General features: G+C 34.2%; 46 protein-coding genes, 3 tRNA genes and 2 pseudogenes. 18 read left to right on the top strand and 33 right to left on the bottom strand.

Going from position 1 to position 57,671, the window contains the following annotated elements:
• Positions 1–163 precede the first annotated feature (163 nt).
• A complete protein-coding gene (lpxD, locus tag CLV00_RS13775) occupies positions 164–1,162 on the bottom strand; it encodes a UDP-3-O-(3-hydroxymyristoyl)glucosamine N-acyltransferase (RefSeq protein ID WP_099715720.1) in 999 nt (332 codons plus the stop codon).
• Between the two features lie 186 nt (positions 1,163–1,348).
• On the opposite strand from lpxD, the gene CLV00_RS13770 reads away from it, so the two are divergent.
• Entirely contained in the window at positions 1,349–2,260 is a 912-nt protein-coding gene (locus CLV00_RS13770; RefSeq protein WP_099715719.1) for a phospholipase A, read from the top strand.
• 28 nt (positions 2,261–2,288) lie between these two features.
• On the opposite strand, the gene CLV00_RS13765 is transcribed toward CLV00_RS13770, so the two are convergent.
• Together CLV00_RS13765 and prfB are read right to left on the bottom strand one after the other, a co-directional pair.
• Positions 2,289–2,987, bottom strand: coding sequence for an energy transducer TonB (locus tag CLV00_RS13765; RefSeq protein ID WP_099715718.1), 699 nt, complete (start codon positions 2,985–2,987; stop codon positions 2,289–2,291).
• A gap of 92 nt (positions 2,988–3,079) precedes the next feature.
• A protein-coding gene (prfB, locus tag CLV00_RS13760; protein ID WP_143394899.1) for a peptide chain release factor 2 occupies positions 3,080–4,175 on the bottom strand; the annotation gives its coding sequence in 2 pieces (ribosomal slippage) (positions 3,080–4,111 and positions 4,113–4,175; 1,095 coding nt in all).
• A gap of 188 nt (positions 4,176–4,363) precedes the next feature.
• On the opposite strand from prfB, the gene CLV00_RS13755 reads away from it, so the two are divergent.
• Positions 4,364–5,386, top strand: coding sequence for a low specificity L-threonine aldolase (locus tag CLV00_RS13755; protein WP_099715716.1), 1,023 nt, complete (start codon positions 4,364–4,366; stop codon positions 5,384–5,386).
• A gap of 85 nt (positions 5,387–5,471) precedes the next feature.
• Here CLV00_RS13755 and CLV00_RS13750 read toward each other — a convergent pair whose 3' ends face one another.
• Positions 5,472–5,792 (bottom strand): YbaB/EbfC family nucleoid-associated protein, encoded by a 321-nt coding sequence (locus tag CLV00_RS13750; protein ID WP_099715715.1) that lies wholly within the window; start codon positions 5,790–5,792, stop codon positions 5,472–5,474.
• A gap of 145 nt (positions 5,793–5,937) precedes the next feature.
• Between CLV00_RS13750 and CLV00_RS13745 the strand changes: the two genes are divergently transcribed.
• Together CLV00_RS13745 and CLV00_RS13740 are read left to right on the top strand one after the other, a co-directional pair.
• Entirely contained in the window at positions 5,938–7,998 is a 2,061-nt protein-coding gene (locus CLV00_RS13745) for a S9 family peptidase (RefSeq protein WP_369800969.1), read from the top strand.
• A gap of 68 nt (positions 7,999–8,066) precedes the next feature.
• Positions 8,067–9,107 (top strand): PLP-dependent cysteine synthase family protein, encoded by a 1,041-nt coding sequence (locus CLV00_RS13740; protein ID WP_099715713.1) that lies wholly within the window; start codon positions 8,067–8,069, stop codon positions 9,105–9,107.
• Positions 9,108–9,188: 81 nt separating this feature from the next.
• On the opposite strand, the gene CLV00_RS13735 is transcribed toward CLV00_RS13740, so the two are convergent.
• The 5 genes from CLV00_RS13735 to gcvT all read right to left on the bottom strand — a co-directional run bounded on the left by CLV00_RS13735 (position 9,189) and on the right by gcvT (position 16,771).
• A complete protein-coding gene (locus CLV00_RS13735; RefSeq protein WP_099715712.1) occupies positions 9,189–11,261 on the bottom strand; it encodes a hypothetical protein in 2,073 nt (690 codons plus the stop codon).
• A gap of 556 nt (positions 11,262–11,817) precedes the next feature.
• Positions 11,818–12,531: a YebC/PmpR family DNA-binding transcriptional regulator gene (locus CLV00_RS13730; RefSeq protein ID WP_099715711.1), complete on the bottom strand. Its 714-nt coding sequence runs from the start codon at positions 12,529–12,531 to the stop codon at positions 11,818–11,820.
• Between the two features lie 61 nt (positions 12,532–12,592).
• Positions 12,593–13,627 (bottom strand): hypothetical protein, encoded by a 1,035-nt coding sequence (locus CLV00_RS13725; RefSeq protein WP_099715710.1) that lies wholly within the window; start codon positions 13,625–13,627, stop codon positions 12,593–12,595.
• A gap of 12 nt (positions 13,628–13,639) precedes the next feature.
• A complete protein-coding gene (locus CLV00_RS13720) occupies positions 13,640–15,682 on the bottom strand; it encodes a S41 family peptidase (RefSeq protein ID WP_099715709.1) in 2,043 nt (680 codons plus the stop codon).
• Between the two features lie 6 nt (positions 15,683–15,688).
• A complete protein-coding gene (gcvT, locus tag CLV00_RS13715; RefSeq protein ID WP_099715708.1) occupies positions 15,689–16,771 on the bottom strand; it encodes a glycine cleavage system aminomethyltransferase GcvT in 1,083 nt (360 codons plus the stop codon).
• A gap of 301 nt (positions 16,772–17,072) precedes the next feature.
• On the opposite strand from gcvT, the gene CLV00_RS13710 reads away from it, so the two are divergent.
• From CLV00_RS13710 to CLV00_RS13695, 4 genes are all read left to right on the top strand, one after another.
• A complete protein-coding gene (locus tag CLV00_RS13710) occupies positions 17,073–17,921 on the top strand; it encodes an NAD(P)H-hydrate dehydratase (protein ID WP_099716355.1) in 849 nt (282 codons plus the stop codon).
• 58 nt (positions 17,922–17,979) lie between these two features.
• Complete coding sequence (locus CLV00_RS13705; RefSeq protein WP_099715707.1) at positions 17,980–18,447, top strand: hypothetical protein; 468 nt, start codon at positions 17,980–17,982, stop codon at positions 18,445–18,447.
• Between the two features lie 96 nt (positions 18,448–18,543).
• Positions 18,544–19,338 carry a HipA family kinase gene (locus CLV00_RS13700; protein ID WP_099715706.1) on the top strand — a complete coding sequence of 265 codons (795 nt, stop codon included), beginning with the start codon at positions 18,544–18,546 and terminating at the stop codon, positions 19,336–19,338.
• The gene (locus tag CLV00_RS13695; RefSeq protein ID WP_099715705.1) at positions 19,316–19,699 is read left to right on the top strand and encodes a DUF3037 domain-containing protein; all 384 of its coding nucleotides are present in this window, start codon (positions 19,316–19,318) and stop codon (positions 19,697–19,699) included. The genes CLV00_RS13700 and CLV00_RS13695 overlap by 23 nt, the downstream gene beginning before the upstream one ends.
• Positions 19,700–19,780: 81 nt before the next feature.
• Here the strand turns inward: CLV00_RS13695 and CLV00_RS13690 are convergent, their stop codons facing one another.
• The 4 genes from CLV00_RS13690 to CLV00_RS13675 all read right to left on the bottom strand — a co-directional run bounded on the left by CLV00_RS13690 (position 19,781) and on the right by CLV00_RS13675 (position 23,966).
• A complete protein-coding gene (locus CLV00_RS13690; protein ID WP_099715704.1) occupies positions 19,781–20,971 on the bottom strand; it encodes a TIGR03862 family flavoprotein in 1,191 nt (396 codons plus the stop codon).
• A gap of 132 nt (positions 20,972–21,103) precedes the next feature.
• Positions 21,104–22,633 carry a S10 family peptidase gene (locus tag CLV00_RS13685; protein WP_099715703.1) on the bottom strand — a complete coding sequence of 510 codons (1,530 nt, stop codon included), beginning with the start codon at positions 22,631–22,633 and terminating at the stop codon, positions 21,104–21,106.
• A 290-nt stretch (positions 22,634–22,923) separates the two neighbouring features.
• A complete protein-coding gene (locus CLV00_RS13680) occupies positions 22,924–23,427 on the bottom strand; it encodes an SRPBCC domain-containing protein (protein ID WP_099715702.1) in 504 nt (167 codons plus the stop codon).
• Positions 23,428–23,459: 32 nt separating this feature from the next.
• Positions 23,460–23,966 (bottom strand): GNAT family N-acetyltransferase, encoded by a 507-nt coding sequence (locus CLV00_RS13675; RefSeq protein ID WP_099715701.1) that lies wholly within the window; start codon positions 23,964–23,966, stop codon positions 23,460–23,462.
• A gap of 219 nt (positions 23,967–24,185) precedes the next feature.
• Here CLV00_RS13675 and CLV00_RS13670 point away from each other — a divergent pair, with 219 nt between their 5' ends.
• Positions 24,186–24,692, top strand: a complete 507-nt coding sequence (locus CLV00_RS13670) for a YSC84-related protein (RefSeq protein ID WP_233206908.1) — start codon at positions 24,186–24,188, stop codon at positions 24,690–24,692.
• Between the two features lie 67 nt (positions 24,693–24,759).
• Here CLV00_RS13670 and CLV00_RS13665 read toward each other — a convergent pair whose 3' ends face one another.
• The 5 genes from CLV00_RS13665 to thrA form a co-directional block, all read right to left on the bottom strand.
• Entirely contained in the window at positions 24,760–25,236 is a 477-nt protein-coding gene (locus tag CLV00_RS13665) for a hypothetical protein (protein WP_099715699.1), read from the bottom strand.
• Between the two features lie 226 nt (positions 25,237–25,462).
• Positions 25,463–27,604: a P-loop NTPase fold protein gene (locus CLV00_RS13660; protein WP_099715698.1), complete on the bottom strand. Its 2,142-nt coding sequence runs from the start codon at positions 27,602–27,604 to the stop codon at positions 25,463–25,465.
• Between the two features lie 185 nt (positions 27,605–27,789).
• Positions 27,790–29,079: a threonine synthase gene (gene thrC / locus CLV00_RS13655; protein ID WP_099716354.1), complete on the bottom strand. Its 1,290-nt coding sequence runs from the start codon at positions 29,077–29,079 to the stop codon at positions 27,790–27,792.
• A gap of 115 nt (positions 29,080–29,194) precedes the next feature.
• Complete coding sequence (locus CLV00_RS13650; RefSeq protein ID WP_099716353.1) at positions 29,195–30,115, bottom strand: homoserine kinase; 921 nt, start codon at positions 30,113–30,115, stop codon at positions 29,195–29,197.
• A gap of 92 nt (positions 30,116–30,207) precedes the next feature.
• Positions 30,208–32,655 (bottom strand): bifunctional aspartate kinase/homoserine dehydrogenase I, encoded by a 2,448-nt coding sequence (gene thrA, locus CLV00_RS13645; RefSeq protein ID WP_099715697.1) that lies wholly within the window; start codon positions 32,653–32,655, stop codon positions 30,208–30,210.
• A 636-nt stretch (positions 32,656–33,291) separates the two neighbouring features.
• Between thrA and hutH the strand changes: the two genes are divergently transcribed.
• The 3 genes from hutH to CLV00_RS13630 are packed head-to-tail and all read left to right on the top strand — an operon-like array spanning position 33,292 to position 36,814.
• Entirely contained in the window at positions 33,292–34,806 is a 1,515-nt protein-coding gene (gene hutH / locus CLV00_RS13640; RefSeq protein ID WP_099715696.1) for a histidine ammonia-lyase, read from the top strand.
• 49 nt (positions 34,807–34,855) lie between these two features.
• The gene (locus tag CLV00_RS13635) at positions 34,856–35,500 is read left to right on the top strand and encodes a DUF47 domain-containing protein (protein WP_099715695.1); all 645 of its coding nucleotides are present in this window, start codon (positions 34,856–34,858) and stop codon (positions 35,498–35,500) included.
• 30 nt (positions 35,501–35,530) lie between these two features.
• Positions 35,531–36,814, top strand: coding sequence for an inorganic phosphate transporter (locus CLV00_RS13630; protein ID WP_099715694.1), 1,284 nt, complete (start codon positions 35,531–35,533; stop codon positions 36,812–36,814).
• 70 nt (positions 36,815–36,884) lie between these two features.
• Here the strand turns inward: CLV00_RS13630 and CLV00_RS13625 are convergent, their stop codons facing one another.
• The 8 genes and pseudogenes from CLV00_RS13625 to CLV00_RS13590 form a co-directional block, all read right to left on the bottom strand.
• Positions 36,885–37,166: a GNAT family N-acetyltransferase gene (locus CLV00_RS13625; protein WP_099715693.1), complete on the bottom strand. Its 282-nt coding sequence runs from the start codon at positions 37,164–37,166 to the stop codon at positions 36,885–36,887.
• 6 nt (positions 37,167–37,172) lie between these two features.
• Positions 37,173–37,406 (bottom strand): annotated as a pseudogene (locus CLV00_RS16590) (OsmC family protein); the annotation flags it as partial.
• 160 nt (positions 37,407–37,566) lie between these two features.
• Positions 37,567–38,451, bottom strand: coding sequence for a pirin family protein (locus CLV00_RS13615; RefSeq protein ID WP_099715692.1), 885 nt, complete (start codon positions 38,449–38,451; stop codon positions 37,567–37,569).
• 31 nt (positions 38,452–38,482) lie between these two features.
• Positions 38,483–39,361 carry a pirin family protein gene (locus tag CLV00_RS13610; protein WP_099715691.1) on the bottom strand — a complete coding sequence of 293 codons (879 nt, stop codon included), beginning with the start codon at positions 39,359–39,361 and terminating at the stop codon, positions 38,483–38,485.
• A gap of 88 nt (positions 39,362–39,449) precedes the next feature.
• Positions 39,450–40,046 (bottom strand): Crp/Fnr family transcriptional regulator, encoded by a 597-nt coding sequence (locus tag CLV00_RS13605; RefSeq protein ID WP_369800968.1) that lies wholly within the window; start codon positions 40,044–40,046, stop codon positions 39,450–39,452.
• 69 nt (positions 40,047–40,115) lie between these two features.
• The gene (locus CLV00_RS13600; protein ID WP_099715689.1) at positions 40,116–40,631 is read right to left on the bottom strand and encodes a DUF421 domain-containing protein; all 516 of its coding nucleotides are present in this window, start codon (positions 40,629–40,631) and stop codon (positions 40,116–40,118) included.
• Positions 40,632–40,679: 48 nt separating this feature from the next.
• On the bottom strand, positions 40,680–42,050 hold the full coding sequence (gene rimK, locus CLV00_RS13595) for a 30S ribosomal protein S6--L-glutamate ligase (RefSeq protein ID WP_099715688.1): 1,371 nt from the start codon (positions 42,048–42,050) through the stop codon (positions 40,680–40,682).
• 139 nt (positions 42,051–42,189) lie between these two features.
• Complete coding sequence (locus CLV00_RS13590) at positions 42,190–44,736, bottom strand: ATP-dependent Clp protease ATP-binding subunit (RefSeq protein WP_099715687.1); 2,547 nt, start codon at positions 44,734–44,736, stop codon at positions 42,190–42,192.
• 256 nt (positions 44,737–44,992) lie between these two features.
• Between CLV00_RS13590 and gyrA the strand changes: the two genes are divergently transcribed.
• Together gyrA and CLV00_RS13580 are read left to right on the top strand one after the other, a co-directional pair.
• A complete protein-coding gene (gene gyrA, locus CLV00_RS13585) occupies positions 44,993–47,614 on the top strand; it encodes a DNA gyrase subunit A (RefSeq protein ID WP_099715686.1) in 2,622 nt (873 codons plus the stop codon).
• A 48-nt stretch (positions 47,615–47,662) separates the two neighbouring features.
• Positions 47,663–48,931 (top strand): lipopolysaccharide assembly protein LapB, encoded by a 1,269-nt coding sequence (locus tag CLV00_RS13580; RefSeq protein WP_099715685.1) that lies wholly within the window; start codon positions 47,663–47,665, stop codon positions 48,929–48,931.
• 50 nt (positions 48,932–48,981) lie between these two features.
• Here CLV00_RS13580 and CLV00_RS13575 read toward each other — a convergent pair whose 3' ends face one another.
• Together CLV00_RS13575 and CLV00_RS13570 are read right to left on the bottom strand one after the other, a co-directional pair.
• Positions 48,982–49,743: a C40 family peptidase gene (locus CLV00_RS13575; RefSeq protein WP_099715684.1), complete on the bottom strand. Its 762-nt coding sequence runs from the start codon at positions 49,741–49,743 to the stop codon at positions 48,982–48,984.
• A gap of 72 nt (positions 49,744–49,815) precedes the next feature.
• A pseudogene (locus CLV00_RS13570) lies at positions 49,816–50,993 on the bottom strand (acetyl-CoA C-acyltransferase).
• Between the two features lie 231 nt (positions 50,994–51,224).
• Between CLV00_RS13570 and CLV00_RS13565 the strand changes: the two are divergent.
• From CLV00_RS13565 to CLV00_RS13550, 4 genes are all read left to right on the top strand, one after another.
• Positions 51,225–51,308 (top strand) — tRNA-Ser (locus tag CLV00_RS13565).
• A 17-nt stretch (positions 51,309–51,325) separates the two neighbouring features.
• Positions 51,326–51,400, top strand: a tRNA-Pro gene (locus CLV00_RS13560).
• Positions 51,401–51,465: 65 nt separating this feature from the next.
• Positions 51,466–51,539 (top strand) — tRNA-Arg (locus CLV00_RS13555).
• 93 nt (positions 51,540–51,632) lie between these two features.
• Positions 51,633–52,292, top strand: a complete 660-nt coding sequence (locus CLV00_RS13550; RefSeq protein ID WP_099715683.1) for a M15 family metallopeptidase — start codon at positions 51,633–51,635, stop codon at positions 52,290–52,292.
• 3 nt (positions 52,293–52,295) lie between these two features.
• Here the strand turns inward: CLV00_RS13550 and CLV00_RS13545 are convergent, their stop codons facing one another.
• The 5 genes from CLV00_RS13545 to CLV00_RS13525 all read right to left on the bottom strand — a co-directional run bounded on the left by CLV00_RS13545 (position 52,296) and on the right by CLV00_RS13525 (position 57,357).
• Positions 52,296–52,862 carry a hypothetical protein gene (locus tag CLV00_RS13545; RefSeq protein WP_099715682.1) on the bottom strand — a complete coding sequence of 189 codons (567 nt, stop codon included), beginning with the start codon at positions 52,860–52,862 and terminating at the stop codon, positions 52,296–52,298.
• 2 nt (positions 52,863–52,864) lie between these two features.
• On the bottom strand, positions 52,865–54,046 hold the full coding sequence (locus CLV00_RS13540) for an SAM-dependent methyltransferase (protein ID WP_099715681.1): 1,182 nt from the start codon (positions 54,044–54,046) through the stop codon (positions 52,865–52,867).
• 2 nt (positions 54,047–54,048) lie between these two features.
• Positions 54,049–55,140 carry an AI-2E family transporter gene (locus CLV00_RS13535; protein WP_099715680.1) on the bottom strand — a complete coding sequence of 364 codons (1,092 nt, stop codon included), beginning with the start codon at positions 55,138–55,140 and terminating at the stop codon, positions 54,049–54,051.
• Between the two features lie 77 nt (positions 55,141–55,217).
• Entirely contained in the window at positions 55,218–56,165 is a 948-nt protein-coding gene (locus tag CLV00_RS13530; protein WP_099715679.1) for a zinc metalloprotease, read from the bottom strand.
• A 244-nt stretch (positions 56,166–56,409) separates the two neighbouring features.
• Complete coding sequence (locus tag CLV00_RS13525; protein WP_099715678.1) at positions 56,410–57,357, bottom strand: zinc metalloprotease; 948 nt, start codon at positions 57,355–57,357, stop codon at positions 56,410–56,412.
• Positions 57,358–57,671: the final 314 nt, after the last annotated feature.

The following is a 57,671-nucleotide window of genomic DNA, read 5'->3' as shown; positions in this document are numbered from 1 at the left end:
GAAATAGTGTTAAAAAAATTTTGTGCTAAAATACAAAATCCAACTAAATAAATTTTATTATTTTAATTGGATTTTGATGAAAATCGAATATATGTTTACTATTAAAACAAAAAAACAGAAGTTTATCTCTGTTTTTTTATGAATTTAATAAAAAAGTAAGTGTTTATTTTTTTGACTCATTAACCAGTCTTTTCAAAATTGCCCATTGTTTTAATGCATCACGAGCTTCAACAGCTGGATATCCTAACATGGTTTTCCCTGCTGGAATATCTCCTGTTACACCGGAACCAGCACCAACAATGGCACCATCGCCAATAGTAGTGTGGTCTTTTATCGAAGCGCTTCCGCCAATGATTACACCATTTCCTAACGTTACTGATCCAGCTAATCCGCTGTTTCCAGCCATAATACAGAATTTCCCCAATTTACTGTTATGACCTATTTGAACTAAATTATCAATTTTGCAACCATCTCCTAAAACGGTTGAACTGAATTTTCCTCTATCAACACACGAGTTAGCACCAATTTCTACACTGTTACCAATAATAACATTTCCAATTTGTGGAATTTTCACCAAACCTCTTTGTGGATCAGGACGAAAACCAAAACCATCGGCACCAATTGTTGCGTTAGGATGCAAAATACAATCATTCCCAATATGACATCGTTCTCTAATAACTGTTCCTGACCAAATCACGGTGTTTTTACCTATTGTGCATTCGTCAAGTATAGTCACATTTGGATAAATAGTTGCATTGTCTCCAATTATAACTTTAGGTCCTATATAACATCCTGCACCAATTCGGGCACCATTACAAATAGTTGCAGTTGAGTCAATTACTGCTGTTGGGTGAATGTCAATTGTAAATATTGGTGTTGGAGGTGCAAAAAGTTCCAATACCTGAGACATTGCTAAATCAGCATTTTTTACTTTTATGAAAGCCCTGTATTCTCCGGGTTCTATAGATATATCTTCGTTGACAACCGCTACACAAGCCTTGGATGCAGACCAAAATTTTTCGTATTTTTTGTTTCCAATAAATGAAATTTCAGATTCATTAGCGGCTTCAAGTTGTTCAGGCGCAGTAATACTTTGAAAAGTATTCCCGACTATTTCTCCTTTTAGAATCTCATTTATTTCTTGAATTGTGTAGGATTTCATTAAGTATATATTGGATTTGGTTGTTTAATAATTATCAAATAAAAGAATTTAGGGTTAAAATTCCTAATCTTGATAAATTCTTTAACAAGATAAAAAAGTGTTATTTATATAAGTAATAAAAATAAATTCACAACAAAAGGGAGTTTTAAAAAATTAATTTTGCTGTTTAATGTATGCTTGTACCTGATGAAATCATTTCAAATAAAATTTTCAGTTTTTATACTTTTCTTTTCTGGTTTTTCTGCAAATGCACAAATTCAGGCTTTATTTAACAGTAAAACACAACTCCGGGATTTGACTGAACGCTGGGAATTAGACACCACTTCTGTTAGAGGGACATTTTTGGTGACTCCTTATAAGCCAATGTATGTTTTACCGGTTCGATGGACAAATAATCCAAATGAACAGCCTATTTCAGGAAATGTAGATCCTGATTATGTTGCTCCTGATGGAGTTGATTACAATAATATAGAAGCTAAATTTCAATTGAGTTTCAAGACCAAAGTTTTACAGGGAATTTTCTGGGGACACGGCGATTTATGGGTTGCTTATACACAAATATCACATTGGCAAATCTATAATAATGATCTTTCAAGACCCTTTAGAGAAGTGAATTACGAGCCGGAACTTATTTTGAATGTTCCTGTTAAATTTAATTTTTTGGGTTTTAAAGCCCGAATGGTTGGAGTGGCTTTCAATCACCAGTCTAACGGGAAGAGCGAACCTTTTTCAAGAAGTTGGAACAGAGTTATTCTTCATGCAGGATTAGAACGTAAAAATTGGACAATTTATCTTAGGCCTTGGTTTCGTCTGCCTGCAGAGAAAGATGATAATCCGGATATTTCAGAATATGTTGGGCGTGGTGATATAAATGTGATTTATACCAAAAATGGTAATATATTTTCTTTTATTGGCAGCCATAATCTAAATTTTAATTCCAAAACAAGAGGCAATTCATCCTTTTCCTGGTCGTATCCCATAAAAGATAATCTTAAGGGATACTTGCTAATCTCTCATGGATATGGTGAAACGCTGATTGATTATAATAATTTACAAACTACTATTGGAGTAGGGGTTTCCTTGATAGAATGGCTTTAAATTTTAAAGGAGCAATTCTTAAAAATATCTACAGAACGGTAATTGGTATACCAAATTTCACACGTGTTTCTTTACCATCTATTTTACCTGGAGTCCATCTTGGGCCATTAACTAATAATCGTATAGCTGACAAATCCATCTCTTTATTGATACTTTTTACAACTTCGAAGTGGTTTAAAGTTCCGTCTAATTCAACATAAAATCCAATTCTTATTTCCCCTCTACCACTGTTTGGAGATTTAAAATTATTTGCTACATAATCATAAAAAGCTTTCATTCCTCCTGGGAATTCAGGTTTTACGTAGTAAGGAAAAAACGCTATTTCAGTTCCGTTTTCATCAAAACATTTTCCATTAACAAATTCTCCATTTTTAAAATTTTCGGTACGTTTTACTTGACCGTTTTCAAAATATCGAGTTTGAACGCCTTCTTGTTTGCCTTTAATATATATTGCCAGCATTTGTTTAGTGCCATTTTTATACCACTTTTCAGATGTGCCATTTAAAATTCGTCTTTTGTAATTTGAAAAATGATCTTTGGTAAAAAGAGAATTATCGAGGTAGTAAGTTGTTCGCAATGTTCCTTCTGGACTCTGTTCATAAATAGTATAATAAATCGCATTATCTGCAGAAGGTAACTCTTTAAAGTCTTCAGTAAAGTATACTTTTTTCTGAGCATAAAAAATTGTGGAGGATAACAAAACGAATAATACAAGTAATTTTTTCATGGTAACGTGATGATTTTGGAACAAAAGTAACAAAAAAATCCTACAATATAGCTTTAGCTTACTGTAGGATTAAATTTAATAGTAGAATATTTTTACTCTTCTTTTTGTCCCATCATCATGAGATATGCTTTAAGGAATTCATCGATTTCTCCATTCATTACGCCTTCAACATTGCTGGTTTCATGGCCGGTTCGAACATCTTTGACTAATTTATAGGGTTGCATCACGTAATTTCTGATTTGTGAACCCCATTCTATTTTCATTTTCCCGGCTTCAATATCCGCGCGTTGTGCCTGTTTCTTTTTTAACTCAATTTCGTACAGTTGAGAGCGTAACATTTGCATCGCTCGTTGTCTGTTATCTTGTTGTGATCGTGTTTCAGAACATTGTATCTGAATCCCCGTTGGTTTGTGAAACAATTGTACTTTAGTTTCTACTTTATTTACATTTTGTCCTCCCGCACCACTGGATCGCGAAGTGGTAATTTCGATATCAGCGGGATTAATGTCAATTTCGATACTATCATCTACAAGCGGATACACATAAACGGATGCAAACGAAGTATGACGCTTGGCATTACTGTCAAAAGGTGATATTCGAACCAATCGATGCACTCCGTTTTCGCCTTTCAAATAGCCAAAGGAATAATCGCCTTCAAATTCGAGTGTTACGGTTTTTATTCCAGCTGCTTCACCTTTCTGGAAATTCAGTTCTTTGATTTTATAGCCGTATTTTTCGCCCCACATCATGTACATGCGCATTAGCATTTCGGCCCAATCACAACTTTCGGTTCCACCGGCACCGGCAGTTATTTGCACAACAGCACTCAATGTATCACCTTCATCCGAAAGCATATTTTTGAATTCGATTGCTTCAATATGAGCTTGAGTGGCGTTGTAATGTTCGTCTAATTCTTCTCCGGTAAGTTCTCCTTCTCTGTAAAAATCATAGGCGAGTTGCAATTCGTCCGTCATTTCGACAGCTTTATTGTAATCTTCAATCCATTTTTTCTTGTTTCTAAGATTTTTTACAATGAGTTCCGCTTCTTTTGCATTGTTCCAAAAGTCGGGAGCAAAAGTTTTCTCTTCTTCATTAGAAATCTCAATTAGCTTGGCATCAACGTCAAAGATACCTCCTCAACGCACCAAGGCGCTCCACAATACCTTTAATTTGTTCGGTAGTTGTCATAAAATTATATTAATTTGATAGGTCTGTTTTCAATATTTACAAAAAATTCCGTTGTGTAATATATTTAGTTTAGTTTTAACTGAACTAGTTTGAATTAACAAACGGTATTATGTAAATTTGTGGCACAAAAATAGAAAAATTTTACGAAGGGACAATTCGAGAATAGCCCGTACTGATAATAAAAAAATATGGAAATAAATTTAATTAGCGATACCATCACAAAGCCTTCCAACGAAATGTTGCAATATATGTTCAAAGCAGTTGTAGGTGATGATGTTTACAAACAAGATCCTACAGTTATTGAATTAGAAGCAAAAGTTGCAGCGATGTTTGGTATGGAGGCAGGACTTTTCTTCCCTTCAGGAACAATGGCCAATCAAGCAGCCATAAAATTGCATACACAGCCCGGCGAACAATTAATAGCGGACAAATACGCGCACGTTTATCATTATGAAGGTGGTGGAGTTTCTTTTAACAGCGGAGTTTCTTGCTGTTTATTAGACGGAAACCGCGGAATGATAACTGCCGAACAAGTAGCGGGAGCAATTAATGACCCTGAATTTTATCACAGTCCTTTAACGAGTTTAGTTTGTGTGGAAAACACAACCAATAAAGGTGGAGGCGCTTGTTACGAACTAGAAGACTTGCAAAGAATAAAACAGGTTTGCGATGCCAATAATTTGAAATTCCACATGGATGGCGCCCGAATTTGGAATGCATTGGTAGCCAAAAAGCAAGATCCAAAAGCATTTGGAAAATTATTCGATACGATTTCGGTTTGTTTATCCAAAGGATTGGGAGCACCAATTGGTTCTGTTTTATTGGCTGATAAAGCGACTATTCACAGAGCGTTGCGTGTTCGAAAAATATTTGGTGGCGGAATGCGTCAAGTAGGATATTTGGCAGCAGCCGGAATTTATGCTTTGGATAACAATATAGAACGTCTTGCTGAAGATCATCGTAGAGCTAAAGAAATTGCAGAAGTATTGAAAAAGTTAAGCTGGGTCGCTTCTGTAGAGCCAGTTGAGACTAATATTTTGATTTTTTCATTGGTACCAAATTGTAACGAGAAGAATTTAATTGAAGTTTTAAAACAAAAAAATATTTCAATCAGCTCGATGGGACATGGAAAATTGAGAATTGTAACGCATCTTGATTATAGAGAAGTGATGCATACTTATGTTTTGGAAACACTCCAAAAATTAGTATAATTCTGTTTGTAAAATTTGTTTAAAGTTTAAGGTTTAACGTTTTTATCGCGATGAAAAAACAGTAAACCTTAAACTTTAAACTTTTTTATTTAAAAAGATTATCCATTCCTGGAATCATTGGCATATCCATTTTTGCAACAGCATCAAGTTCAGCTTCATTTACTTTAGTAGCTTTTTCGATAGCTTTGTTTAGTACCAAAATCATATAATCTTCTAATTGTTCTTTGTCTTCCAGCAAAGAATCGTCAATAGTAATTGATTTAATGGAGCGATTGGCAGTCAGTGTCACTTTCAATAAACCATCGGTACTTTGCTCATCTATAAGGACTGTGTCTAAACGTTTTTTAGTGTCTTCTATCTTTTGTTGGGTTTCTTTAAGTTTGCCCATCATTCCCATTAAATCCATGTTTTAATTTTTTTAAATTAATTGAATCACAAAATTAGTATATTGCATAGTCATATTCAACAAAATATTCATGAAAAATAGACTCATCATAACTTCTCTTTGTGTTATTTTTGTAACTTCATTTACTAATACAAAAGCACAACAAATGTTAAAAAAAAGTCCAATTCCAGTAGCTAAAATAATTCCTAAATCATTAGAAAAACATAATGAGACAAGAATTGATAATTACTTCTGGTTAAATGACAGAGAAAATCCCGAAGTTATTGATTACCTGAATAAGGAAAACAAATATTATGATGCAATGACTGCTCATACTAAAGATTTTCAAAAAGAATTGTTTGAGGAAATGAAAGGAAGAATTAAGGAAGATGATCAGTCAGTTCCTTATTTATACAACGGCTATTACTACATCACCCGTTTTGAAAAAGGGCAGGATTATCCCATTTATTCGAGAAAAAAAGGAAATCTTTCTGCCAATGAAGAAATTTTATTCAACTGCAATGATTTGGCCAAAGGACATTCGTACTTCCAATTAGGAGGTTTGAGTGTGAGTCGTGACAATAAATTTGCAAGTTTTGGAATAGACATTGTTGGAAGAAGAATTTACACCATACAGATAAAAAATCTTGAAACGGGAGAAATCCTTTCGGATAAAATCGAAAATGCCACAGGGAACTCTGTTTGGGCAAACGATAATAAAACTATTTTTTATACAAGACAAGACAAAGTTACCTTGCGTTCAGATAAAGTTTTCAAGCATAAATTAGACACTGATGCTGCCGATGATGTTTTGGTTTTTAATGAAAAAGACGATACGTTCAACGTTTCGGTGAGTAAAGAAAAATCAAGAAAATACATTGTCATTGGTTCCGGAAGTACATTGACTACTGAATATAGAATACTTAATTCTGATACTCCAGACGGTGAGTTTGTAGTTTTTCAACCAAGAGTTCGTGGTTTAGAATACAGTATTTCTCATTTTGGAGATTCTTTTTACATTCTTACCAATAAAGATAAGGCGACCAATTTCAAGTTGATGAAAACGCCTGAGAACGCTACTGCAAAAGAAAATTGGAAAGATATAATTGCCCATAGAAAAGACGTTTTGCTGGAAGATATCGAGATTTTCAGAAACTATTTGGTTGTTGAAGAACGTTCGAATGGATTGAATCATATCAGGATTATGCCATGGAGTGGAGCAGGAGAGTATTACTTGCCTTTTGGGAGTGAAACGTACAATGCCTATACAACTACAAATGTTGATTTTGACACGGATATTTTGCGTTACAGCTATCAATCATTAGCAACACCATCTTCGGTTATTGATTTTAACATGAAAACCAAAGAGAAAGAAATCAAGAAAGAGCAAGAAGTTCTTGGAGGCAAATTCGATAAAAATAATTACATCGAAGAACGCGTTTGGGCCACGGCTACCGATGGTACAAAAGTGCCTATTTCTTTGGTATACCGAAAAGGATTAAAGAAAGACGGTAACAATCCTTTATTGCTTTATGCATATGGCTCTTATGGAGTTACAATGGATACTTACTTTTCATCGACACGCTTGTCTATTCTGGACAGAGGATTTGTATTTGCAATAGCACACATTCGCGGTGGAGAAGATTTAGGTAGACAATGGTATGAAGACGGAAAATTATTGAAAAAGAAAAATACATTCACTGATTTTATCGATTGCTCTAAGTTTTTAATTCAGGAAAAATATACGTCACCTAAACATTTATATGCCGAAGGCGGTTCAGCAGGAGGATTATTAATGGGAGCAGTAGTAAATATGGCACCTGAATTATACAACGGAGTGATTGCTCAAGTTCCTTTTGTGGATGTAATTACTACGATGCTTGATGACACTATTCCGCTTACAACTGGAGAATATGACGAATGGGGTAATCCAAACGTGAAAAAATATTACGATTATATGTTGTCTTATTCACCTTATGATAATGTAAAGGCTCAAAAATATCCTAATATGTTTGTTTCTACTGGACTTCATGACTCTCAAGTGCAATATTGGGAGCCTGCAAAGTGGGTTGCAAAGCTACGAACTCAAAAAACAAATGACACTGTTTTATATCTTAATACAAATATGGATGCCGGTCACGGAGGTGCTTCTGGGCGTTTTGAAGCCCTAAAGGAATTAGCAAAAGAATATAGTTTTCTATTAGATTTAGAAGAAATTAAAAACTAATTAGATTTTTTTGTTAAATTTGTAACATTCGTGTTTAGTGAAAGATTGCCACGACTAACTATTTTTTTATGAAAAAAGAAATAACTGCTTATAATAATGTCTTAGAATTAATAGGTAATACTCCACTTATTAAGCTAAATAAAGTTACTGAAAATTTAGAAGGAAATTTTTACGCTAAAGTAGAAGCTTTTAATCCGGGACATTCTTCAAAAGATAGAATAGCATTATACATAATTGAAGAAGCTGAAAGGAGAGGTATTTTATCTCCTGGTGATACCATAATTGAAACAACTTCCGGTAATACGGGTTTTAGTTTAGCAATGGTCAGTATTATAAAAGGCTACAACTGTATTCTTGCTGTTAGTTCTAAATCATCTAAAGATAAAATTGACATGCTTCGCAGCTTGGGTGCTAAAGTATATGTTTGTCCGGCGCATGTTTCTGCTGATGATGAGCGTTCTTATTATAACGTCGCTAAACGTTTGCATGAAGAAACGAAAGGTTCGATTTATATTAATCAGTATTTTAATGAGTTGAATGTTGATGCGCATTATAAGTCTACCGGTCCGGAGATTTGGAAACAAACTAGCGGAGCAATTACACACTTAATTGCTTGTAGTGGAACAGGCGGAACTATTTCAGGTACTGCAAAATATTTAAAAGAACAAAATCCTACTATTAGAATTCTTGGAGTGGATGCTTTTGGGTCTGTATTGAAAAAATATCATGAAACTAGAGAATTTGATAATGACGAAATTTATCCATATAGAATAGAAGGTCTAGGAAAAAATTTAATTCCATCTGCAACTGATTTTGATATTATTGATAAGTTCATGAAAGTTACCGATGAGGAAAGCGCTCATGCTGCACGAGAAATTACCAGAAAAGAAGGTTTATTTGTTGGATATACTTCAGGAGCAGTGATGCAAGCGATTAGACAATATGCAGAAGAAGGTGAATTTGACGCTAATAGTAATGTAATAGCAATTTTCCCGGATCATGGTTCTCGTTATATGAGTAAAGTATTTAGCGATGATTGGATGAACGAACAAGGTTTCTTTGACAGCATCAACGAAGAAGAAGTTCAAAAAATAGAATTTATAAAATAAATTTAATATTCAATAAAAAAGTCCCATTTACCTCAGTAAATGGGACTTTTTTATTGAATATTAAATTTGAATACTTTTTATTTAATCCAATAATTCAGAATTATTAAGTATCAATTCAATTTTTTTAATAGTGATTGTGATCTGACTCATTTGTAATTCTATATTTCTAAAAAAGAGACTAATATCTCTATTGACCCAACTTTCAGAAATAACTCTTGCGCCTAAACTAATTCTTAAAATAGCACTTTCAATTTCTGTAGTATATTTTACATTAACTGCTTGACCAATATGACATTTTTGGGCAGCAAGTCGAATGATTTCTAAAGAAGAACCTTCAAACTGATCAGATAAATCAGAATTTAATAAAGTATATAATTTTTTTACTTTATCAACAGATAAGACCTCATTGTTTTTAAAAATAAAGAAAGGAAAAATGGTACGAATATTTCTTATTCCAAATTCTTTACTGCTGTAAATCTTAGTTTTTGTTTCATCCCCGTAAATAGGCTGTAAAAAAGTGGCCTCTTTTATGGAATCATCCACAAAATTACAAAACATCTCAATACCCATATTTCGATATAAAATAGGTGTTTTGTAATACCTGTCCATTTCAACCACCGCAGCATTCCAGCGCATATAGGAACCATAGTTATAGCCTTCAGATAATTCATTGGAACAAAACCAGGAAGTCGGCCAATCAGAACGATTATAATATTGGTTTAATCCTTTGGGTAATGTGTTTTTTACAGATTGAATTAATTTATTGACATTTTTAGGTAAAATTAATGCACCGCAATATGGAGGACCAGTAAAGAATTTACTCCCCGTTATGGTGACAATATAGCCTTTATTTAAATAATTTTGTATGTCTTTTGGATCTAATCTTAGCTGTGAACCATCTACAATTATTTGAATTGATAAATCTTCAAGTGTATTTAGTTTTTTAATAAATTCGTCGCTGGGAGATTGATATCCTAATTTTGATTGGTCCATAGTATGTAATACTATATGTCTGCCTTCATTTCTGGTCTTAACAACGGCATCAAATACTTCCTGATCTAATTGATTAGACGTTTTTAATGCGCCATTTTGATCTCTAAAAGGGATTTGTATTAAATCAACATCTCTAAAACCTTCAATTTTAGTGTCTTTTTTAATTGGATAATTTAAAGCTGTAGTGTTTTCAAAATGACACCCTTTTAAGGCCGCAGCTACACCGCTACCAGTTTCATCAGAGGCCACCAAAATATGTGTAATTTCTTTGTCAGAAATAATTTGTGTTATGGCTGCTATTTGGAGTGAAGAATCAGTACCTGATGGTGAAAAAATTATTTCACTTTCCTCATTTAATTTAAAGATATGTCTAAGATTATTTTTTAGCAATTCAGAAAACTCGATTGTAGTATTTTGAAAACCTTTCTTAAGACTATTTCTAATCAATATACTTCTCACTTTATCTGTTTTATCAAAAGCAAAATTAGAAACACTTGACGCCGTAGACGATGCAAAGGTAAATGCATCAGGTCTTGGGAATGGACGGCATCCGTATTTGTTTAGCAAATGAATCTCATCGATATTCAATCGAAGATCACCACCAGACATCAACATGTATTCTGTCGGTTTTGCAAGATTTTCGACAATTGGTTTCCAAGATTCTTTGAGTTCAGTGTTTGCATTTTTTAAACCATGAAAAGATTGAAGCTCGTCGTTTATTAATGAAGATTCAGTATTTAAAGAGGCATCATTTTTAATTAAGTTAATTAGAATATAATCAAGATTTTCTAATTTTTCCTTATCATCTTTCGGTAGTAAATTATAAAAAATTCGAATCACTTCGAGAGCTGCAATATCACATAAAACAACATCTTTTTTCTCGGCGTTCAATGCTTTGTACCATAGCTGCCATTCGATTCCATATCTTAAATAGACTAACGCTAAAATGGGTTTGTCTAAAAATGAGGAACCAATTATAATTGATTTGTTGGGTACAATTTTAAAAACAGTAGGCTCACTGGTTGAAGTGATAATATTGATGTTATTTATCTTTGGTACGGTATTGAATCTTTTTAAAATGCGCACTAAATAGTTCACATTTTCTTTTTCAAATAAACTGGTTCTTTTATATTGATTTTCAATTAGAATGTTGTTTGTCATAGATGTTGTAATTTAAAACGTTCTTTAGAACGATACTCTGTATTTGGAAATTTACATTGCTAACTAAACTCATTCAATCAGGGACTATATTTTTGTAGAAGATCATAACAAAAAATAATTGTGCTCCTAACGGTTTGATGTTTCGCTTGTTTTTAAGGCGTAGCATTTCGCAAAAGTCAGCAAATATAAGAAACTTGGTAGCAGTATAAAAGATATTAAATAATACTCGTTTGCTAAATCTTCTATTTTTAGATAAAGTCAATAATTTAAACGGTATTTATAAAATAATTTGGAGGCAAATGTCTTTTAAAAACTTATTTATATACTATTGACTTATTGCTTGAAAATTTTAGAAAAAGGTAAAAGCCTTAGGGAAACATATAATTCCAAGAAACTACTTGGTTTGTTTTATAAATATGTTTTCAGCTGATTTTAAAAAATAACTCAAAGAATACTTTAAACAATAACTCACAGAGGTAATATTGTTAGTTCATAAATTGTGAAACAAAAAAAACTCTAGCCAAAGCTAGAGTTTAAAGTATAATTGTATCAAAATCTATTCCTCTTCCATAGTATGATATACGTTCATCACATCATCATCCTCCTCTAATTTTTCAATTAGTTTTTCTACATCAGCGACTTCAGCTTCTGTAAGTTTTTTGGTAATTTGAGGGATTCTTTCAAATCCGGAAGAAAGAATTTCAAGTCCTCTATTTTCTAATTCTTTTTGAATGGTTCCAAAACTGCCAAAAGGAGCATATATTAAAATACCATCTTCATCTTCAAAAATCTCTTCAGCACCAAAATCGATTAATTCTAATTCTAATTCTTCAGGGTCGATTCCGTTTGCCGGAATTCTGAAATTACACGTGTGATCAAACATAAATTCAACAGAACCTTGAGTTCCCATAGTTCCATTGCATTTGTTAAAATAACTTCTAACATTAGCAACAGTTCTGTTATTATTATCTGTAGCTGTTTCAACTAGAATTGCAATTCCATGAGGCGCATATCCTTCAAATAAAACTTCTTTATAGTTGGCGGTGTCTTTATCAGTAGCTTTTTTAATGGCACGTTCTACATTTTCTTTTGGCATATTTACTGCCTTTGAATTCTGGATTACGGCTCTTAATCTTGAATTGGCTTCAGGATTTGGTCCGCCTTCCTTTACGGCCATTACAATATCTTTACCAATTCTGGTAAATGCTTTGGCCATTGCTGACCAACGTTTCATTTTTCTACCTTTTCTAAACTCAAACGCTCTTCCCATTTCTATTTTTTATTTTGAACTGCAAAAATACAGTTATTAGTTATTTTTTCAAAAATTTTTATTAATCAATTGGCACGTGCTTTGAAATAAAACTATCACCGGTTACATTCCAAAAATTGATTGTATTTGCACGCTCTGAATTGAATTTATTATTGTTAGCATTATAATTACCAACTTCTTTATTCAACTCGTTTACCAATTTATTGAAATTATCCACTTCTTCCTTTGATCTGGAAGCGACTGATTTGTTATCCATTATTTTTTTAGTCTCTTGAAATTTCTGATTGAGCATCATAAAAGCAACTACTTTAGGACTAAATTCTAACGCTTCTTTTTTACTGAATTCCAATACTTTTTTGGTAGCATTTACCAGTATTAAATCATTATTGTAGGCTTTAAATGTTTTTAGTTTATCCAAACCCTCATTCGAATATTGTTCTAATGCATTACTGTTTTGTTGAATAGCATTCAAATTGTTTTCAGCAATGGCATTCATCATAAGAGATTCTGTAAAATTTACTTTGAAAAAAATCAGAAATAATTGGGTATGATTTTCAAAAACTTCATTGGAGATTTTCATTTTTTTACCCAATTCACTTTTATCTTCTCCAATTTGGATTCCATATTTAGTTGCAAATATTTTTTGGTTGGCATTCAATTTATCCACTTCTTCATTGATTTTAGTATTGACCAAGTCTCTTGCCAAAATAAAAGCTTCCATAAAATCATAGGATTGTTCCGCCACTTCCTGCATGTTTATGATTTTTTCATATTCCTGATTGATTTGTTTTTCAGAAATTGATAAATAAGCTAGTAGTTGGTCTTTATATTCAACATCACCTTTATATCCATCTTTTAAAGCTTCTATTTTTTTAGTGGCATTTTGAATACTTTTTACCAATGTTTTACGCGTTACATCAATTCTTCGGGCATTTTTACTATGTGCAACTGCCGAAGTGTATTTCCATGTTGTTCGAGAAATAGCATCAGTTTCTTTACCAATGTAATTCAAATAGTCAACAGGAGTTTTGAATTCTTGCGCATTAGAAAAGGTAATTGTAATTAAAAAGAGGAACGAAGTAAAGGTTAGTTTCATTTTTTTGGTTGGTTATTTATTTAAATTCTTATAATCGTTTATTATGGCAATTGCTTCTTCTAAATAAGGATTGTTTTTCACCTCTTTGATTTTATAGCGATTAATATCTTGTTGAAAAACATCAAATTTTAATTGCTCCAAATCAAAGGAATTATTCGAAATGGTACTGTTACTTTCGCTTTCCACAATTTTTTTGACTTTTTTCCAAAGCGAATCAATTTCATGAATATCATTGAATACATCTTTAAAAACTAAGCGAGTCGGTTTTTTGGGATTGTTATAAAGTGCATTTATCTGCTTGTTGGCCAAATTAATTTCATTGAAACGAGCGGCATTTTTTACTCTTGAATTACTTAATTCGACTATTTTGGGGAAATAGGTTTTTGAAAACGGATTAAATCTTGCTTTTGTGGTAATCATATCATATTTCAAAGCTGTTTTAAAACTAATTTCTCGCTGAATGATGCTGTCAAATAAAACCGGTACCGCAATATCTGGAACAATCCCTTTTATTTGGTGGCTGTCGCCAGTAATTCTGTAGAATTTTTCAATAGTTAGTTTTACAAAACCCTGTTGATTGTTTTCGTCCAATGGTAGAATAGTTTGCATGGAAGCTTTCCCCAACGATGTACTGCCAATGATGATTGCCCGGTTATAATCCTGCATTGAGGCCGCAAAAAATTCGCTTGCAGATGCTGAATTTCCGTTGATTAACAGCACAATTGGACCATTGTATGCGCTGCCACGATTCCCGTCTTTCAGAATGGTTTGCTTGTTTTTATTATTAACCAAAACTGATACTGGACCAATATCTAAAAACATTCCGGCTAATTTAATGGCTTCTTCCATTGATCCACCGCCATTGTCTTGAAGATCGATTACTAAACCTTCAACATTGTCTTTTTGAAGTTTCACAATTTCCTTGGCAACATCATCAGCGCAACCTTGAATAGAATATCCGTCGAAATTAGAATAAAAACTAGGAATATTGATGTACCCAATTTTAGTTTCTGCTTCGGCAATGTAACTGAAAACAGCATTTTCAGTGGCTTTCATTACTTGCTTTCTCAGGCGTACAGATTGTATTGTTCCATTTTTTTTCTGAATGGTCAACTCAATTTCTATACTCGAATCAGAAAAAATCAATTCTCCAATTTTTTCTATGGATGAGCAGGAAACAGAATATGCATCTCCTTTGTTATTAGACACTTTCAGGATTACATCATCTTTTTCAAACTTATCCGTTTTGGCTGCTGGACCACCGGGGACAATTTCTTCGATGATAATTTCCTCTTTTTCATTAAATCCAATATTTAATCCCAATGAAAGATTGCTCGTTGATAAACCCGACATAAAACTGGATTTAGCATCCATTGAAAAATAATTGGAATGAGGATCAAAATAGGTGCAAAAAATATTCAAAAAATTATTTTGAAGGTCATTTTCTAATCTGTTAGTGTCTCCAAGAATACTATTTACTTTGCATAAGTTGGTGTCAAATATTTTTGCTTTAGAAGTTTTTTCGAGCTTTGAAAAATTCTGCGTCAGTGAATCTAAATTCGAACTCAATTTAGAAATGTCTTCCAGAATATCATACTTAATTCTCTTTCTCCAAACTCTTTCGATATCCGTTAAAACCAAATCAAAAGGGAAGTTTTTCTTCGAAAATTTAACTGAGTCATTCGTATTGTAATCAAAAGTCTCCTGTTGTATCTTTTCTAAAATTTTCTTTTTTCGGACTAAAGCCAATTTATAAACAGCAACAAAATCACTCATAAAAGAACAATTATTCTGTAAGATATAATTGTCCAGTTGAAGTCTATGCTCACATAGTTTTTGATATTCAATCTTGGTAAACAAGTTTCGGTTAGAGTCCAAAACATCCAAAAAACTATCAAAAACAAAAACCGATAAACTGTCGTCTACCGGTTTTGGTTGGTAATGTTCGCGTTGTATTAACGCATTTATTTTAGAAAGTGTTTCACAAGTTTTTGCATCATTTTGACCCAAAAGTGAAAATGTAGTCAGCAACAATACAAGTGAAAGTTTTTTCATTTATTTTTATTTCTTGTAAAAAGGTAATTTCACCACTTTTGCAGGAACATCATTTTTACGGATTCTGATAAAAATGTCACTTTCCAAAGCACTATTTTCAACAGTTACATAACCCAAACCAATTCCTTTATTCATGGATGGAGACATTGTTCCCGAAGTTACAATTCCGATTACATTTCCTGAAGCATCAACAATTTCGTAATCATGTCTTGGCACTGCACGTTCTTGCATTTCAAAAGCGACTAATTTTTTAGTAACTCCTGCTTCTTTTTGTTTTTTTAGATTTTCTGAATTCGTGAATTCTTTAGTGAACTTCGTAATCCATCCCAAACCAGCTTCCAGTGGTGAAGTCGTATCGTTGATGTCATTTCCGTACAAACAGAAACCCATTTCTAATCGCAATGTATCACGAGCCGCAAGACCAATTGGCTTGATGCCAAAAGGGGCACCTGCTTCAAAAACTTTATTCCAAATTTGTTCTACTTCTGAATTTTTGCAATAAATCTCAAAACCTCCAGAACCCGTATATCCTGTAGCCGAAATAATTACGTTTTCGATACCGGCAAAATCACCCACTTCAAAATGATAATACGGAATCGCTGATAAATCTTTTGAAGTTAAAGATTGCATCGCTTCAACTGCTTTTGGTCCTTGAATCGCCAATAATGAATAATCATCAGATAGGTTTCTCATCTCTACACCCAAATCATTATGAGCCGAAATCCAATCCCAATCCTTATCAATATTCGAAGCATTTACCACTAATAAATATTGCTCTTCTTTCATTTTATAAACAATCAAATCGTCTACAATTCCACCGTCATTGTTCGGTAAACATGAATATTGCGCTCTTCCTATTGTCAAAGTTGAAGCATCATTCGAAGTCACTTTTTGAATCAAAGCCAATGCATTTGGACCCGTAAGCAAGAATTCACCCATGTGAGAAACGTCAAAAACACCCACGGCATTACGTACCGTTTCATGTTCTGCATTCACACCTTCATATAAAATGGGCATATTGTATCCGGCAAACGGAAGCATTTTTGCTCCCAAACTCTCGTGTATGTGCGTAAGCGCAGTATTTTTCATTGTGTTTTAATATAAAATTTGAAGTCGCTAATTTATTGATTTTATTTCGGGTGACAAAGGCGGAGCGAAGCAAAGTTTAAAGTTTCAAACGTTTTCGGAATAATTCGTGCTGTAGGATTTATAGTCATTTTTTTTAGGAGCTAATTCCTGCTATTCGCTCTATCTTTAATTAAAGCTTCCAGCCTTCAAAAGGCTAGAAGCTTTAATTAAAGGATGCCGCTGCTATCAGGGCTAGGGAATTTAGGTCCAATTAATGAATTTGTTTCCTATTAAATTCGTAATTTTAAACAAACAAATTTCAATGACGAATCCCATTTACATCAACCAAAAAGAAATCCTGAAACGCTACAAACAGCCAGATAAGCATACTCACAAAGGAATTCAGGGACACGCTTTAATCATTGGCGGAAGTTATGGAAAAATAGGAGCAGTAAGTTTGTCTGCCAAAGCTTGTTTGAAAACAGGTTGCGGATTAGTCACCGTTTTTATTCCGAAATGTGGCTACACAATTCTGCAAACCGCCATTCCCGAAGTTATGGTTCTTACAGATATTCAAGAGGAAAAAATTTCTAATATCACTTTCGAAATTACACCACAAGCTATAGGAATTGGTCCCGGTTTAGGTCAGGAAATTGAAACCCAAAATGCAGTGCATCAGTTTTTAAAAACAAATAAAAGCCCTTTGGTATTGGATGCCGATGCCTTGAATATTGTATCCCAAAACAAAGAATGGCTTTCTTTTGTACCGCCTAAAACAATCTTAACGCCACATCCCAAAGAACTGGAGCGATTAATTGGAAAATGGCATTCCGAAGAAGAAAAAATGAGTATGGCAATCTCTTTTTCAAAACAATACCAAGTTATAATTGTAATGAAAGGTGCTCCAACCCGAATTATCGATGGAGAAACTGTCTATGAAAACACCACCGGAAATGCCGCTCTCGCAACCGCAGGAAGTGGTGATGTTTTGACGGGAATGATTACCAGTTTACTGGCACAATCCTATGAACCCATTAGCACCGCGATTCTAGGGGTTTACCTCCACGGATTAACGGCTGATATTGCGTTGCCTGAAACCGGTTATCAATCTTTTATCGCTTCAGATGTTATTGAAAATATCGGGAAAGCCTTTTTGAGTTTAGAAAGTTGAGATATTCTCTAAATTAACTACTTTTAAGAACTCAATGATTAGAAAATACTCATGCAATATGAAAAAAATTAAATTATTTTTCTTCGTTTTTATCTTTATTTCTTGTTCTCAGAAAGAGAAAATTATTGAAGGGGATCTAGCTTTTAAGTCGGTTGATATTTCTAATTATTATGGCTTAGATCAGAAGAGCATTGATAAGTTTGAAAAAGAACTTGATAGTATGCGTCAAATTAAAAATCCTAGTGCAAATGATGTATCTGTTTTAAATTATTTCGATGCTTTAAAAAAGTACAATGTAATAAAGTCACCTTGGATTAGGCTTAAAATAAAAGACTCAATCAGAAAAGTTTATTTAAAAGAGAATGATTTTAAAAAATTAAAGAATTATAATTCAAATGATTTGATTTTAAATAATAAAAAAGTAGCCCTAAAAATGAACATTGAAACTAGAGGGAACAAAATTTATTATTGCAAAGAGTTAATTTCTGTAAAAGAAGTTTATGGTGAAACTTACACCAGTAAGTAATAATATAATTTCCCGTTTTAGTAATTACTAATACAAAATCAAACTTACTTATTTGTAAGTTTGTATCCAAGCAAAATTGCTTTATCCAATTCGATTATGGAAAAAACTCCCCATCTTAGAACCGTAAATGTTACGCGATACATCACCCCGTTGCGGGAAGGCGGTTCTTTGCCTGCGCTCGCTGAAGCCGACGATGATTATAAATATGTATTGAAATTCAAAGGTGCCGGACACGGCGTAAAAGCCTTGATTGCCGAATTAATAGGCGGAGAAATTGCCCGTGTTTTAAACCTAAAAATGCCGGAACTCGTTTTCGCAAATCTCGACGAAGCTTTTGGACGTTCAGAAGGCGACGAAGAAATTCAGGACTTGCTTCAAGGCAGTCAGGGACTCAATTTGGCATTGCATTATTTATCTGGAGCCATAAATTTTGATCCTGTTGTCACTTTGGTTGACCCAAAACTAGCTTCCCAAATTGTTTGGTTGGATGCTTTTATTACAAACGTGGACAGAACGTTTAGAAACACCAATATGTTGATTTGGCATAAAGAATTATGGCTGATCGATCACGGTGCCAGTCTTTATTTTCATCATTCGTGGACCAATTGGGAAAAGCATGCACAAAGCCCTTTTGCATTGATAAAAGACCATGTATTGTTGCCTCAGGCTTCCTTGTTGCCAGAAACAGATGTGATATTCAAAAAAATATTGACTGATGATGTACTGCAAAATATCGTGAATCTGATTCCAGAGGATTGGTTGCAATGGGAAGATACCGATGAAACTCCGGAAGCCATTCGAGAAGTCTATTTCCAGTTTTTATCCATACGTTTGAACCATTCCGAAATTTTTATAAACGAAGCACAAAATGCAAGAGAAGCACTTATATGAGTATGCCGTAATCCGGGTTGTGCCAAGGGTAGAACGCGAAGAATTCCTCAATGTGGGTATTATTCTCTTTTGTAAAAAAGCGAAGTTTATAAAAGTGCTTTGCTCGATGAACGAAGCCAAACTGCAACTATTTTCAGCCGATTTAGATCTAGAACAATTGCATTTAAACTTACAAGCATTTGAGAAAGTGGCGCATGGCGAAAAATCAGGTGGACCAATAGGACAATTTGATATTCCATCGCGTTTCCGTTGGTTGACAGCACTTCGCAGCTCTGCCATTCAAACCTCAAGACCGCATCCGGGATTGTGTGATGATTTGGAAAAAACAACGCAACGCTTGTTTGAAGAAATGGTATTATAAATAAATTGAAAAAGAAAAACTGTTGGAAAGTCATTTCGCAAACAAAACACTCTTTTGGAGTCAACATTAGAACATTAAAAATTAAGAAATACTATTCAGGTGACGCGCAAGATGCATGCCCATACTAAAGCAAGCCTGAAGAAGATAGCCTCCGGTGGGTGCATCCCAGTCCAGCATTTCGCCAATACAATAATGACTTTTCTTGTTTTTAAATTGGAAATTTTCATCCACAGCATGCAGTTGAACACCGCCTGTTGTTGATATTGCGTCGTTCAATAGGGCAGAGCCGGTGATTTCGATACTCAGTTTTTTAATGTTTTGTGCCAATAATTCCGGATTTAGGTAGGTTTCTTTCGAAAGGTATTTTTTCAAAAGTCCAACCTGTGCAGCACTCAATTTAATTTCTTTTTGTAGTGTTTCGCTCGTCTTTTTAAAGGTTGATTTTTTGATCTTTTGAAGCAAATCATCATACCGTAACGTTGGTTTCATATCCAGAAAAATTGTTGCCTTTTGTTGGCTTTCCAATTCCTTTCTAATCTGTGGACTCAGGGCATAAATCGCATTCCCTTCTAAACCGAAACGTGTGATTACCGCTTCGCCTTTTTGTCTTTTATTCAAACAGCTTATGGCGATATTTTTAAGCGGACTGCCTTCATGTTCCAAAATAAAATCTTCCGGCCAGTTCACACGATACGCACAATTGGATGATTGAAACGGAACGATAGCAATATCTTGCTTTTCGAACAAGTCAAGCCAAGTGCCATCTGAACCGGTTACTTTCCAGCTCCCACCGCCCAAGGCAAAAATGGTATAATCTGATTGTATTGCTGTATCCGTATTGAAAATAATAGCATCGTCGCTGGTCCAACCTTTCCAAGTATGTTGGTATTGAATAGCAACACCTTGTTTAGTCAGAACATCCAGAATTGCTTTGAGCACTGTTATGGGTTTGATGCCACTTTCAGGATACACCCGTTTGCTGCTGCCGATGTAGGTTGGAATACCGATAGAATCAATCCATTTCCGAAAATCGTCGTTGTCAAAATCAAGGAGTGCTTTTTCCAGAAAATGGGGTGGCGTATAGCGCGCAATCAACTCAGCAATTGGTTCTGAATGGGTGAGGTTAAATCCTCCTTTTCCCGCCACCAGAAATTTTCTTCCTAGTGTTTTATTTTTTTCGTAGATGGTAACGGTAAATTTTTGACAATCGAGTAATGCAGCGAGTATAAGTGCTGCGGGACCTCCTCCAATAATTGAAACTGATTTCTTCACGCTGCAAAAATACGGTTTGTTTTACCCATTAACGCTGATATGGATTTTTATATTCGGTATTGTATTTGTAAAGCAAAAAAAGGCTGTCCAAAATCATTTTGAACAGCCTTTTTTATAAAAATAATGCTAAACCTAATATTTCGCCGATTCTCCAGCTTTAGGCAAGGATTGTTTTATAAATTGTCTGATATCTTCGTTGGCAGTTTCCAAATCTACTTTTCGTAAGTACATCATGTGACCGCTTCTATAGCCTTTCCAGGACATTCTGTCTTTAAGTCTTCCGCTTGGGTCCATTTGCCACATGTTGTATTTTGAGTTAAAATAATCGCAGGCTCCGTCATAATACCCAGACTGAACCATAACATGCAAATATGGATTTTGTGCCATGGCTTGACGCAGGTTTTCTCCGGTTTTATCATTGGAATCATCCCAAGGTCTCACGGAGCCAAACATATTGTATTTGAAATCGGTTTTGTAGTTTAGATTATTACGCAAGTACATATTGATGGCAGGAGTAAAGGAGTGGAGCCACGAAGTAAGTTCGGCATTGAAATCAGGCCCGTCACCAGCCGCTTTACGGTCAATTCCTTTGTAGCGGGAATCTAATCTTCCTACCGTAAAACCTTGATCGCGCAATAATTCTTTCCAGAAATAATCATACGGTACGTCTAAATTATTTTGCAAAACCACTTTTTCCGAAAGTCCGGAATAACGTGCTATTTTAGCGGCCATTTCTTTTCTTTTTTGGTCGTCTAATGCGCCTCCTTTGCTCATTGCGGGCAGTAGCTCATTGATGGTGAAGTCTTCCACTTCAGGTAACATGGCTGTTAAATCTTTGTTCTGTAAATCAGCAGGCAGCATTTTGTGATACCAAGCAGTAGCCGCAAAATAAGGCAGTTTCAGTGCCGCTTCAGAAGCGACTCCACGAGTGATTCCCAGTTCAGTTGGCGATACGAGAATTACACCGTTCAGATACATCCATTCGCTGTTTTGCAATTCTAGCGCCAATCCCGAAACGCGTGTGGTACCGTAGCTTTCACCAATCAAATATTTTGGTGAAGCCCAACGATTGGTTCTGGATACAAATCCATTAATCCAATCGGCGAGGTATTTAATGTCGGCATTTACACCAAAGAATTTAGTGGTTGGTATTTCTTTGCTCGTTGCTCTTGAATACGCGGTATTAACCGGATTTACAAAAACAATATCGGCAACATCCAATATCGAATATGGATTTTCCTTGATTCCATAAGGCTGTAACGGATAGCCTTCGTCATCAATATTGATTAAACTTGGACCGGTATAGGCAATCTGCATCCACACCGAAGCCGAACCTGGACCGCCATTGAAGGAGATAACCAAAGGGCGGGCGGCACGATCCTTTACATCGGAGCGTTCGTAATACGTATAAAATAAACCGGCTATAGCTTTTCCGTCTTCGTCCCAAACCGGCATTGTACCAGTGGTGGCTTTGTAAGGCACTTTTTGACCTTTGATAGTTGTAGTATGTTCCGTCACTACATGCGAATCCGGATTGAAAGTAAGATTTGCGGCTGAACTTTCTTCTTTTGGCGCGGTAGGCGTTGTGGGTGTTTTTGAAGGCTGGGCATGCAAAGCGGTAAAAAATCCAACGAAGAGCAAGGATAGTACTGTTTTTTTCATAAATGAGATTGGTTTGGGGTATTTCAATACCGTTTTTCGGATATAATTTTGACAGCACTAATATATTGCTTTTTAATAGAGTGACAAAAAGCAGCATAGTAATTTCCAAACCATGAAACCTTATTTGGGCGTAACCCCAAAGCAGAAAATTCCCTTTTCCATTCCCGCAACTGCAGCTTTGGGGTCGGGCTTTTGGCTCTATCTTTATTTTTTTAAAGAAAAAAAATAAAGGATGCCGCCGCAATCCCTTACGCGAACATCCCGAAAAAGGATAGAATCTTTGGTAATCGCTAGATTTTATTTTCTTGAAATAACGCTTCCAATTGTTCCAAACAAGCCGTAATACCTTGTTCAAAGCCCATTTCAATCATGGTTTCAATCTCTTTTTCATTAGAATAAAACATCTTGAATTCAACCAAAGTACCGGATTCTGTAGTCGTAAAAACAATAGTTCCTGTAGCAACCGGCAACGAAGTGTTTACAGTTCCCTCTTCGTCACAAAAACTATCTTTAATTTCAAAACTTAAATGGGGTGTTATGGCTGTATAATCCATTCTTCCCCAATGTTTTTCATTTTCGGGCCCCACCATCGCGTACAACCAATAACCGCCAACAGAAAAGTGCATCGATTTGGTTTCGGCTTTCCAAGGTTTTGGTGCCCACCATTGTTCCAATAATTCACTTTCAGTATACGCACGCCAGACTTTTTCAAGTGGCGCAGTGAATGTTCTGGAAACCAGAATTGTTTTTTCTTCTAAATCTTTTACAACAAGTGTTTTGCTATTAGTTGCCATTTTATTTCGATTTAAGATTGATTATACTAGTTCTAAACCCTTTTCTCCAAGACAATAAATTCCAAAGGCACTTCCGTAATTGGAATATGAACATCGCTTGCCGGAAATGGTTCTCTTGCTCCCGTATCCAAATAACCGTTGCGTTTGTACCAAGCAATTAATTCTTCCCGAACGGAAATTACAGTCATAACAATTTTTGGCAATCCCAATGCCGAAGCATGAATTTCAGCCTGTTGCAATAATTTTTTTCCAACGCCACTATTTTGCAATTCTGGCGAAACCGTCAGCATTCCTAAATATAATTGTTGCTCTTTTTCAATCAACAATACGCAACCTATAATCTGGTTATTCTCTGTAAATTTCAGAATCGTATTTTTTGGGTTTTGAATCGTTTCTATTAGTTCTTTTTCAGTGGTTCTGAGTCCTTCTAAAATGTTCGCTTCAGTGGTCCATCCTTTTTTAGAAGATTCGCCACGATAGGCTGAATTGATTAATGTATTTAATAAGGAAACGTCTTCTGTTGTTGCTTTTGTAATCATGGATACTACTTCTATTCTAGGGTTATTGCTTTATGTTTTTCAAAGGTAAAAAAAAGGGATTAATCACTCGTTTTTTTTAATAAAATAATTTACATAATATTGATAATCAGTGTATTTAACTATTAAGCAAGGATTTTTTTTTACCTTTGAGCAAAGAAACTGTACAACAATTTAATACATACAATTATGAAAAATTTAAATATTTTTTTGGTAATACTGATGGCTTGTGTACTAAACATAGCGCCTGTATTAGGGCAATCAACCGCTAAAAAGAATAAAATTATTGCTGACAGCAAAACAGCAAAAGCGGAGTTCATTAAAAGTGACCCGTTGATGAAAGCACTTTTTGATAAAGCCTATGGTTATGTTATTTTTCCTAATGTTGGAAAAGGAGGAATAGGTGTTGGAGGAGCAGCTGGTAACGGCGTGGTCTATGAGCAGAACAAGCGAATAGGAATGGCAAAATTAACGCAATTGAGCATAGGCTTTCAGGCTGGTGGACAAGCCTATCGGGAGGTGATATTTTTTGAAACAAAAAACGAAATGAACCGTTTTAAAGAAAGCCGATTCGAGTTTTCCGCACAAGCCTCAGCGGTAGCCGTAACTGAAGGCGCTTCGGCAAATGTAAAATATACCGATGGCGTGATGGTGTTCACCATGCAAAAGGGCGGACTCATGTACGAGGCATCGATTGGCGGACAGAAGTTTAAGTTTAATAACTTGTGATAAAACAAAACGGCTGTGAAATTTTCTCAGCCGTTTTGTTTTTAGTAGGTATATTGAAATGCTGTAATCATTTCTTTTTCGTCTCAAATAAAATGTATTTTTTGAATACGTATTTCCAAGGCATGAAAAGTATTGGAATGATAATTCCGGTGAACATATACGCCATTCCTTCGGCTGGTGAACCTTTGAGCGTTCCTGCTGACCATAAAGGATAAGCAACAACAATAAGCCAAAGTCCTTTATAAAAAATCATAAAAAGCATAATGGGTAACATGCGCAACGTATGGAACACCCCTAAAAGCGCCAATGTAGAGTAAGCGGCCCAAGTGCACCAAGCTACAGCTCTTGTAGGATCCCATTCCCCTTGATGGGTAAGAATAACGGTCCAGGAATCTGTGGCAACAAAAACAAACATTAACGCGAAAAACAGCCGCATTACATAAATATTGATTCTTCGAACCCCTTCGTAGTTTTCGTAGTCTGGAAGAAAAATATTTTTGATACTGAACTTTGATTGCTTTGGTACTTGCTCTGTTGTGTTCATCTTTTTTCTATTTGGTTTTTATTGTAGTGCCAAGGTATAAAAAAAGCTACATCCTTTTAAGTCAGTAGCTTATTTTGTTTTGTTATTGGTCACGAGCGGGACGCTCACGTTAGCGGGGAGTATATTTAGATTAATTTTCGGTTTAACACTAATTTTGCAAATACAAAACCAACTTTAGATTAAGCTTAAAACCCAAATTTTGTCAAACCTGTATTGTAATCTGTATTTATTCGGCTGGTTCTATTTCTTTTGCGTCTTTTTCAAACCAATCTTCAAATTGTCTCATAATGTTAATATCTGTCTGTTTGTTTTCAAATTCAATATATTCAACCTCTTTTTTGTCAATTTCTTCACCATAAATTTGTCTTATTTTTTGGTGAATTAAATTTTTATCAATCAAAGTTTTAATATAGTTGTATTGTTCTTTTGTGAAATTTGATTTATGAATCTCCGGATTACTTGTACTTGTCGCAGATGGAGTAAAAGTTATAAGTAATTCTTTAACTTTATTTGGTTGTTTACTAAATATTTGATTTAAGTATTCTATATATCCGATATTATCAAATGACAACCAAGTTGAAAGTAAAAAATTAATATTTTTTGGGTATTTTTCAAAGAGTGGAGTTTCTCCAGCTTCACTTAATGCTCGCTCTCTTAGAATTCGTGCAATTTCAATATTCTGTTCTTCTGAAAAAATATTTTCAGTTTTAGTTCTTCCATTTCGAAACCACTTATTTATTAAAAAAGAAAAATCAATAGGTACAGGATTTTCCATAAGTAATTTAGTAAATTCAAATGTTTCTTCAATTATTAAGTGCCTCTTTAATAATTGGAAAATAAAAATTGAAGATTGAGATTTTGCATCGTCATAACCAAAGCCAAAAAATGAGTCATTTGTTGGAAAAACTCTGCTTTTTATACATAATGCTAAAGATAATTTTTTAGAAGTTGTCCAGTCTAAATCTTCTTCATATGACCTTAATTTAAAAATAAAAGTATCTGCTGAAGTTTCTGTTAAAATACTATCTAATTTATCTGCAATATTATCTATTTCTAATATTTTAATTGAATTTACAAAATCATCAAATATTATATCTGAAATTTCACCATCAATTACTGTGTATGAAAAATATCTTTTAAAATAATCTGTAGAAACAATTCGTTTTTCTTTAAACCAATTTTTTTCCCCTTCGTGTTGAAACCTATTATGAAATGCTTCATTAAGTCTTGGAAACAAAAATTTAAGTAATGATAATACTGAAGATTTTTCTTTTTTTGATAAGTCAGTTGCCAGTATGTCTAAATGTTGAGTAAGTTCATCCTTTTTATCTTTAACATTTTGTTCAACACCATAGATATTCTCTGAAGAATATGAAGTAATAAAATAATTGGAGTTTAATTTTACAAATTCATAATGTCTTGGATAGAATATCTTTAAGGCCTCAATTAACATTAAATCTATATGGTTAATTTCACCTTTTAACAACGGTAAAGCAAATGATAAAGAGTTTCCATATCTAACTGCTAATCTTGGAGTTTTTAGGCGAAGTAATACACTCTCAGTAAATTGATATACAAATCTTTGTTCTTCACTTTGACTTAATTTAATTTCACTTTCATCAATAGCTTTGTCTACGAGTTCAAAACAATATGTTTTTAAAGCACTTATTTGTGCCTGAGGAATTTTAAGTGGAACTTGAATGATTTTTTCTAGAAAATTTTGACCAGACAATTCATTACCTGCACCAAATCTATCACCTATTGCAGATGCAACCATTATTTCATCAAATGAAAGGATATAAGTCGTATTTGAAAAATCACCTGTTAATTTAACTAATCTAAATAATGAATAGATTTCTTGTTTGTCTAATCTATCTATATCATCAACAAAAATTACAAGTTTACTTGTGCTTTCTTTCAAGAAGTCATCAATCTTATTTTTCCAATCTTCTAAATCTATTTCTGATAATGATTTTCCGATTTGTGTAAAATCTACACCTACAAAACCACCTAAAGCTCCATATTTTTCTATGAAATTACCTAATTTAATTTTTCGTTTTTCTAATTCTTTACCTAAGAGGTCAGCTATTTTCTTTAAAAAATTTCTAATTAAAGTATCTTCATCATTATACCTCCAAGGATTTAATTTAATTATTAAGATAGTATCATCTGTTTTAAGCTCTTGTTCTATGAAATTTTGAACAGATGTTTTCCCTTCTCCCCAAGCACCATAAATACCAATGACTATTCCATCTGGACTTTCTCTTTTTTGAATTGTTTCTGCAATTCTTTTTGAAAAATTATATCGTTGAAATCTATCTTGACTTTCATTTTCAACAGGTTTGTCAGATGAGAAATTTTGTTTCATTATATATTTTTGATTTTTAACGAAATGTTCTGGTTATATAGTTTACAAATTATATACTCGCTATAATTTATTTTTGGTACATAACAAACTTACTGATTTTACTTACAGAAAACTAATTCCCATAAAAAAAACCGACTGGAAATCACTTCTCAGTCGGTTTGTATTTGAAAAATTATATTTAATTTTTACGCCAAAAACGCTTTCAATTCCTCGTACGTTTTAATTTTTGTGCTCACTTTTTCTTTTCCTAAAACGCTTTCAATTTGTTTAGGAATAGGAAGTTTTACGTTTAATGTTGGCTCAACCGTATCCAAAAACTTTATTGGGTGGGCAGTTTCTAAGAAAATCCCAATCGCATTAGGGTGGTTTTGTAATTCTTTTTTCAAACCAAGATAACCAACCGCTCCGTGAGGTTCTGCGATATATCCGTCAGTATTATAAATGGTTTTCATCGCTTCTAAGGTCTCGGCATCTGAGAATGTAAATGAAGAAAAATCTTTTTTGAACTGCTCCAAATCATTGTGGTACATTTCCTGAATTCGGATGAAATTACTTGGATTTCCAACATCCATCGCATTCGAAATCGTCGCTATCGAAGGTTTAGGATCGTAAGTTCCGTTTTCTAAAAATCTCGGAACCGTATCATTCACATTGGTGGAAGCCACAAAATGTTCAATAGGCAATCCCATTTTTTTGGCAATGATACCCGCGCAAATATTTCCAAAATTCCCACTTGGGCAAGAGAAAACTAACGGTTTGTTTTGTTTTTTTAATGCTTTGTACGCAAAGAAGAAATAAAACATTTGTGGCAACCAGCGCGCAATATTTATCGAATTTGCCGAAGTCAAATTTTTATGTTTTAAACTTTCGTCAAGAAAAGCTTTCTTCACCATATCCTGACAATCATCAAAAACGCCGTCTACTTCAAGCGCTTTAATATTTTGTCCTAAAGTGGTCAATTGTCGTTCCTGAATATCGCTCACTTTCCCGGACGGATACAGGATTATCACTTCAACGCCTGTTACACCAAGGAAACCGCTGGCCACAGCACCACCAGTATCACCGGAAGTCGCTACAAGAACTGTGTTTTTGCTGTCTTTATTGTCTTTATTAAAATACCCTAAACAACGCGACATGAATCGCGCGCCTACGTCCTTAAAAGCCATCGTTGGACCATGAAACAATTCAAGGGAATAAATGCCTTTTTCGACTTCGACCACAGGGAAATCAAAACATAAGGTTTCGGCAATGATTTGTTTTAAAGTGTCTACGGGAATTTCGTCACCCACAAATTGTTGAATCGCTTGAAAAGCAATTTCTTCATTGCTTAAATTTTCGATTGTATCAAAAAAAGCAGGAGCTAAAGGGGTAATTGTTTCCGGAAAATACAATCCTTTATCAGTTGCTAATCCTTGTATTACGGCTTCTTTAAAAGAAACTTTGGGTGCGTTATGGTTTAAACTGTAATATTTCATTATGATTTTTGATTGAAGATTAACGATTTTTGATTTTTTTTTCGCAACATAAGTTACATCTGAAATGCTACGCCAGTTCGCTGACGCTCGGGTCAAAAATCGTTAGTCATAATTCTTAAATTATTTTTATCCCTTCATCATTCACTTTCGAAACGTGAATTTCGTAGGGTAAATTCATGGCGTCGTACACAGCGCTCATGGCTTTGGCGATTTTATTAGCGGTTGCTTCCCCTTTGCTTAAAGCAAAAATAGAAGGACCAGAACCCGAAATCCCGGAACCTAAAGCTCCGTTTTCGTACGCTGTTTTTTTGATTAAATCAAATCCCGGAATCAAAACACTTCGCAACGGTTCTACGATTTCATCATGTAACGAACGTCCGATTAAGTCATAATCTTTAGTATACAATCCAGCGACTAATCCGCCTACATTTCCCCATTGCGTGATGGCACTTTTTAAGGAAACAGTTTGTTTCAATACCGAACGCGCATCCGAAGTTTTCAACTCAATTTGAGGATGAACCACCGTAGCATACAATTCTGATGGACTTTCAATTTTGATAATATCCAACGGATTTGAACTTCGCACCAACGTAAATCCACCTAAAAGGGCAGGAGCAACGTTATCGGCATGAGCGTTTCCACTGGCTAATTTTTCGCCTTGCATGGCAAATAAAACTAATTCTTTGCGTGTAAATGGACGTCCCAATAATTCATTGATTCCAAAAACAGCTCCTGCTGAACTTGCAGCACTGCTTCCAATTCCGCTTCCGGCTTTGATGTGTTTGTAGATTTCGATTTCGAATCCAAATTCCGTTTCAATGGCTTCCAACATCGCTAAAGCCGCAACTCCAGCAACATTTTTTTCGGTTTCCAAAGGCAAGTCGGCGCCCACAATTTTAGTGATGCGAATCCCTTTTATATCGGATTTTCGAATAATCATTTCGTCCCCCGCAGTTTCTAAACACAGTCCAAGGACATCAAATCCGCAGGAAAGATTGGCGATTGTAGCGGGGCAAAATATTTTTATTTCATTCATAATTTTTTGTTTCAGGTTTAAAGTTTCAGGTTTAAAGTTGTTGCTAGTTGTAGAACTTGAAACTTTAAACAAAGAAAACTTTAAACTATTTCTTATACGTTTCCAATTCTAATCACATCAGCAAATATTCCTGAAGCGGTAACGGCAGCACCGGCACCGGCGCCTTTTATCAATAAAGGTTGGTCTACATAACGGTCCGTGAAAAACAATACGATATTGTCTTTTCCTTCCAGATTGTAAAAAGGATGGTCTTTCGGGATAAAACGCAACCCAACATTTGCTTTTCCGTTTTCAAATTGCGCTACGTATTTCAATCGGGAATCTTTGCTCAACGCTTCTTTATAAATAGTTTCAAAATGAGCTGCGTGTTCTATTAAAGATTTGAAAAAAGCTTCGTTATTTGTAGTGTCCAAACATTCAGCAGGCATAAAAGATTCATTGACAATCTCGTCAATTTCCATTTTATAACCGCTTTCTCGTATCAAAATTAATATCTTTCTGGCAACGTCAATTCCGCTCAAATCAATTTTTGGGTCTGGTTCTGTAAATCCTTGTACACCAGCTTCTTTAACAACGTCATGAAAAGTATTGTTTTCATTGAAATTATTAAAAATAAAGTTCAAACTTCCCGATAAAACGGCTTGAATTTTATTCACTTTGTCCCCTGAAGCAATCAGATTTTTTACGGTATCAATAATTGGTAATCCAGCTCCAACATTGGTTTCAAATAGAAACGGAGCATTGAACTGTCGGGATAGTTTTTTTAGTTTTTTATAATTATCGTACTCTGATGCACAGGCAATTTTGTTGCAAGTCACTACGGCAATATTGCGTTTTAAATACTGCTCATACGTTTTAGACACGCTTTCGTTTGCAGTAATATCAACAAAAATACTGTTGCGTAAATTGAGCTCTTTTACATTGTAAAGAAACTTTTCTTTATTGGCTTCTTCACCATTTTCTAAAGCAGATTGCCAATTTTTTAAGGAGATTCCGTCCTCGTCAAAATGCATTTTTCTGGAATTAGATAAAGCAATAACGCGTACATTTATTTTTAGATTGTCTTTCAGGAATTTATTTTGTTGGTAAATCTGTTCGATGAATTTCTCTCCCACATTTCCAACACCCATTACAAATAGGTTTAACTGTTTGGTATTTTCTTCGAAAAAGTTTTCATGCAGCGAATTCAAAGCTTTTTTCACATCTCTTTCGTTGATTACTGCCGAAATATTTCTTTCGGAAGCACCTTGCGCAATCGCTCTGATGTTTACGTTGTTTTTACCCAAAGTGCTAAACATTCGACCGCTTAAACCTTGATGATTTTTCATGTTCTCACCAACCAAAGCAATGATGCACAGGTTTTTTTCAACGATACAAGGATCGATTTTGTTTTGTAAAATCTCCACTTCAAAAGCGCGGTTGATAGCATCTTCTGCCACATCAGCATCTGAGTTTAGAATTCCGATACAAATAGAATGTTCCGATGAAGCTTGCGTAATGAAAATCACATTGATATTTTCATGTGACAAGACCTCAAAAAGCCTTTTGGAAGAACCGGTAACACCAATCATTCCGGGTCCTTCAAGCGTAATCAAAGTGATATTATCGATATGGCTAATTCCTTTTACAGGATTAGTGTGATCCATTTCCTGATTTGAAATATAAGTTCCCTCGGCTTCCGGTTCGAAAGTGTTTTTGATAAGAATTGGAATATTCTTTCTCAATACGGGCTGAATAGTTGGCGGATATAAAACTTTGGCACCAAAATGAGACAATTCCATTGCTTCCTGATAGGAAATAAAGGCGATAGGTTGGGCTTGTTTTACAATTTTTGGATTGGCAGTATACATTCCGTTAACGTCTGTCCAAATTTCCAAGTCAGTTGCATTTAATGCTCCGGCGAGAATAGCGGCAGTATAATCAGAACCGCCACGACCTAAAGTAGTATTGATTCCGTCCATCGATGCGGCAATAAATCCGGGCATTACAACCACTTGATTTTCATTCGAATCAAAAAATTCAGCAATTAATTGATTTGAAACTTCAAAGTTTACTGTGGCTTTTCCAAAATGATTGTCGGTTTTTATTAGTTCACGACTGTCTTTATAACTACTGTTTTTTAGATTTTGTTTTAATGCTTCGGCAATAATATAAGAGGACAATAATTCCCCAAAACTTAAAATAGTATCCGAAGTTCTAGGAGATAATTCCCCCAAAAGATAGCAACCATCCAACAGAGTTTCAAGATGATTGACGATTCTTTTTATATGACTTAACAAGCTGCTTTGCTCGCTTACAGGAATAAGTTCTTTTAAAGCGTCTAAATGTTTTTTCTCTAAATCGGCAAGGATTTCTTTAAAGCTTTCGTCGCCGGCAGCTGCTTTTTGAGAAGCAAGTTGAAGCAAATCGGTAATTTTGCTAAATGCAGAAACTACAACAATTAATTTTTCTTCTTTTGCTTTATTGATAATGATATCTAAAACCAGTTTTATATTTTGTGCATTGGCAACCGAAGTTCCACCAAATTTTAATACTTTCATTTTTGTTTATTTTATGTAAAAAATGCAAATGTTTCTTATATACCCAAGAACTTTCTTTCTTTAGAAAAAAAATATAATAATAGGATTATATGTAAAATGTATACCCCTAAGGGGTAGTAGTTGTTGTAGTAAATGTAACAGAAGAAGCAACCCAAAGTTGAGTTGTAATCGAAGAGTGATATGTTGTTCTGTTGTTTATCATTTGATTTTTCAAAAGTACAGTTTTTTATAAAAACGGAAACCTTTAATTTCGTTTTTGCGAATATTTTAATATTTCAATTTCATTCAAGGGAATATTGAACATTGTTTAGTTTTCAAGGTCTATGTTGAAGCTATTCGTATTTTTAGTGAAAAAATTAAACGAATTGGAATTCGTTTTATAGCTTTATAGAAATAATTAATTCCTGCAATAAAGCCGTTTTGAGTAGCTTTAGGAACTAATTCCGAAATTTATTGTAGCACTCGCACTAAATCTTAGTGCTTTATGTCTCACATTTTAAGTCAATTAATTTGTAACTTTTTATGCATAAAACTTAAGGTTAGTTTGGTTTTAGGTTTGAATTTTAAATTATCGTCAATAAATGTTGTTTATTAATATAGATTTATTGAATTTTACCCTTTAATTAGAAAGTAAAAATGGACAATACACATTATATAAGTACGCAATTACTCAGTTTTGAAACATTAGAAGAGATTATTTCTCATGGTAAATTATTGGCATTGTCTGAAGAAGCCAAAGTTAATATTCAAAAATGCAGGGATTATTTAGATAAAAAAATGGCTTCTCATTCAGATCCTATTTATGGTATAAATACAGGATTTGGCTCGCTTTGTAATGTAAAAATATCAAATGAGAACTTATCAAAGCTACAAGAAAACTTAGTGAAATCACATTCTTGCGGAACGGGTGAGGAAGTACCAACTGAAATTGTGAAATTGATGTTGTTGCTTAAAATTCAATCGTTGAGCTATGGACACTCCGGAATCCAATTGCAAACAGTGGAGCGATTGATTGCATTTTATAATAATGATATTCTACCGGTAATTTATACGCAAGGTTCTCTTGGAGCTTCAGGAGATTTAGCTCCTTTGGCGCATTTATCGTTGCCTTTATTAGGTGAAGGTGATGTGTATTTTGAAGGGAAAAAAGTGCATTCCAGTGAAGTTTTGAAACATTTTGATTGGAAACCAATTGTATTACAGTCTAAAGAAGGATTGGCTTTATTGAACGGAACCCAATTCATGAGTGCTTATGGAGCGCATATTTTGATGAAAGTCAGCAAATTTTCTTATTTGGCGGATTTAATCGGAACAATTTCATTGGAAGCTTTTGATGGAAGAATAGAACCTTTCCATGAATTGATTCATTTTATCAGACCTCATAAAGGACAAATTGTAACGGCAAATCGTGTAAAAGGATTTTTGGAAGGAAGCGAAATAATTGAACAAGTGAAAACACATGTTCAAGACCCGTATTCTTTTAGATGTATGCCGCAAGTTCATGGTGCATCAAAAGATGCATTTGATTATGTAAAGAAAGTTTTCAAAACAGAAATCAATTCGGTAACGGACAATCCAAATATATTTATTGAAAGTGACCAAATCATTTCTGGAGGTAATTTTCATGGACAACCATTAGCATTGGCATTAGATTTTATGGCAATTGCCTTGGCAGAATTAGGAAGTATTTCAGAACGAAGAACCTATCAGTTGATTTCTGGTTTGCGTAATCTTCCTGCATTTTTAGTGGATAATCCAGGGTTAAATTCTGGTTTGATGATTCCACAATATACAGCGGCCAGTATTGCCAGTCAAAACAAACAATTGGCAACTCCTGCCAGTATTGATAGTATTGTTTCGAGTAACGGACAAGAAGATCATGTAAGTATGGGAGCAAATGCTGCTACAAAAGCGTTACGTGTTTTGGATAATCTGGAACGAATTTTAGCAATCGAACTAATGAATGCTTCGCAAGCTATTGAGTACAGACGACCGTTGCTATCGAGTGATTTTATTGAAATGTTTTTAAGTGCATATCGTGAGGAAGTGCCATTGATAAAAGAAGACCGAATTTTGCATTATGATATTGAGAATACGGTTTCATTTTTAAATACTTTTCAAATAGAAAACGATTTGTTAATATTAGCTTAACATTAGGGTTAAATAATGCAGTAATTTTGCCGAACTAAATTTTAATGAAATGAACATAAATAATTTTTTCCAATTTTTGGTTCCTAAAGACAAAAAGTTCTTTCCTCTTTTTGAGGAAGCTTCTAGTAATTTAATTGAAATTGCTACAAACTTACACGAAGCTGTAAATCTTCCTTTGAAGGAACGTGAAGTTCTTTTTCAAAAAATTGATGCTTTAGAGCAAAAAGGAGAAGATATTACTCGTCAAACAAATTTAGAGTTGAGTAGAAACTTCATTACTCCATTTGATAGAGAAGACATTCACTCATTGATTACTTCAATAGATAACGTTGCGGATAACCTTCACGGTGCAGCAAGTAGAATGAAGTTATATCAAGTAGATAAAATCACAAAATCAATCAGAAAGTTGACTGAAATCAATCTTGAAGCTTGCCAAAACATTGATGTTGCGGTAAGAGAATTAAGAGATTTGAAAAAAATCAAGAATATTACTGATGCTTGTGTTAGAATTAACAAGTTAGAAAATAAATCAGATAATGTTTATGATAAAGCAGTTCTTGATTTATTCGAAAACGAAACGGATGCGAAAAACATTATCAAGTACAAAGAAGTATTATCAGTTTTAGAAACTGCTGCTGATAAATGTAAAAGTGTGGCTAGTGTTTTAGAATCAATTTCTGTAAAACATTCTTAATTCAATCGGTTTTATTCTGAAATTATAATTATGGAATTTACTCTACTTATAGTTATTATAGTCCTGGCTTTAATATTTGATTACATCAACGGTTTTCATGATGCTGCCAATGCTATAGCAACTGTTGTTGCCACAAAAGTATTAACTCCTTTTCAAGCAGTTGTTTGGGCGGCATTCTTTAACTTTTTGGCGTATTGGGTTTTTGGTTTTGGTGTAGCAGATACTGTTGCTAAAACAGCCAATACCATGGATATCAACTTAGTTGTAATCCTTGCTGGTGTAATAGCGGCTATTATTTGGAATTTATTTACTTGGTGGCAAGGAATTCCTTCCAGCTCTTCTCATACCTTAATTGGTGGTTTTGCCGGAGCAGCAATTGCTCATGCAGGTTTTGGCGTGGTTTCTTGGTATAAAGCAGGAAAAGATGGTGGTATGCCTTCAGGAGTTTTAATTATTGTTGCCTTTATTATATTGGCACCATTGTTAGGAGCTTTGATTTCTTACTTGATGTCGATATGGCTTCTTAATGCGTCCAAAAAGAGCATTTATCCAAAGATTTTTACAGCTTCTTTAATGATATTGACAGTTTGGTTTGTAGAAAGCCAAATGATTTATTATGATCAAATTGAAAAACCTCGTTTCGATTCTCCTTTTTGGAGTGTTGCTTTTGAAGCGCATAATATCAAATGGTTTTTAGTTGCATTTATAATCCTGTCAATAAGCACATTCTGTTTAATATTCAGTAGTTTAAATTTAAATCAAGCTACGGCATGGTTGAAAAAAATGCAATTACTGTCTTCAGCAGCTTTTAGTTTAGGACATGGTGGAAATGACTCTCAAAAAGTAATGGGTATTATTGCAGCAGCAGTTGCGGTTTATATTCACACCAGTGGTGTTGCTCAAGAATCGTTACCTGCTTGGCTAGATGTTGTGTTGCCAAATGATGAAGGTGCATTTAAAATGCCGGCTTGGATTCCTTTAGCTTGTTATTCTGCTATTGCAGCCGGAACGTTAAGTGGAGGATGGAAAATTGTGAAAACAATGGGTTCGAAAATTACAAAAGTGACTTCTTTTGAAGGTGTAGCTGCAGAAACTGCAGGAGCATTGACATTATATTTTACAGAGCATTTTAAAGTGCCTGTAAGTACAACGCATACTATTACTGGATCTATAATTGGAGTTGGACTTACTAAAAGAGTTTCTGCAGTACGATGGGGAATGACTGTTAGCTTATTATGGGCTTGGGTTTTAACCATTCCAATTTCAGCAATATTAGCAGCAATCATTTACTATATCTTTAGTATTTTTATTTAATGCTAAAATAAAAATCATAAAAAAACCATTCGTCAACGAATGGTTTTTTTATGCTCTAAAATTAATTTTTTTAAAACAGTAGGTCTTGTATTTCCTTCGTTTTATCAAATACGCTTTTCGCGAAAGGACATAATGGTAAAATTTTGAGATTATTTTCCCGTGCATATTGTACAGCTTCCATCACTAATTTTTTGCCTACACTTTGTCCTGCAAAATCAGGATTAACTTCGGTGTGGTCAATAATAAATTTATCGGTTCCTGCCCAAGTATATGTCATTTTTCCGGCTTCGATGTCATTATCAACGGCTCTAAAGTAGCCGTTTTTTGTTTCGTTTATTTGTTCAATTGTCATGTGTTTCTAATTTAATGCTGTTGTTATTTCGATTGGGTTGCTTAAAATTTTGTGTATCGGACATTTATCTGCAATGTTTACTAATCGGGCTTTTTGATCAGTGTCTAGATCCCCGAATAATTGAATGTTACGATTTATTTTGAATTTATTTTCTACTGAATCAGTTTCAAAAGTGACTTCAACTTTTACATCGGTTAAATTCCAGCCTTTTCTATTGGCATACATGCGTAAAGTGATGCAGGTGCAAGCTGCTAATGAAGAAGCGAGTAATTCTTTTGGCGCAAAGCCTAAATCTTTTCCTCCGCTACTTTAAGGTTCATCAGAAATGATGAAATTAGTTTCTGATTGTATTTCTGTTTTATAAAGTTCAGTGCCGATACTTGCTGTTATTTTACCCATATTATTGTCTTTTATTTTGCTCTGGAAGTGGAACAAATTCAGTTTCACCAGGAACTTTATCAAAGGTTTGTGCCAACCATTTTTCTTTTGCTTTTTCAATCAATTCTTTGGTTGAAGCAACAAAATTCCAATAGATAATTCGTTCTTCCGGAAAAGGATCACCACCAAAAATGTAAATAGTGGTGTTTTCTGCCATATCGAAGGTGCAGAGTTTACTGTCTTTGGCAATCAAAATTTGCTTTGGACCAAAAACATTTCCTTCACTTTCAATACTGCCTTCTAGAATGTATAAAGCGCTTTCGCCAAATAAATGCTCGCCTAAAGTCACTGTTTGACGCGAAGTGCTTTTTAGTTCTAATAAATACAGCGGACTGTAAACTGGAACGGGTGATTTCTTGCCAAGTACTTCGCCAGCTATAAGTTTAAAAGCAATGTTATCCGTTTTCCATTCTGGAATTTGATTTTCAGGAACGTGAAAAAACGAAGGTTCCATTTCCTCTAATTCCTTCGGCAATGCTACCCAAATTTGAAGTCCGTGCAACATTTTGTTTGAACTACGCAAATATTCAGGTGTTCGTTCTGAGTGAACGATTCCTTTTCCAGCGGTCATCCAATTGATCTGTCCGGGTTTGATTTCCATTTCAGTTCCCAAACTGTCTTTGTGCATAATACTTCCTTCAAACAAATACGTCAAAGTGGAAAGTCCAATGTGTGGATGTGGCGGAACATCTAAATTTTCGTATTCGCTCATGCAGGTAGGTCCCATATGATCGATGAATGCAAATGGTCCAACCATTCTTTTTTCTCGAAAGGGAAGCAATCGCCCAACCATAAAGTTACCAATATTGCTTGGGCGTTCTTCTATAATCAGTTTTATGTTTGACATTTTAGGGGTTTTAAAATATAAAAATAAGAAATTATTCTTCTAAATAACCGAATTTACCCATATTCACATCATTGAATGCTTGCATGATTTCTGCTTGGGTATTCATTACAAATGGTCCGTGCGCTGCAATAGGTTCATTGATAGGTTCTCCACTTAAAATTAAAACGATGGCATTTTCAGTTGCTTCAATGATAAATTCTTCGCCTTCATTTTCAAATAATGCAAAATGATCTGCAGGAACATTTTCGCTGTCATTCACTTTTATGCTTCCTTCAATTACCAATAAACCGGTGTTGTAATTTGCCGGAAAATGGAAAGATGCTTTTGCTCCTTTATTCAATTTGGCATTTTGTAAATGTACTGGTGTGAAAGTAGAGGCAGAACCTTTCAAATTTTCATATTCTCCAGCAATAACTTCAATTACTCCACCATTTTCAGGAAGTTCCAATTTATTGATTTGGTCGTTTGTAATCCCTTGGTATTTTGGTGTTGACATTTTGTCTTTTGCCGGAAGGTTGACCCAAAGCTGTACCATTTGAAAATCACCACCATTTTTGCTAAATTCTTCTTCATGGTATTCTTTGTGTAAAATTCCCGAAGCGGCTGTCATCCATTGTATATCTCCTTCTCCAATAATGCCACTGTTTCCAGAACTGTCATGATGCGCTACTTTTCCCTTATAAGCAATCGTAACGGTTTCAAAACCTCTGTGTGGATGAACACTTACGCCTCTGGGTTGGTCTGTAGGCGGAAAATAAAATTTTGAATTATAATCCATCATGATAAATGGACTCATTCTTTTCATGTCTAAATGATATCCGCTCGGGATAAAATTGTGTACTCTAAATCCGTCACCTACCATGTGTGGTGGAGGTGGAGCCAATACTAATTCAATATTTTTTGTTTTCATTGCGATGTCTTATTTTAATTATAGTACAAATTTACTATGGATTAAAATCAGATGCATTGATGTAGGATAAGAAATGATTTTAGAAGAACTAATACGGCTTAAAATTTCTTTTAGCTAATTCCTTGCGAACTCTGCTCAGGGTTTCGGGTGTAATGCCTAAATAGGAAGCAATCATCCATTGTGGAATACGCAAAGTAAGACTTGGGTAAATGGTTATGAAATCTAAATAGCGTTGTTCAGCATTTGCTCCCAATAATAAGTTCACTCGTTTTTGAAGTTGTCGAATGTGATTGTGTAACGCAGTATTGTCCTGCTCCCGAAAAGAAACGCTGATTTCTGCAGCGGCATTAATGAAGTTTTTATCGATAAACACAATTTCAGTATCCTCAATGGCATCAATAAACAATTCAGAAGGTTCGTTGAAATAAGAACTGCTTCTGTCCGAAATAATCCAATTCTCAGCCGCAAACTGAATGATATGTTCTTTTCCGGTTTCGTCTATGGTATAGGAACGCAATAGTCCTTTGGATACAAAAAAAGAATGATGACAAATATCACCCTGATGGAGCAGAATGGTTCCTTTTTCAACTTTTTTGGATTGCAATGTATCCGTAATCGAAAGAAACTGCTCGTCCGTTAAATTTGTTTTAGATTGAAAGTATGTTTTGAAAGAATCGAGCATAATTGTTTCAGGACTTTATTGGTGCAATTTGGTTGTTTTAAACTCCTTTAATTATTTTTTGAGTGTTTAGGTTTAATTTATTCCTCCTAAATTTTTATGAATTCGTCTGCGTTTGTAATGGGTTTGCCTAAGGTTATTATCACCCGATATAATGCTAATGTTGCCATCAATCTCAAGCATTGCCAGTTTTACATCTTTGAAATATTCGACACCATGTTCGCGCATGGCTTCTTTTAATTCATCAGAAGAAATATTTAATTTGCTTAATGCTTTAAAATCCAGATTTCCGTTATGGATTAGAATTTCGGGTTTTTCCTGCATGAAATCACCAAATTTAGGGTATTTATACATCAATTTCTTTAAAATAAAATTGATGGTAAACAATACAGTTGCTGCAGCTATTCCGCCATAAAGGCTCGTGTTACTGCCAACCATAGCATTTTGGACGGAGTTGCTTATGAGCAATATCAATATCACGTCGGCAGTGTTCAGTTGAGACAATTCTTTCTTACCAAAAAGACGCAAGGCAATAACCATGAAAAAATAAACGGCTGTACTTCGAAGAATTATATCAAGATATTCGTTCATTTTTTTGGTTTAAAGTAAAAAGTTTAAAATTTATCTGCAGACAGAAAACTATTTCAGTTTAAAATTTTTCTCAATTGCTTTTATCATTTCACCTGCAATGTCTTTGTTGGTAGCACCTTCAATTCCTTCCAATCCTGGGGATGAATTTACCTCTAATAATAAAGGCCCTTTTGAAGAACGAATAATATCAACACCTGCCACTTTCAGGTCCATTGCTTTAGTTGCTTTTATGGCGATTTTCTTTTCTTCTGCAGTTACTTTTATGATTGATGCAGTTCCTCCAAGATGAATGTTAGCTCTAAATTCACCAGGCATCGCTTCACGCTGAATGGCAGCAACAACTTTTCCGTCAATTACAAAACAACGAATGTCTTTTCCATTGGCTTCTTTGATGAATTCTTGGACTAATATGTTTGCATTTAAGCTTTTAAAAGCATTAATAACGCTTTCTGCGGCTTTTTTTGTTTCCGCCAGTACAACACCTTTTCCTTGTGTTCCTTCCAGTAATTTTACAATTAAAGGAGAGCCTCCGACCATTTTTATCAAATCATCGGTATCCAATGGAGAATTTGCAAAACCAGTTGTAGGAATTTCTACACCGTGATTCAACAGTAATTGCAAAGAGTATAATTTGTCACGCGATTGCGTAATGGCGTTAGATGAATTTAAGCAATATACTTTTAAGGCTTCAAATTGTCTGGTCAAAGCACAACCGTAAAAAGTAATGCTTGGTCTGATTCTAGGTATAATAGCGTCAAATTGATTTAATATTTTACCGCCACGATAATGAATTTCAGGTGTTTTTGCATCCAGTTTCATGTAACATTCCTTGATATTCAGAAAGTGCATTTCGTGACCACGCATTTCTCCTGCTTCCATAATACGCTTGTTGCTGTACAATTCAGGATTACTGGCTAAAAGTCCGATTCGTAAACCAGAGCTCGCTTTCTCAGAATTTTTATATAATTCTTTTAAGATGTCAGAAGTAGGTTGTCCCAAAAGATATTTCTGTTCCGGATCAACAAGAACTCTTCCGCTCATGGCTTCTCGACCTAAAAGCATTCGGAAACCCATTGAATCCCGATTGGTTAATGTCATTTCAATAGGCCATTTTGAGCTTCCTATTTGAAGATTTGTTTGAATAACATAGCGTTGTTCTCTAAAACCACTGGAACTTTTAACGATGCGTTTATCAATTAAAGGTGCTTCACAATGAATCACCGTTTTTAGATTATTTTGTATCGGGTTGATGTCAAATTTTACCCAGTTGCTTTCATTTTTGATAAATGGAGCAATGTTTATAGCATGTAAAGCGGATGTTTTCGCTCCCGAATCTACTCGGGCTTTAATAGTAGGAATTCCTAATTCTGGAAAAGAACACCATTCTTCACTACCTAAAATAACTTTGTTATCTGACATAAATTAATTTTGTTTAACCTTTTTTATAAAGACCAAATGTAAATATTTGTTTTCAAAAAAAGTATGTTTACTGTAAAGAATAAACCCGTTATGTTATAAAAACGTAACGGGTTTATTTTGCTATAATTGTTTGCTAAATTTAAGGATTTGTAGGTTCCCCAGCTTTATGAATCTGCACTGTTAACTCTTGTGAGCCATCTTCAATATCCATAAAAATCTCATCTCCTGAAGTAATTTTCGAAGTGATGATTTCTTCTGCAAGGGCATCTTCAACATACTTTTGAATGGCTCTTTTTAATGGTCTAGCGCCAAATTGTTTATCAAAGCCTTTCTCTGCTATAAATGCTTTTGCTCTGTCAGAAAGATTCAATTGGTATCCTAATTCAGCAACACGAGCAAATAATTTTTTTAATTCAATTTCGATAATCAAATCGATATCATGTTTTTCTAAAGCATTGAAAACAATTACATCGTCAATTCTGTTAAGGAATTCAGGAGCAAAAGTTTTTTTCAATGCATTTTCGATGATGCTTTTTGAATTATCGTCAGCCTGAGCTACTTTGGCAGCAGTTCCAAAACCAACACCTTGTCCAAAATCTTTTAATTGTCTGGCTCCAACATTGGAAGTCATGATAATTATAGTGTTCTTGAAATCAATTTTTCGACCTAAACTGTCTGTCAAATAACCATCATCCAAAACTTGCAATAACATATTGAAAACATCAGGATGCGCTTTTTCTATCTCATCCAATAATACTACACAATATGGTTTTCTTCTTACTTTCTCTGTTAATTGACCACCTTCTTCGTATCCTACATATCCCGGAGGCGCTCCAACTAAACGGGAGATTGCAAATTTTTCCATGTATTCACTCATGTCAATACGAATCAATGCGTCTTCAGAATCGAATAATTCTTTAGCTAGTACTTTTGCTAATTGAGTTTTACCAACACCGGTTTGCCCTAAGAAAATAAAAGAACCAATTGGACGATTCGGATCTTTTAATCCGGCACGATTTCTTTGGATGGAACGAGCAATTTTCATTACTGCTTCTCTTTGTCCAATCACCTTACCTTCAATAAGTTCTGGAAGTTTAGCTAGTTTGTTACTTTCAGTCTGTGCAATACGGTTAACAGGTATTCCACTCATCATAGAAACCACATCAGCCACATTGTCTTCAGTAACTTCAATTCGGTTATTCTTAGCATCTTCTTCCCATTGTTCTTGGGCAATAGCTAAGTCTTTTTCGATACGTTTTTCATCATCACGAAGTTTAGCAGCCTCCTCGTATTTTTGTTTTTTGACTACAACATTCTTCAATTCACGTACATCTTCTAATTGACGTTCCAAGTCTAAAATTTGTTTTGGAACTTCAATATTGGTAATGTGAACTCTAGAACCTGCTTCATCTAATGCATCAATGGCTTTGTCCGGTAAAAAACGTTCAGACATATATCTATCTGTTAGTTTTACACACGCTTCGATTGCTTCTTGTGTGTAGGTAACATTATGATGGTCTTCATATTTGTTTTTGATGTTATTCAAAATGGTGATTGTTTCAGAAACTGATGTAGGTTCCACAATTATCTTTTGAAAACGTCTTTCTAATGCGCCGTCTTTTTCTATATATTGTCTGTATTCGTCTAATGTTGTTGCACCAATACATTGAATCTCTCCACGAGCTAATGCAGGTTTGAACATATTAGAAGCATCCAGTGAACCTGTTGCGCCACCAGCGCCTACAATAGTGTGAATTTCATCTATGAAAAGAATGATATCGTCATTTTTTTCTAATTCATTCATCACTGCTTTCATGCGCTCTTCAAACTGTCCGCGGTATTTTGTACCTGCAACAAGACTAGCTAAATCTAAAGTAACGACACGTTTATTGAATAAAGTACGCGATACTTTTTTCTGAATAATTCGCAACGCTAAACCTTCGGCAATAGCTGATTTCCCCACTCCAGGTTCCCCTATAAGCAATGGATTGTTCTTTTTACGACGGCTCAAAATTTGCGAAACGCGTTCAATTTCTTTCTCACGTCCCACAACAGGATCTAGTTTTCCTTCTTCGGCCATTTCAGTTAAATCCCTTCCAAAATTGTCCAAAACTGGTGTTTTAGATTTTTTATTTGATTTATTGGCTGGATTGTTGAAAGTTCCTTCTTTTAGACTGTCATCTTGTCCTGAATCGTCATTATATGATTCGTTTCGTGGCAAATTTTCTATAAAATCTTCTTCGTTTGGAGTCATGTTTAGATATTGTTCTTTAGCTATGTCATAATCAATTTTTAATTTATTCAATAGCTTGGTTGTTGGATCGTTTTCATTTCTTAAAATACACAACAATAAATGTGCTGTGCTGATAGACGAGCTTTGAAAAACTTTTGCTTCAAGAAAAGTGGTTTTCAATGCGCGTTCTGCTTGGCGTGTCAAGTGTAAGTTTTTCTTTTCAACATTTACTTCCAGGCTTGGACTAGCAGGACTTAAGATCTCTACTTTTCTGCGTAAATGATCCAAATCAACAGATAGGTTGTTCAATATTTGAATTGCTTTCCCGTTACCGTCTCTCAAGATACCCAGCATTAAGTGCTCAGTTCCTATAAAGTCATGACCTAGTCGCAAAGCTTCTTCTTTGCTGTAAGTAATAACGTCTTTTACTCTTGGTGAAAAATTATCATCCATAATATATATTTGATATCGTAAATTTAGTGAATTAGTAATTGAAAAACAAAAACCATTCCTATAAGAAGTGGTGTCAGCTAATAGACAAAAATAAAAATAATATTAAAGTTAAAATTCACTTAATTTATTAACTAAAACGGCAGTAAAATTTGTTAATAAATCATTGAAATAACTAGTGTGAAATAGGTCTAAAAATTTCAAAAAGGCGTATATTGGCACGTTTTGAAACTAATATAATTTTTTAATATAACAACTTATGTCTGAAGGAGAAAAGTTAATTCCTATTAACATAGAAGATGAAATGAAATCAGCTTACATCGATTATTCGATGTCAGTAATTGTATCAAGAGCGCTTCCAGATGTTAGAGATGGCTTGAAACCAGTACATCGAAGAGTATTATTTGGAATGCATGATTTAGGAGTTAACTCCAGATCTGCCCATAAAAAATCAGCAAGAATTGTCGGGGAAGTTCTTGGAAAATACCACCCACACGGAGATACATCTGTTTATGATGCGATGGTTCGTATGGCACAAGAATGGAGTATGCGTTATTTATTGATTGATGGTCAGGGTAACTTTGGTTCTGTAGATGGCGATAGTCCTGCAGCGATGCGTTATACGGAGGCTAGAATGCGTAAGATTTCGGAAGAAATCTTGGCAGATATCGATAAAGAAACAGTTGATTTTAAATTAAATTTTGATGATACATTAGAAGAACCAACAGTTATGCCAACTCGTGTTCCTACCTTATTAATAAATGGGGCAACAGGAATCGCAGTAGGTATGGCTACTAATATGCCACCTCACAACTTAACTGAGGTAATCAATGGTACGTTGGCTTTCATGGATAATAATGATATTGAAGTTGATGAGTTGATGAATCATATTAAAGCCCCGGATTTTCCTACCGGAGGTATAATATATGGATATGAAGGCGTTCGTGAAGCATTCAAAACCGGTAGAGGACGTATTGTAATGCGTGCTAAAGTTGGTTTTGAAGAAGTGGATGGCAGAGAATGTATTATCGTTACCGAAATACCTTATCAAGTCAATAAAGCTGATATGATCAAGCGTACGGCTGATTTGGTTAATGATAAAAAAATTGATGGAATTGCAAATATCCGAGATGAGTCGGATAGAAACGGGATGCGTATCGTTTATATTTTAAAACGTGATGCGACACCAAACGTAGTTTTAAATACACTTTATAAGTTTACGCAATTACAATCTTCTTTTAGTGTAAACAATATTGCAATTGTAAAAGGGCGTCCACAAATGTTGAATCTGAAAGATTTGATTCATTATTTTATCGAACACCGTCATGATGTAGTGATTCGTAGAACGCAATTTGAATTGAAAAAAGCGGAAGCAAGAGCGCATATATTAGAAGGGCTGATTATCGCTTCGGATAATATTGATGAAGTGATTGCTTTAATCAAAGCTTCAAAAAGTACGGAAGAAGCAAGAGAGAAATTAATCGAAAGGTTCAATTTATCAGATATTCAATCTCGTGCCATTGTAGAAATGCGTTTGCGACAATTAACAGGTCTTGAACAAGATAAGTTAAGAACTGAATACGAAGAAATAATGAAGTTAATCGAGCATTTGAAAGCTTTATTAGCGGATGTAAACTTAAGAATTGCTTTGATTAAAGAGGAACTAACTGAAATTCGTGATAAATACGGAGATGAGCGTCGTTCTGTAATTGAATATTCAGGTGGTGATGTAAGTATTGAGGATTTAATTGCTGATGAAAATGTAGTAATTACAATTTCTCATGCAGGTTACATTAAACGTACTAATCTTACGGAATACAAAACTCAGAATAGAGGAGGAGTTGGACAAAAAAGTGCTGGAACAAGAGATCAAGATTTCTTAGAGCACATGTTTGTGGCAACAAATCACCAATACATGATGTTCTTTACCCAAAAAGGAAAATGTTTCTGGATGCGTGTTTATGAAATACCGGAAGGTAGTAAAACGGCTAAAGGTAGAGCAATCCAAAACTTGGTAAATATTGAAAGCGACGATAAAGTAAAAGCGTTTATCTGTACTCAAGATTTAAAAGATAAAGAATATATTAATAGCCATAACCTTATTATGGTAACCAAAAAAGGTCAGGTTAAGAAAACATCTTTAGAGAAATATTCTAAACCTAGAGTTAATGGTGTTGCTGCAATTACTATTAAAGAAGGCGATGAATTATTGGAAGCGAAATTAACTAACGGAGAAAGTCAAATTATTTTGGCTGTTAAATCCGGTAAATTGGTTCGTTTCGAAGAAACAAAAACCCGTCCAATGGGAAGAACAGCTTCTGGAGTTCGTGGAATAACGCTTAAAGATGATACTGACGAAGTAATTGGCATGGTTACTGTAAATGATATGAACAGCGAAATTCTAGTTGTTGCTGAAAATGGTTATGGAAAACGTTCAAGCCTAGATGAGTATAGAATCACAAACCGTGGTGGTAAAGGAGTTAAAACTTTAAATATTACCGAGAAAACAGGAAAACTGATTTCGATAAACGCCGTTACTGATGCTGATGATTTAATGATTATCAACAAATCAGGATTGACTATCAGAATGGCCGTTGAAGATTTGAGAGTTATGGGACGTGCTACGCAAGGAGTGAAGTTGATTAACATCAAAGGAAACGATTCGATTGCCGCAGTTACAAAAGTTATGAAGGACGATGTCGCTGAAGTGGTAGTAGATGAAGAAGGTAATGTTATCGAAACGGAAGCTATTGAAAGAGTTAAACCAGTTTTAGAAGTTCTTGAAGACGAAGGTACGGAAGAGGATGACGATGAAGACGATTCTGAAGAAGAAGAAGTTGAAGACGAGGCTGAAGGTGACGACGAAGATGATGAAGCATAAATAAAAATTAGAAAACCAAGAATAATTATTAAACAAAAATAGAATATTATGAAAAGTAAATATGTATTACTAGCATCAGCATTATTGATATCAGTAGCTACTTTTGCTCAAAAAGATCAAATTAAAGCCGCAGAAAAAGCGTTGAAAGCTGGTAAGTCTCAAGAAGCAGTAACGATCTTGAATGAAGCTGAATATTTAGTAGTGAATGCTCCAGATGCTGAAAAAGCACAATTTTTCTTTGTAAAAGGGAATTCTTTATTAGATTTAGCCAACAAGAATGTTGATACTAATACCAATCTTTCGCTTGCTGCAAAAGCATACCAAGATTTAATTGCTGCTGAGAAAACTTCTGGGAAAGTAAAATTTTCAACTCAGGCTGCAGCTTCAATTACTGATATTAAATTCAAGTTGATTAACGGTGCAATTGCTGATTCAAAAGTGGATAAGCATGCTGATAGTGCTAAAAAATTATATGACGCTTATTTGTTAGATAAAAAAGACACTATCAATTTATATTACGCAGCTTCTACGTATGTAAACGCTAAAGATTATGATGCAGCACTTAAGTTGTATGATGATTTGAAAAACTTAAACTATTCTGGAAAAGGAACCAGCTATTTTGCAGTTAATAAATTAACTAGTCAAGAAGACTTTTTTACGACACTTCAAGAAAGAGACAGAATGGTGAAGTTAGGAACGCATGAAAAGCCAAGAACTGAAGTTATTCCTTCTAAAAGAGGTGAGATATATAAAAACATGGCTTTGATTTTAGTTGAAAAAGGTAAAACTGAAGAAGCTAAAAAAGCAATTTCTGAAGCGAGAATAGCAAATCCTGAAGATACTTCATTGACTTTAACGGAAGCTAATCTTTATTTGGAAACAAAAGATTTCGATATGTACAAAAAATTAATCGCTGAAGTATTGGAAAAAAATCCAAATGACGCTGATTTGATTTTTAACTTGGGAGTATTAAGTGCAAATGCTAAAAATGTTGCAGATGCTGAAAAATATTACAAGAGAGTTATAGAAATTAACCCAAAATATATTAATGGGTATATTAATTTAGCTGCTTTGAAATTAGAAAATGAGAAAGCGATCATTGACGAAATGAACAAGCTTGGAACTTCTACTAAGGATATGAAGCGTTATGATGAATTGAAAAAGAAAAGAGAAGAGCTTTTTAAAGGAACAATTCCTTATCTTGAAAAAGCGGTTGAACTAGATCCTAAAAATACAGATGTTTCTAAAACTCTTTTAGGTGTTTACAGTGCATTAGAAATGACTGCAGAATACAAAGCGTTAAAAGCTAAAATGTAAAATAATTTTTCAAATAAAAAAGCCTGTCTAATTTTAGACAGGCTTTTTTTTTATACTATTTTTTTGATGACTCTTAATTTGTGAGTATGCTTATTTGTCTCAGCATTAAATATTCCTAAATGATCTATGCGGTCAATCCGTACTTTTCCACTGGCGTGAATGATGTAATTATCGGCCATTATGATTCCAACATGAATAATGTTGCCTTCTTCATTATCAAAAAATGCTAAGTCTCCAGGTTCGCTTTCTTCAATAAAACTTAATGCTTCTCCTTGTGTCGATTGTTGAGAGGCATCTCGCAATAATTTGTATCCATTGAGTTTGTATACCATTTGGGTAAAACCCGAGCAATCAATACCAAAAGGAGTTTTTCCTCCCCAAAGGTAAGGAGCATTCAAATACATAAAAGCAGTATTTATTAAGCTCTCTTTGCTTTTTTCTCCACTGGTTTTAGTTCCTTCAAAATCAAAATTCGAAATATTTATCTCATTATGATGTATAAAAGATAAAGAGGAACCAAGCGGAATGGGTATCAATAAATTATTTGGTACGGTAATATATTCTATTAAATCAGCATTTAAAATGATAGCTTCAGAAGATAGTTGATTAAAACTGGCTTCGGAAATCAGTTGTAATTGTTTAGAATCTATCCAGCCTTCGTAATCATCATATTGCATTCTGATTTTGGACCATTGTCTCAATTGCTCTAAAATTTCAAAATGTTCACCAAATAAAACTTGAGAAACGATTTCGCTTCTGTCACTGGGTTCAAAGCGAAGTGGGATTATGGCTAGATTACAAATTCCGAACATTTAGGTTCTTTTATGAGTTAAGAATTAAGAGTTATAGACTTGAAAAACCTATAACTCTTAACCTATAATTATTTAAGCTCTTTCAATAACAATTGCTGAAGCACCGCCACCGCCATTGCAAATTGCAGCAGCACCAATTTTAGCATTGTTCTGTTCTAAAACATTTAATAACGTAACAATGATTCTAACTCCTGAACAACCAAGAGGATGTCCTAAAGATACAGCACCACCATTTACATTTACTTTGTTGTCTTCTAATCCAAGAATTTGTGAATTAGCCAAACCTACAACGGCAAATGCTTCATTAAATTCAAAATAATCTACATCATTAATCGTTATTCCAGCTTTTTCCAATGCTTTAGGAATTGCTTTTGCAGGACTTGTAGTAAACCATTTAGGTTCTTGAGCGGCATCAGCATATCCGTTGATATAAGCCAAAGGTTTTAGTCCTAAAGCGATTGCTTTTTCCTCACTCATTAATATTACTGCTGCTGCTCCATCGTTTATTGTTGATGCATTAGCTGCAGTTACAGTTCCATCTTTTGTGAAAACAGCATTCAATGATGGTATTTTATCTAATTTCACATTCGTGAATTCTTCATCTTTAGAAACGATGATAGGATCTCCTTTTCTTTGTGGAACCGGAACCGGAACAACTTCATTGTCAAATTTTCCTGAATCCCATGCTTTTGCACTACGCTCATACGATTGAATTGCGTAGTTATCTTGATCTTCTCTTGTAATATTATATTCTGAAGCACATAAGTCAGCACACACTCCCATAGCGCTGTTATCATAAGCATCAGTAAGCCCGTCTTTCTGCATTCCGTCAATCATGGTTGCAGGGCCAAATTTAGTTCCATTTCTTAAATTCATATAATGTGGAATCAAACTCATGTTTTCCATTCCACCGGCAACTACAATTTCGGCATCACCGCATTGAATAGCTTGTGCGCCTAACATAACTGCTTTCATTCCTGAAGCACATACTTTATTTATTGTGGTGCAGGCAACTGAATCTGGTAAACCGGCAAATAGTGCAGCTTGTCTTGCAGGAGCTTGTCCTACACCGGCTTGAACTACATTGCCCATGAATACTTCATCAATTAAATTTGGATCTAACTTTATTTTATCTAAAGCACCTTTAATAGCGATTGCTCCTAATTTTGGAGCAGTAACTGTAGATAATCCCCCATAAAACTTCCGATAGGTGTCCTAACGGCAGAAACGATAACAACTCTTTTGTTCATGACTTTTTTATAATGTTGGTTTATGTAGCAAATTTAATCTTTTTTAAACAATTTCAAATTTTGATTTTGCCATTATCTTTTTTTAAATTAATTTCTATTCTATATATTTGATTGTGAAGTGTTTTTGTAAAAATGATAAAAAATATTAAAAAAAAGGCCTTAAATAGTTGTGAGAAACGTAAAGATGTCTTAAATTTGCAACCGCAAAACAGGACACGTTTCTTTGAGCTTGGAGGGGTGCCAGAGTGGTAATGGAGCAGTTTGCTAAACTGTCATCGAGTAATCGGTGCCAGGGTTCGAGTCCCTGTCCCTCCGCTTTATAATTTGCTTTTCGGGGTGTAGCGTAGCTCGGTTATCGCGCCTGCTTTGGGAGCAGGAGGCCGCAGGTTCGAATCCTGCCACCCCGACTAATTTTACTCTGTTTATTACTACAGAGCACCTGCCTTCTAAGCAGGAGGTCAAAATAATAAATGGAGGCATAGCTCAGCTGGATAGAGCACCTGCCTTCTAAGCAGGCGGTCGAAGGTTCGAATCCTTCTGCCTTCACTTAAAACGATACTAGAAATAGTATCGTTTTTTTTTGTTTTTATATTTCCTGAAATCCCTTTATTTATTCTATTTTTATAAAAAATAGCGTTTATGACTTCTTGCCTCAAACCATTTGCACTTCTTTGTACCTTTTTATGTATTGTTTCCTGTAAATCACAAACTATCGTTTCTGATATTCAGAAAAAAAATAACCCAATTATCAATGACACTACATTTGTAAATTTAAAAGAGTATAGCCAAGATTTTGTTTATGATATGAAGTATGCAACGCCTGATAACTTTCTAAAAGCAAAGGTGTATGATTGTGCGGAATGTTTTTTACGCTTAAAAACCGTTAATGCACTTGTTGAAGCGAATAAAAAATTCATGGAGAAAGGGTATAAAATTAAAATTTTTGATTGTTATCGCCCTTTGGATATTCAAAAAAAAATGTGGAAAATTGTATCTAATCCAGAATATGTTGCAAATCCTACCAAAGGTTCTATCCATAATAGAGGAGGAGCTGTTGATATTACTTTGGTAGACAGTAAGGGGAAAGAATTAGATATGGGAACTTCTTTCGATTTTTTTGGAGTTGAGGCGAGCCACAATTATCAAAATCTTTCAACAGCGGTAAAACAAAATAGAATACTATTAAAAACAACTATTGTAAATAGTGGTTTTAATTCTTTTGATTCAGAATGGTGGCATTACAATTTGAAGTCAGGTTTGAATGATAAAGTTTCTAATGCTAAATGGGATTGTAAATAGCTGTTATTGAATACATTTTAAATTGTCAATGAAATACGTTTCCGGTTTGTAAATTTCATTCGTTAATTCCGATTTAAACTCTTTTTTGAGGATGTAATCTTCTGTATCTGTCAAATATTTAATACGCATAATAGACACAGGAGAGTTTTTTAATTCTTCAAAGCTATCTTTCATAAACATGAAAATCCCTGAATTCACTCTATTGTCAAATCCTTTATCATTGCGCAACATAGTACCACAATTTTCTTGATCGATATGTATTAATGTGATTATTTTTCCATTGTTTAATTGCAAAAATAATTTTGAATTTTTATCAAAACAATTCGCTTTCAAAAAGTCTTTACTTTTTTGGATAATCTGAACACTCAATGTTGGTAATCCATCTGTTAATGCCAAAGAATAAAAAATATAACTGGAATTTCCGGCAAAATTTTTCTCGCTCATCATGTATTCTTTTGTCGATTTGTAAGTCCCTAAAGAATCGGTAACATTTGCGTTATATTCACATGGTTTTTGAGCAAATATATTCAAGCTGAGGAATAATAAAGTTATTGTAATAACGTATTTCATTTTTATGATATTTTGGTGCAAATTAAAACTATTTTATGATTATTTTCATCAGTTGTGAAAAAACAATATACATTTCCTCCGTCTTTTATTTTCCATTTTTTTCGAATGGTTTCTACGCTGTCAGGAAAATTGCGGGTAGTTATATTTGCTTGACTTTTTTCTAAATAACTTTTCATTTCCGTTTTGTTGTAAGGAAATGTATTTTGAATTTCAAAAACGCGCCCCGGAAAAGATATTAAGGCTGTTGATGTATACAAATGAGAATGTTTGTGTAATTTATTTAGATTATAAAACGCGCTTACTTCATCAAATCCACCGGATTTCATGATAGCGCTGTTGGGTTCGTATAAATACTTTTGAGGCAAGCTTAAGTTCGGGAATTTAGAATTTTCGTTCAGAACAAAATCAAATGTTTCTGTTTTATCTTTTAAAATATTGACAGTTTTGATGTTTATATTTCCAGAATAATCTTTGTGTAATTCCCATAACAATTCTTTCACTTCATTTTCTAAAGCTACGATGTGAATCGTTTTTACGTGTTTTAATTCGGATAAGCCCGCCGAAATATCAAGAATAGGTGCTGTTTTTATTAGAACGGCATTTGAATGCGTAAAATAAAAATCAATATTTTCAGGAACATTTGGTAAACAATCCTTTAGCATGAATACTTTGCCTTTAGTGTCATTTCGTCTGGAAGGATCAATGTAAATCCAGTCCCATTTTGAATTTAAAGAGAATAAAGTCGCTAAACTGTCTCCGGCATAACAAGTGATATTGGAAACATTCAATTGCTCAAAATTGTGCTTTACCAGACTTGATAGTTCGGGATTAATTTCACAATGTGCCACCATTTTTATTTTTTTCGCAAAATAAAAATCATCAACTCCAAAACCTCCCGTTAAATCGATTAGAGATTCCCCAGATACTATAGAAGTTTTATAGGCTGCCGTTTTTTCGGATGATGTTTGTTCTATTGAAATTTTACTTGGATAAATAATATTTTTGGCAGTAAACCAATTGGGTAATTTATCTTTAGCTTTTGTTTTAGCTTCTATTTGGTTCAAAATGGAAACCCACTCCACATCTTGAAAGGGATTTTTTTGCAGTGCTAACTTCGAAATGCTTTTGCCAATATTATTATTTATAAACGCCTGTATTTCGGTATTCAGAATTCTTAAATCCAAAATTAAATATCTTTAGTTAATAGTTGAATGATTTTGTTTTCAGGAAAGAATTCTTTTCCAATCACCTTTATTATGGTGTATAAAGGAACTGCCACAATCATTCCCAATATTCCAAAAAGAAAACCTGCAATTAAGATGACAAGAAATATTTCTAAGGGATGTGAGCTAACGCTTTTGGAAAAAATTATAGGTTGCGAAAGGTTATTATCAATTATTTGAACAATCCAAAAACCGATTAACACATAAATTGTTGTAGGCAAAATTTCAGATTGAAAATCACTTCCCAAATTACTCATCATAGTTAAAATTGCTGCTAAAAAAGAGGCTATCAATGGACCAATATAGGGGATGATATTTAGTACAGCGCATAAAAAAGCAATAACAATTGCATTTGGAACGCCAAAAATAACTAGAACTATAAGGTATAAAAGGAATACAATAAATAATTGAAGCAGTAAACCAATAAAATAACGAGACAGTAAATGATTTATTTTTTCCAATGAATTCAAGATTTGATCTTCATGACTATCAGGAATTAATTTTTTGGCACCAACCATAAACACTAATCGGTCTTTTAAAAAGAAAAAAGTAATGAACAGAACCGAGCCCAATCCCATTCCGAAACTGCTGATGGTACCTAAAATTGCATTTAAAAAATTAGGGATAATATTGAAATTTATTTTAGAGGTAATGTTTGCTTCTTTTAAAACCTGTGCGGAATCAATTTGGTGATTGTCCAAAAACACAGTGATTTGATTGATTAACTGAACTATGTTTTTTTCAATTTCAGTAGTGTTAAGAAGTGATAAGTTTTCCCCTTGTGATAAAATTAAAGGTATAAACATCATTATAAACCCTAATATGATCAATATGAAAATAAATAAAGTGGTAATAGTTGCAAATAGATGGTTGAATTTCAATCTTTTTTTGAAAAAGTCTAAAATAGGATTTCCAATCAGTGTAAATATAAAAGATACAACAAGATAAATTAGTACCGATTGAATTTTATAGAAGAAGAACAAAATTAAACCAATGAAAACCGTTGTTAATAATGCTCTGATAATGCCATTTGAAATGGTTTTAGATGTAATCATATTGCTATTTTAGGTTATAAAGATAAAAAAAACTCGCTAACAAGTAGCGAGTTTTAAAATCTAAAAAAACTAAAAAATTATATTCCAAAACTAGCTCTTGATCCGCCAGAAACGAATAAAGCAGCCATTCTTGATTTTTGACCGTTAGAGAACATATACATTCCTCTATCGTCTGTGTAATCCATGTAATTCATAGTCATTTCTACTGGAGTTCCAGAACAAGTGCTGTAATGCGGGTAAGCTGGTACACCGTAGTTAGCAGTATTGTGTGTAGGTGTATCAGAAACTAAATCACTTCCACAAGTTGCATCTCCCCAAATGTGACGTAAGTTCATCCAGTGACCAACTTCGTGAGTAGCTGTTCTTCCTAAGTTGTAAGGATAAATAGCAGTTCCTGTAGTTCCTAAATATTTAGAATCAATTGCAACACCATCTGTTGAAGATGATCCTCCAGGAAACTGAGCATATCCTAAGATTCCACCACCAATAGTACAAATCCAAAGGTTTAATTTTGTTGTTGGAGATGTTGGAGCTAAACCACCATAAGTAGTTTTCTTCATAGTGTCTGTTGTTCCCCAAGATGTTTTAGTGGTTGATTTTCTAATTACTTGATCTAAAACAAAAGAAATACCTACGTTCGCTTTAACTCCAGAAAATAATGCAGGAACGCTATTGAAATCAGAATTAGCTGCGTTAAAATCTTTGTTTAATACATCAATTTGTGATTGAATCTGTGCTAATGAAATATTTTCGGCAGTAGTTCTGTAAAGAACATTTACAACTACAGGAATTTGAACCTTTCCGTTTACTAAACGTGCAGTAGACATTGTTTTTTGTGTCAATGCTTCAATTTCATTCATTCTTAAGGCTAAAGTCGGGTCAGCCTTCATTTGAGCCGCTAACACCTCTTGAGATGCACAACCGCGTTTTGTTACTGCATCAGCTGATTGAGTAATTTCTGTTGTTTCATTTTGACAAGAAAAAAGCATCAATAATGCTACAGCAGATAAAAGAATTTTTTTCATAATAAATTTGTTATAAATTAATGGTTTTGGTTGATTATGTCACAATTTTATAACAATTTTTCCGAAAAACAAATTTTTTAAACATTTATTTAAAAAATAATAAAAAAAATGAGTTAATATTATGCTTTTGGGATAATAACATTAAATGAGTCAGCTTTACTATTTTAGAATAAAGTCATATAGATTTTAAATAAAAAAGAGGCGACTTTTTAGGTCGCCTCTTTTAATAAGTTTTAAAGGGGAATTATATTCCGAAACCTGCTCTTGATCCACCAGAAACAAAAATTGCAGCCATTCTTGATTTTTGACCGTTAGAGAACATGTACATTCCTCTATCGTCTGTGTAATCCATGTAGTTCATAGTCATTTCTACCGGAGTTCCAGTACAAGTGCTGTAATGTGGGTAAGCTGGTACACCGTAGTTAGCAGTGTTGTGTGTAGGTGTATCAGAAACTAAATCACTTCCACAAGTAGCATCTCCCCAAATGTGACGTAAGTTCATCCAGTGACCAACTTCGTGAGTAGCTGTTCTTCCTAAGTTATAAGGATAAGCTCCTGATCCAGATAATCCAAAATATTTTGAATCGATAACAACACCATCAGTAGTTGTTGATCCTCCAGGAAATTGAGCATAACCTAAGATTCCACCACCAATAGTACAAGCCCACATGTTAAGTTTTGTTGTAGGTGAAGTAGGATCTAAACCTCCTTGTTTTGTTTTTTTCATTGCATCTCTAGTTCCCCAAGATGTTTTAGTAGTAGATTTTCTATTTACTGTTTCTAAAACAAAAGTGATTCCAACATTTGCAGCAACTCCAGAGAATAAAGCAGGTGTACTGCTGAAATCTGAATTAGTTGCATTAAAATCGTCATTTAATACATCAATTTGAGATTGAATTTGAGCATCAGAAATGTTTTCTGCGGCAGTTTTGTACAATACGTTTACTACAACAGGAATTTCAACTTTACCGTTTACTAAACGACCAGATAACATTGCTTTTTGAGTAAATGCTTCAATTTCGTTCATTCTTAAAGCTAAAGTTGGGTCAGCTTTCAATTGCGCTTCAAGAACTTCTTGAGACGCACAACCGCGTCGTGCCAATACACTGGCTTCTGGTGCAACTTCTGTTGTTTCATTTTGACAAGAGAAAAGCATCAATAATGCTACGGCAGATAAAAGAATTTTTTTCATAAAAAATTTGTTATAAATTAATAGATTTGGTTAATTATTTCACAATTCTATAACAATTTTTTCACAAAAAAAATTTTATTGAAAAAAAAAATTAAAAAATAAATCATTCTATTGATTTTACTGCTTTGAGTTAATTTTAAAGATTTACAATTTACAAGTACTTTCATACAAATTTTTTTCTACCAGATTTCAACACTCCAAAATTGTAGTGATAATGGATTCATTTAAGAGATATTTTGTCATTAAACAAAATAATCTCATAAATGTATATGAAATTGATGTTTTTATTTTTTGCTATAAATAGTCTTTTGGAG

Source organism: Flavobacterium sp. 11 (assembly GCF_002754315.1).
In the GTDB taxonomy this organism is placed as follows: domain Bacteria; phylum Bacteroidota; class Bacteroidia; order Flavobacteriales; family Flavobacteriaceae; genus Flavobacterium; species Flavobacterium algoritolerans.
This window is presented reverse-complemented; position numbering and strand designations above follow the sequence as displayed.

Coding starts and splice junctions, on each gene's coding strand:
- CLV00_RS13740 (WP_099715713.1), top strand. CDS start 8,067: ATGAAAAAAGAAATAACTGCTTATAATAATGTCTTAGAATTAATAGGT.
- CLV00_RS13630 (WP_099715694.1), top strand. CDS start 35,531: ATGGAATTTACTCTACTTATAGTTATTATAGTCCTGGCTTTAATATTT.
- CLV00_RS13675 (WP_099715701.1), bottom strand. CDS start 23,966: ATGATTACAAAAGCAACAACAGAAGACGTTTCCTTATTAAATACATTA.
- hutH (WP_099715696.1), top strand. CDS start 33,292: ATGGACAATACACATTATATAAGTACGCAATTACTCAGTTTTGAAACA.
- gyrA (WP_099715686.1), top strand. CDS start 44,993: ATGTCTGAAGGAGAAAAGTTAATTCCTATTAACATAGAAGATGAAATG.
- CLV00_RS13660 (WP_099715698.1), bottom strand. CDS start 27,604: ATGAAACAAAATTTCTCATCTGACAAACCTGTTGAAAATGAAAGTCAA.
- CLV00_RS13650 (WP_099716353.1), bottom strand. CDS start 30,115: ATGAATGAAATAAAAATATTTTGCCCCGCTACAATCGCCAATCTTTCC.
- lpxD (WP_099715720.1), bottom strand. CDS start 1,162: ATGAAATCCTACACAATTCAAGAAATAAATGAGATTCTAAAAGGAGAA.
- CLV00_RS13720 (WP_099715709.1), bottom strand. CDS start 15,682: ATGAAAAAACTTTCACTTGTATTGTTGCTGACTACATTTTCACTTTTG.
- CLV00_RS13575 (WP_099715684.1), bottom strand. CDS start 49,743: ATGTTCGGAATTTGTAATCTAGCCATAATCCCACTTCGCTTTGAACCC.
- CLV00_RS13535 (WP_099715680.1), bottom strand. CDS start 55,140: ATGATTACATCTAAAACCATTTCAAATGGCATTATCAGAGCATTATTA.
- CLV00_RS13580 (WP_099715685.1), top strand. CDS start 47,663: ATGAAAAGTAAATATGTATTACTAGCATCAGCATTATTGATATCAGTA.
- CLV00_RS13730 (WP_099715711.1), bottom strand. CDS start 12,531: ATGGGAAGAGCGTTTGAGTTTAGAAAAGGTAGAAAAATGAAACGTTGG.
- rimK (WP_099715688.1), bottom strand. CDS start 42,050: ATGTCAGATAACAAAGTTATTTTAGGTAGTGAAGAATGGTGTTCTTTT.
- CLV00_RS13725 (WP_099715710.1), bottom strand. CDS start 13,627: ATGAAACTAACCTTTACTTCGTTCCTCTTTTTAATTACAATTACCTTT.
- CLV00_RS13710 (WP_099716355.1), top strand. CDS start 17,073: ATGACGAATCCCATTTACATCAACCAAAAAGAAATCCTGAAACGCTAC.
- CLV00_RS13635 (WP_099715695.1), top strand. CDS start 34,856: ATGAACATAAATAATTTTTTCCAATTTTTGGTTCCTAAAGACAAAAAG.
- CLV00_RS13705 (WP_099715707.1), top strand. CDS start 17,980: ATGAAAAAAATTAAATTATTTTTCTTCGTTTTTATCTTTATTTCTTGT.
- CLV00_RS13735 (WP_099715712.1), bottom strand. CDS start 11,261: ATGACAAACAACATTCTAATTGAAAATCAATATAAAAGAACCAGTTTA.
- CLV00_RS13615 (WP_099715692.1), bottom strand. CDS start 38,451: ATGTCAAACATAAAACTGATTATAGAAGAACGCCCAAGCAATATTGGT.
- CLV00_RS13545 (WP_099715682.1), bottom strand. CDS start 52,862: ATGAAATACGTTATTACAATAACTTTATTATTCCTCAGCTTGAATATA.
- CLV00_RS13590 (WP_099715687.1), bottom strand. CDS start 44,736: ATGGATGATAATTTTTCACCAAGAGTAAAAGACGTTATTACTTACAGC.
- CLV00_RS13700 (WP_099715706.1), top strand. CDS start 18,544: ATGGAAAAAACTCCCCATCTTAGAACCGTAAATGTTACGCGATACATC.
- gcvT (WP_099715708.1), bottom strand. CDS start 16,771: ATGAAAAATACTGCGCTTACGCACATACACGAGAGTTTGGGAGCAAAA.
- CLV00_RS13695 (WP_099715705.1), top strand. CDS start 19,316: ATGCAAGAGAAGCACTTATATGAGTATGCCGTAATCCGGGTTGTGCCA.
- CLV00_RS13755 (WP_099715716.1), top strand. CDS start 4,364: ATGGAAATAAATTTAATTAGCGATACCATCACAAAGCCTTCCAACGAA.
- CLV00_RS13665 (WP_099715699.1), bottom strand. CDS start 25,236: ATGAACACAACAGAGCAAGTACCAAAGCAATCAAAGTTCAGTATCAAA.
- CLV00_RS13745 (WP_369800969.1), top strand. CDS start 5,938: ATGTTAAAAAAAAGTCCAATTCCAGTAGCTAAAATAATTCCTAAATCA.
- CLV00_RS13625 (WP_099715693.1), bottom strand. CDS start 37,166: ATGACAATTGAACAAATAAACGAAACAAAAAACGGCTACTTTAGAGCC.
- CLV00_RS13750 (WP_099715715.1), bottom strand. CDS start 5,792: ATGGATTTAATGGGAATGATGGGCAAACTTAAAGAAACCCAACAAAAG.
- CLV00_RS13680 (WP_099715702.1), bottom strand. CDS start 23,427: ATGGCAACTAATAGCAAAACACTTGTTGTAAAAGATTTAGAAGAAAAA.
- CLV00_RS13670 (WP_233206908.1), top strand. CDS start 24,186: ATGGCTTGTGTACTAAACATAGCGCCTGTATTAGGGCAATCAACCGCT.
- CLV00_RS13610 (WP_099715691.1), bottom strand. CDS start 39,361: ATGAAAACAAAAAATATTGAATTAGTATTGGCTCCACCTCCACCACAC.
- CLV00_RS13685 (WP_099715703.1), bottom strand. CDS start 22,633: ATGAAAAAAACAGTACTATCCTTGCTCTTCGTTGGATTTTTTACCGCT.
- CLV00_RS13765 (WP_099715718.1), bottom strand. CDS start 2,987: ATGAAAAAATTACTTGTATTATTCGTTTTGTTATCCTCCACAATTTTT.
- CLV00_RS13600 (WP_099715689.1), bottom strand. CDS start 40,631: ATGAACGAATATCTTGATATAATTCTTCGAAGTACAGCCGTTTATTTT.
- CLV00_RS13530 (WP_099715679.1), bottom strand. CDS start 56,165: ATGAAAAAAATTCTTTTATCTGCTGTAGCATTATTGATGCTTTTTTCT.
- CLV00_RS13525 (WP_099715678.1), bottom strand. CDS start 57,357: ATGAAAAAAATTCTTTTATCTGCCGTAGCATTATTGATGCTTTTCTCT.
- thrA (WP_099715697.1), bottom strand. CDS start 32,655: ATGAAAGTATTAAAATTTGGTGGAACTTCGGTTGCCAATGCACAAAAT.
- thrC (WP_099716354.1), bottom strand. CDS start 29,079: ATGAAATATTACAGTTTAAACCATAACGCACCCAAAGTTTCTTTTAAA.
- CLV00_RS13550 (WP_099715683.1), top strand. CDS start 51,633: ATGACTTCTTGCCTCAAACCATTTGCACTTCTTTGTACCTTTTTATGT.
- CLV00_RS13770 (WP_099715719.1), top strand. CDS start 1,349: ATGAAATCATTTCAAATAAAATTTTCAGTTTTTATACTTTTCTTTTCT.